Origin of the sequence: Phenylobacterium sp., from assembly GCF_036563385.1 — a bacterium.
GTDB lineage: Bacteria > Pseudomonadota > Alphaproteobacteria > Caulobacterales > Caulobacteraceae > Phenylobacterium.
This window is the reverse complement of sequence record NZ_DATCML010000015.1, coordinates 440,364-496,119: the sequence shown is the minus strand read 5'-3', so window position 1 is coordinate 496,119 and position 55,756 is coordinate 440,364. Positions and strand designations below refer to the sequence as shown.

Annotated in this window: 54 protein-coding genes (2 of these 54 only partly in view); 37 read left to right on the top strand and 17 right to left on the bottom strand. The window is 69.9% G+C overall.

Translation table 11 applies throughout. The annotated features are described in order from the left end of the window. Window positions 1-993, bottom strand: the 5' portion of a protein-coding gene (locus VIL67_RS17475; protein ID WP_332050183.1) for a hypothetical protein. It extends 210 nt beyond the left edge of the window; only the first 993 of its 1,203 coding nucleotides appear in the window; it begins with the start codon at window positions 991-993; the stop codon falls past the left edge of the window. A gap of 98 nt (window positions 994-1,091) precedes the next feature. Between VIL67_RS17475 and sidA the strand changes: the two genes are divergently transcribed. The 18 genes from sidA (at window position 1,092) to lpxB (ending at window position 19,942) form a co-directional block, all read left to right on the top strand. Beyond that, window positions 1,092-1,181 carry a cell division inhibitor SidA gene (gene sidA, locus VIL67_RS17470; protein ID WP_332050182.1) on the top strand — a complete coding sequence of 30 codons (90 nt, stop codon included), beginning with the start codon at window positions 1,092-1,094 and terminating at the stop codon, window positions 1,179-1,181. A 13-nt stretch (window positions 1,182-1,194) separates the two neighbouring features. Next, window positions 1,195-4,656, top strand: coding sequence for a DNA polymerase III subunit alpha (gene dnaE / locus VIL67_RS17465; RefSeq protein ID WP_332050215.1), 3,462 nt, complete (start codon window positions 1,195-1,197; stop codon window positions 4,654-4,656). Between the two features lie 18 nt (window positions 4,657-4,674). Then, complete coding sequence (locus VIL67_RS17460; protein ID WP_332050181.1) at window positions 4,675-4,992, top strand: hypothetical protein; 318 nt, start codon at window positions 4,675-4,677, stop codon at window positions 4,990-4,992. Between the two features lie 174 nt (window positions 4,993-5,166). Continuing rightward, window positions 5,167-6,003: a 30S ribosomal protein S2 gene (gene rpsB / locus VIL67_RS17455; RefSeq protein ID WP_332050180.1), complete on the top strand. Its 837-nt coding sequence runs from the start codon at window positions 5,167-5,169 to the stop codon at window positions 6,001-6,003. Between the two features lie 96 nt (window positions 6,004-6,099). Next, on the top strand, window positions 6,100-7,038 hold the full coding sequence (gene tsf / locus VIL67_RS17450; RefSeq protein WP_332050179.1) for a translation elongation factor Ts: 939 nt from the start codon (window positions 6,100-6,102) through the stop codon (window positions 7,036-7,038). Window positions 7,039-7,128: 90 nt separating this feature from the next. Further along, window positions 7,129-7,848 carry a UMP kinase gene (pyrH, locus tag VIL67_RS17445; protein WP_332050178.1) on the top strand — a complete coding sequence of 240 codons (720 nt, stop codon included), beginning with the start codon at window positions 7,129-7,131 and terminating at the stop codon, window positions 7,846-7,848. A 41-nt stretch (window positions 7,849-7,889) separates the two neighbouring features. Next, entirely contained in the window at window positions 7,890-8,456 is a 567-nt protein-coding gene (frr, locus tag VIL67_RS17440) for a ribosome recycling factor (RefSeq protein WP_332050177.1), read from the top strand. 30 nt (window positions 8,457-8,486) lie between these two features. Beyond that, window positions 8,487-9,260, top strand: a complete 774-nt coding sequence (uppS, locus tag VIL67_RS17435) for a polyprenyl diphosphate synthase (RefSeq protein ID WP_332050176.1) — start codon at window positions 8,487-8,489, stop codon at window positions 9,258-9,260. Beyond that, entirely contained in the window at window positions 9,238-10,080 is an 843-nt protein-coding gene (locus VIL67_RS17430) for a phosphatidate cytidylyltransferase (protein WP_332050175.1), read from the top strand. The genes uppS and VIL67_RS17430 overlap by 23 nt, the downstream gene beginning before the upstream one ends. Further along, entirely contained in the window at window positions 10,068-11,267 is a 1,200-nt protein-coding gene (dxr, locus tag VIL67_RS17425) for a 1-deoxy-D-xylulose-5-phosphate reductoisomerase (RefSeq protein ID WP_332050174.1), read from the top strand. The genes VIL67_RS17430 and dxr overlap by 13 nt, the downstream gene beginning before the upstream one ends. A gap of 10 nt (window positions 11,268-11,277) precedes the next feature. Beyond that, entirely contained in the window at window positions 11,278-12,489 is a 1,212-nt protein-coding gene (locus tag VIL67_RS17420) for a M50 family metallopeptidase (RefSeq protein ID WP_332050173.1), read from the top strand. 29 nt (window positions 12,490-12,518) lie between these two features. Then, entirely contained in the window at window positions 12,519-14,924 is a 2,406-nt protein-coding gene (bamA, locus tag VIL67_RS17415) for an outer membrane protein assembly factor BamA (protein WP_332050172.1), read from the top strand. 8 nt (window positions 14,925-14,932) lie between these two features. Further along, window positions 14,933-15,607 (top strand): OmpH/Skp family outer membrane protein, encoded by a 675-nt coding sequence (locus VIL67_RS17410; protein ID WP_332050171.1) that lies wholly within the window; start codon window positions 14,933-14,935, stop codon window positions 15,605-15,607. A 41-nt stretch (window positions 15,608-15,648) separates the two neighbouring features. Continuing rightward, window positions 15,649-16,674: a UDP-3-O-(3-hydroxymyristoyl)glucosamine N-acyltransferase gene (gene lpxD / locus VIL67_RS17405; RefSeq protein ID WP_332050170.1), complete on the top strand. Its 1,026-nt coding sequence runs from the start codon at window positions 15,649-15,651 to the stop codon at window positions 16,672-16,674. Then, the gene (fabZ, locus tag VIL67_RS17400) at window positions 16,664-17,137 is read left to right on the top strand and encodes a 3-hydroxyacyl-ACP dehydratase FabZ (protein ID WP_332050169.1); all 474 of its coding nucleotides are present in this window, start codon (window positions 16,664-16,666) and stop codon (window positions 17,135-17,137) included. The genes lpxD and fabZ overlap by 11 nt, the downstream gene beginning before the upstream one ends. Next, window positions 17,134-17,931 (top strand): acyl-ACP--UDP-N-acetylglucosamine O-acyltransferase, encoded by a 798-nt coding sequence (gene lpxA / locus VIL67_RS17395; RefSeq protein WP_332050168.1) that lies wholly within the window; start codon window positions 17,134-17,136, stop codon window positions 17,929-17,931. Before fabZ ends, lpxA begins: the two co-directional genes overlap by 4 nt. Next, window positions 17,931-18,770, top strand: coding sequence for a UDP-2,3-diacylglucosamine diphosphatase (gene lpxI / locus VIL67_RS17390; RefSeq protein WP_332050167.1), 840 nt, complete (start codon window positions 17,931-17,933; stop codon window positions 18,768-18,770). Before lpxA ends, lpxI begins: the two co-directional genes overlap by 1 nt. Then, entirely contained in the window at window positions 18,767-19,942 is a 1,176-nt protein-coding gene (gene lpxB / locus VIL67_RS17385) for a lipid-A-disaccharide synthase (RefSeq protein WP_332050166.1), read from the top strand. Before lpxI ends, lpxB begins: the two co-directional genes overlap by 4 nt. On the opposite strand, the gene gltA is transcribed toward lpxB, so the two are convergent. Together gltA and gltX are read right to left on the bottom strand one after the other, a co-directional pair. After that, a complete protein-coding gene (gene gltA, locus VIL67_RS17380; RefSeq protein WP_332050165.1) occupies window positions 19,939-21,222 on the bottom strand; it encodes a citrate synthase in 1,284 nt (427 codons plus the stop codon). The genes lpxB and gltA overlap by 4 nt on opposite strands. 56 nt (window positions 21,223-21,278) lie before the next feature. Then, a complete protein-coding gene (gltX, locus tag VIL67_RS17375) occupies window positions 21,279-22,685 on the bottom strand; it encodes a glutamate--tRNA ligase (protein WP_332050164.1) in 1,407 nt (468 codons plus the stop codon). A 154-nt stretch (window positions 22,686-22,839) separates the two neighbouring features. Here gltX and VIL67_RS17370 point away from each other — a divergent pair, with 154 nt between their 5' ends. Continuing rightward, window positions 22,840-24,876 carry a ComEC/Rec2 family competence protein gene (locus VIL67_RS17370; RefSeq protein ID WP_332050163.1) on the top strand — a complete coding sequence of 679 codons (2,037 nt, stop codon included), beginning with the start codon at window positions 22,840-22,842 and terminating at the stop codon, window positions 24,874-24,876. 92 nt (window positions 24,877-24,968) lie between these two features. On the opposite strand, the gene lexA is transcribed toward VIL67_RS17370, so the two are convergent. The 4 genes from lexA to VIL67_RS17350 all read right to left on the bottom strand — a co-directional run bounded on the left by lexA (window position 24,969) and on the right by VIL67_RS17350 (window position 28,202). Next, window positions 24,969-25,661 (bottom strand): transcriptional repressor LexA, encoded by a 693-nt coding sequence (gene lexA, locus VIL67_RS17365; RefSeq protein WP_332050162.1) that lies wholly within the window; start codon window positions 25,659-25,661, stop codon window positions 24,969-24,971. Window positions 25,662-25,793: 132 nt separating this feature from the next. Beyond that, window positions 25,794-26,585 carry an indole-3-glycerol phosphate synthase TrpC gene (gene trpC / locus VIL67_RS17360; RefSeq protein ID WP_332050161.1) on the bottom strand — a complete coding sequence of 264 codons (792 nt, stop codon included), beginning with the start codon at window positions 26,583-26,585 and terminating at the stop codon, window positions 25,794-25,796. After that, window positions 26,582-27,601: an anthranilate phosphoribosyltransferase gene (gene trpD, locus VIL67_RS17355; protein ID WP_332050160.1), complete on the bottom strand. Its 1,020-nt coding sequence runs from the start codon at window positions 27,599-27,601 to the stop codon at window positions 26,582-26,584. The genes trpC and trpD overlap by 4 nt, the downstream gene beginning before the upstream one ends. 10 nt (window positions 27,602-27,611) lie before the next feature. Beyond that, complete coding sequence (locus tag VIL67_RS17350) at window positions 27,612-28,202, bottom strand: anthranilate synthase component II (RefSeq protein ID WP_332050159.1); 591 nt, start codon at window positions 28,200-28,202, stop codon at window positions 27,612-27,614. 80 nt (window positions 28,203-28,282) lie between these two features. Between VIL67_RS17350 and VIL67_RS17345 the strand changes: the two genes are divergently transcribed. Then, window positions 28,283-28,468: a hypothetical protein gene (locus VIL67_RS17345; RefSeq protein WP_332050158.1), complete on the top strand. Its 186-nt coding sequence runs from the start codon at window positions 28,283-28,285 to the stop codon at window positions 28,466-28,468. A gap of 417 nt (window positions 28,469-28,885) precedes the next feature. On the opposite strand, the gene VIL67_RS17340 is transcribed toward VIL67_RS17345, so the two are convergent. From VIL67_RS17340 to VIL67_RS17320, 5 genes are all read right to left on the bottom strand, one after another. Then, complete coding sequence (locus tag VIL67_RS17340; RefSeq protein WP_332050157.1) at window positions 28,886-29,386, bottom strand: hypothetical protein; 501 nt, start codon at window positions 29,384-29,386, stop codon at window positions 28,886-28,888. Window positions 29,387-29,513: 127 nt separating this feature from the next. Continuing rightward, window positions 29,514-30,125, bottom strand: coding sequence for a phosphatase PAP2 family protein (locus tag VIL67_RS17335; RefSeq protein ID WP_332050156.1), 612 nt, complete (start codon window positions 30,123-30,125; stop codon window positions 29,514-29,516). A gap of 37 nt (window positions 30,126-30,162) precedes the next feature. Next, on the bottom strand, window positions 30,163-31,074 hold the full coding sequence (locus VIL67_RS17330; protein ID WP_332050155.1) for a hypothetical protein: 912 nt from the start codon (window positions 31,072-31,074) through the stop codon (window positions 30,163-30,165). Between the two features lie 69 nt (window positions 31,075-31,143). Beyond that, window positions 31,144-32,676 carry an anthranilate synthase component I gene (gene trpE, locus VIL67_RS17325; protein WP_332050154.1) on the bottom strand — a complete coding sequence of 511 codons (1,533 nt, stop codon included), beginning with the start codon at window positions 32,674-32,676 and terminating at the stop codon, window positions 31,144-31,146. Beyond that, a complete protein-coding gene (locus VIL67_RS17320; RefSeq protein WP_332050153.1) occupies window positions 32,673-34,598 on the bottom strand; it encodes a peptidylprolyl isomerase in 1,926 nt (641 codons plus the stop codon). The genes trpE and VIL67_RS17320 overlap by 4 nt, the downstream gene beginning before the upstream one ends. A gap of 125 nt (window positions 34,599-34,723) precedes the next feature. On the opposite strand from VIL67_RS17320, the gene tpiA reads away from it, so the two are divergent. Then, on the top strand, window positions 34,724-35,467 hold the full coding sequence (gene tpiA, locus VIL67_RS17315; RefSeq protein WP_332050152.1) for a triose-phosphate isomerase: 744 nt from the start codon (window positions 34,724-34,726) through the stop codon (window positions 35,465-35,467). Window positions 35,468-35,531: 64 nt separating this feature from the next. Here the strand turns inward: tpiA and VIL67_RS17310 are convergent, their stop codons facing one another. Next, window positions 35,532-36,071 (bottom strand): GNAT family N-acetyltransferase, encoded by a 540-nt coding sequence (locus tag VIL67_RS17310; protein WP_332050151.1) that lies wholly within the window; start codon window positions 36,069-36,071, stop codon window positions 35,532-35,534. 120 nt (window positions 36,072-36,191) lie between these two features. Here VIL67_RS17310 and secG point away from each other — a divergent pair, with 120 nt between their 5' ends. After that, complete coding sequence (secG, locus tag VIL67_RS17305) at window positions 36,192-36,650, top strand: preprotein translocase subunit SecG (RefSeq protein ID WP_332050150.1); 459 nt, start codon at window positions 36,192-36,194, stop codon at window positions 36,648-36,650. A 62-nt stretch (window positions 36,651-36,712) separates the two neighbouring features. Next, window positions 36,713-38,353 carry a CTP synthase gene (locus VIL67_RS17300; RefSeq protein WP_332050149.1) on the top strand — a complete coding sequence of 547 codons (1,641 nt, stop codon included), beginning with the start codon at window positions 36,713-36,715 and terminating at the stop codon, window positions 38,351-38,353. On the opposite strand, the gene VIL67_RS17295 is transcribed toward VIL67_RS17300, so the two are convergent. Further along, window positions 38,350-39,036 carry a TMEM175 family protein gene (locus VIL67_RS17295; protein ID WP_332050148.1) on the bottom strand — a complete coding sequence of 229 codons (687 nt, stop codon included), beginning with the start codon at window positions 39,034-39,036 and terminating at the stop codon, window positions 38,350-38,352. The genes VIL67_RS17300 and VIL67_RS17295 overlap by 4 nt on opposite strands. On the opposite strand from VIL67_RS17295, the gene VIL67_RS17290 reads away from it, so the two are divergent. After that, window positions 39,035-39,418, top strand: coding sequence for an MmcQ/YjbR family DNA-binding protein (locus VIL67_RS17290; RefSeq protein WP_332050147.1), 384 nt, complete (start codon window positions 39,035-39,037; stop codon window positions 39,416-39,418). The two genes, VIL67_RS17295 and VIL67_RS17290, sit on opposite strands and share 2 nt — an antisense overlap. A gap of 91 nt (window positions 39,419-39,509) precedes the next feature. Further along, a complete protein-coding gene (rpmF, locus tag VIL67_RS17285; protein WP_257818058.1) occupies window positions 39,510-39,692 on the top strand; it encodes a 50S ribosomal protein L32 in 183 nt (60 codons plus the stop codon). A gap of 247 nt (window positions 39,693-39,939) precedes the next feature. Here the strand turns inward: rpmF and VIL67_RS17280 are convergent, their stop codons facing one another. After that, entirely contained in the window at window positions 39,940-40,710 is a 771-nt protein-coding gene (locus VIL67_RS17280) for an enoyl-CoA hydratase (protein ID WP_332050146.1), read from the bottom strand. Between the two features lie 120 nt (window positions 40,711-40,830). On the opposite strand from VIL67_RS17280, the gene eno reads away from it, so the two are divergent. The 9 genes from eno (at window position 40,831) to lpdA (ending at window position 49,392) form a co-directional block, all read left to right on the top strand. Next, window positions 40,831-42,111, top strand: a complete 1,281-nt coding sequence (eno, locus tag VIL67_RS17275; RefSeq protein ID WP_332050145.1) for a phosphopyruvate hydratase — start codon at window positions 40,831-40,833, stop codon at window positions 42,109-42,111. Between the two features lie 236 nt (window positions 42,112-42,347). After that, entirely contained in the window at window positions 42,348-42,644 is a 297-nt protein-coding gene (locus VIL67_RS17270) for an FtsB family cell division protein (RefSeq protein WP_332050144.1), read from the top strand. 55 nt (window positions 42,645-42,699) lie between these two features. Continuing rightward, window positions 42,700-43,740, top strand: a complete 1,041-nt coding sequence (pdhA, locus tag VIL67_RS17265) for a pyruvate dehydrogenase (acetyl-transferring) E1 component subunit alpha (RefSeq protein ID WP_332050143.1) — start codon at window positions 42,700-42,702, stop codon at window positions 43,738-43,740. After that, complete coding sequence (locus tag VIL67_RS17260) at window positions 43,737-45,152, top strand: pyruvate dehydrogenase complex E1 component subunit beta (protein ID WP_332050142.1); 1,416 nt, start codon at window positions 43,737-43,739, stop codon at window positions 45,150-45,152. The genes pdhA and VIL67_RS17260 overlap by 4 nt, the downstream gene beginning before the upstream one ends. Window positions 45,153-45,297: 145 nt before the next feature. Continuing rightward, window positions 45,298-45,705 (top strand): GFA family protein, encoded by a 408-nt coding sequence (locus VIL67_RS17255; protein WP_332050141.1) that lies wholly within the window; start codon window positions 45,298-45,300, stop codon window positions 45,703-45,705. Continuing rightward, a complete protein-coding gene (locus tag VIL67_RS17250; protein ID WP_332050140.1) occupies window positions 45,702-46,136 on the top strand; it encodes a GFA family protein in 435 nt (144 codons plus the stop codon). The genes VIL67_RS17255 and VIL67_RS17250 overlap by 4 nt, the downstream gene beginning before the upstream one ends. 8 nt (window positions 46,137-46,144) lie before the next feature. Further along, window positions 46,145-47,503: a pyruvate dehydrogenase complex dihydrolipoamide acetyltransferase gene (locus VIL67_RS17245; protein ID WP_332050139.1), complete on the top strand. Its 1,359-nt coding sequence runs from the start codon at window positions 46,145-46,147 to the stop codon at window positions 47,501-47,503. Window positions 47,504-47,509: 6 nt separating this feature from the next. Then, on the top strand, window positions 47,510-47,989 hold the full coding sequence (locus tag VIL67_RS17240; RefSeq protein ID WP_332050138.1) for a glutathione peroxidase: 480 nt from the start codon (window positions 47,510-47,512) through the stop codon (window positions 47,987-47,989). After that, window positions 47,986-49,392 carry a dihydrolipoyl dehydrogenase gene (gene lpdA, locus VIL67_RS17235; RefSeq protein ID WP_332050214.1) on the top strand — a complete coding sequence of 469 codons (1,407 nt, stop codon included), beginning with the start codon at window positions 47,986-47,988 and terminating at the stop codon, window positions 49,390-49,392. The genes VIL67_RS17240 and lpdA overlap by 4 nt, the downstream gene beginning before the upstream one ends. Window positions 49,393-49,603: 211 nt before the next feature. Here lpdA and VIL67_RS17230 read toward each other — a convergent pair whose 3' ends face one another. Next, window positions 49,604-51,160 (bottom strand): AMP-binding protein, encoded by a 1,557-nt coding sequence (locus VIL67_RS17230; RefSeq protein WP_332050137.1) that lies wholly within the window; start codon window positions 51,158-51,160, stop codon window positions 49,604-49,606. A gap of 143 nt (window positions 51,161-51,303) precedes the next feature. Here VIL67_RS17230 and lipA point away from each other — a divergent pair, with 143 nt between their 5' ends. Both lipA and VIL67_RS17220 read left to right on the top strand, forming a co-directional pair. Beyond that, a complete protein-coding gene (lipA, locus tag VIL67_RS17225) occupies window positions 51,304-52,266 on the top strand; it encodes a lipoyl synthase (RefSeq protein WP_332050213.1) in 963 nt (320 codons plus the stop codon). Window positions 52,267-52,276: 10 nt separating this feature from the next. Further along, on the top strand, window positions 52,277-52,759 hold the full coding sequence (locus VIL67_RS17220) for a type II toxin-antitoxin system RatA family toxin (protein WP_332050136.1): 483 nt from the start codon (window positions 52,277-52,279) through the stop codon (window positions 52,757-52,759). A gap of 133 nt (window positions 52,760-52,892) precedes the next feature. Here VIL67_RS17220 and VIL67_RS17215 read toward each other — a convergent pair whose 3' ends face one another. Continuing rightward, window positions 52,893-53,384 carry a CinA family protein gene (locus tag VIL67_RS17215; RefSeq protein WP_332050135.1) on the bottom strand — a complete coding sequence of 164 codons (492 nt, stop codon included), beginning with the start codon at window positions 53,382-53,384 and terminating at the stop codon, window positions 52,893-52,895. 89 nt (window positions 53,385-53,473) lie between these two features. Between VIL67_RS17215 and VIL67_RS17210 the strand changes: the two genes are divergently transcribed. Beyond that, window positions 53,474-55,756, top strand: the 5' portion of a protein-coding gene (locus VIL67_RS17210; RefSeq protein ID WP_332050134.1) for a spermidine synthase. 6 nt of this gene lie beyond the right edge of the window; only the first 2,283 of its 2,289 coding nucleotides appear in the window; it begins with the start codon at window positions 53,474-53,476; its stop codon lies off the right edge, out of view.

Below are 55,756 nucleotides of genomic sequence, written 5' to 3'. Positions count from 1 at the left end.
CTCCGCGGTCCGTCGAGGGCGACTGAGGCGGCGCGCCACACCCGACTCCGCCTCCGCGGCCTTGATGCGCGCCTCGAACACCTTGCGGTCATCCGAGGTGTCGGGCGTGCGCGTCACGAACACCGTCAGCCAGCTCTCCTGGCCGGCCAGGTGGCAGGCGAGGTCCAGGCTCTCGTCCGACGGGTCGAGCAGGAGCACGCGGCTCCGGCCAAAATCGCCGTACTGGGTTGGGCAGACGTAGCCGGACCCGCGGAACACGAGCCCGCCGCCCGGCCCCGGGCGCAGAAACCTGCCGTCGGGGCCGTAGAACGCGATGGTGTCGCCGCGCTTGAAATCCTGCGGCCGGAACAGCATGGCTTGGGGCCCGCCGAGCGTCTCGACGGCGAGGTTCACGGTCCCGCCGGCCTGCTGGTGCGTCGCCAGGGCCTCGAGACGGGCCTCGAGCAGGTCCTTGAGGTCCTGCGCCACGGTTTCGGCCGACGGCGGCCCATCGTAGGTTCTGACCAGCAGGTGCAGGTCTTCGTCCACGCCGACCAGGTGGTAGACCGGCGGCCGGGTCACGGTCGGCAGGCCGCGTCGGCTCCGGTTCCACTCGGCGGCGTCTACCAGCGAGGGACCGCTCACAACTACGAAGTAGTCGGTGCGTTCAGGCGTGGTGATGAGCTGGCGCGCGCCCGCTGGCCCGCCGGCGTGGATGGTCCACACGCGGTCCTCAGCCGCGAAGCGCGCGACGGGACAGCCCCCGGCCGGCGCCTCGGCGGGAAGGGCGCCGCTCCCGCTCAGGTCCTGCAGCGCCAGGAACGTCGCAGCCATCAGTGACGCGGCCGAAGTCTCGCTGAGCGGCCCCTTCAGCGGAAGCGGCTGCCCCGCCGCGGCCGGCTGGGCGCGGGCGCAGGCGCCCGGATCGGGCAGGGTCTGGAACATGGTTGCGGCGTCGGGCGCAGCCGCAGCTGCCAGCAAGGCGAGGGCGGCGAGGGCGGCGTGCAGTGACATGTTAGCTCCCGTTACGGTTGCTGGGATAGCGGAGCTTGACGCGGAACAAAACAGGAAATAGGAACATTCACCGAACATCCACAGCAGGAACGCCGCACATGGCCCGTCTCGCCCGCGAATCACTGGCTTTTGCCTCGGTCGCCAGCTTTGTCTGGATGATGTGCGCAGTGGCGGCTCACGTGGGGTGACGCCATGAGCCGGATGGGGGAGAAGGCCGGGTTGAACGAGGAAGGTCTAGGCTTCGTCCACCTGCGGGTCCGCTCCGCCTATTCGCTGCTCGAAGGGGCGATCAAGGCCGACAAGATCGGCGCGCTCGCCCAGGCCGACGGGATGCCGGCCGTCGGGATCTGCGACCGCGCCAACCTGTTCGGCGCCTTGGAGTTCTCCGTCGCCACCAAGGGGGCAGGGGTCCAGCCGATCATCGCCTGCGCCCTGCCGGTTTCCGGGATCGGCGAGCGCCCGCCCGAACGCTGGGCGAAGACCCCGACCGTGGTGCTGATCGCCCAGAGCGAGAAGGGCTACCTGAACCTCTGCGAGCTCTCCTCCATCGCCTATGTGGAGAACGACGGGACCGAGGAGCCGCATGTCCCCTGGACCAAGGTCGCCGAACGGGCCGAGGGCCTGATCCTGTTGTCGGGCGGGCCCGACGGGCCGGTGGACAACCTGCTGGCGGCCGGCAAGGTGAAGGAAGGTCGCGCGGCGCTTTCCGAGATGCACCGGGCCTTCGGCGACCGCTTCTACGTGGAGCTGCAGCGTCACGGCGCGCCGGCGGAGGCGGCCGCCGAGGGCGAGCTCGTGGCCTTCGCCTATGACGAGGACGTGCCGCTCGTCGCCACCAACGACTGCTATTTCGCCAAGGCCGCCATGTACACGGCGCACGATGCGCTGCTCTGCATCGCGGACGGCAGCTTCATCGGCCAGGACGAGCGCCGGCGGATCACGCCGGAACATTGGTTCAAGCCCGCCGCCGAGATGCGGACCCTGTTCGCCGACCTGCCCGAGGCCTGCGACAACACCCTCGACATCGCCCGGCGCTGCGCCTTCCTGGTGGCTAAGCGCGACCCGCTGCTGCCCAGCTTCCCGACCGAGGGCGGGCGCTCGGAGGCCGAGGAACTGGCCCACCAGGCCCGCGAAGGCCTGAAGATGCGGATGGCCCGCGGCCAGGCCAACGCCTTCCCCGCGGAGGAGTACGAGGCGAGGCTCGAGCGGGAGATCGGTGTGATCACCCAGATGGGGTTCCCCGGCTACTTCCTGATCGTGTCGGACTTCATCAAGTGGGCGAAGGCGCACGACATTCCGGTGGGGCCGGGCCGGGGCTCGGGGGCGGGTTCGCTCGTGGCCTACGCGCTGACGATCACCAACCTCGATCCGCTGCGCTACGGCCTGCTGTTCGAGCGCTTCCTGAACCCCGAGCGGGTCTCCATGCCCGACTTCGACATCGACTTCTGCCAGGAGCGGCGGGAGGAGGTGATCTCCTACGTCCAGCAGCGCTACGGCCGCGACCGCGTGGCGCAGATCATCACCTTCGGCACCCTGCAGGCGCGCGCCGTGCTGCGCGACGTCGGGCGTGTGCTGCAGCTGCCGCTCGGCCAGGTGGACCGCCTGGCCAAGATGGTGCCGGCCAACCCGGCCAATCCGGTGACGCTGGCCCAGGCCATCGACATCGAGCCCCGGCTGAAGGAGGCGCGGCGCGAGGACGAGGGGGTCGCGCGCCTGCTCGACATCGCCTTGCAGCTGGAAGGCCTCTACCGCAACGCCTCGACCCACGCCGCCGGCGTCGTCATCGGCGACCGTCCGCTGACCGAGCTCACCCCGCTCTACCGCGATCCGCGGTCCGAGCTGCCGGCCACCCAGTTCAACATGAAATGGGTGGAGAGCGCGGGCCTGGTGAAGTTCGACTTCCTCGGCCTGAAGACCCTGACCGTCATCGACCGGGCGCTGAAGTACCTGGAGAAGCGCGGCGCCCGGGTCGAGATGGAGACCCTGCCGCTCGACGACCCCAAGACCTACGAGCTGATGAGCAACGCCCAGACGGTGGGGGTCTTCCAGCTCGAAGGGCAGGGGATGCGCGACACCCTGCGCCAGCTGCGGCCCAACTCCATCGAGGACGTGACCGCCATCGGGGCGCTCTACCGCCCCGGCCCGATGGACAACATCCCGGCCTTCGTGGACTGCAAGTTCGGCCGCAAGCCCATCGACACCCTGCACCCGACCCTGGCGCCGGTGCTGAACGAGACCTACGGCATCATCGTCTACCAGGAACAGGTGATGCAGATCGCCCAGATCCTGGCGGGCTACAGCCTGGGCGAAGCCGACCTTCTCCGCCGCGCCATGGGCAAGAAGAAGAAGGAGGAGATGGACGCGCAGCGGGCGCGCTTCGTCGCCGGCGCCGAGCAGAACGGCATCCCGCCGGCCCAGTCCGGCGCCATCTTCGACCTCGTGGACAAGTTCGCGGGCTACGGCTTCAACAAGTCGCACGCCGCGGCCTACGCCTTCATCAGCTACCAGACCGCCTGGCTCAAGGCGAACGCGCCGGTGGAGTTCTTCGCCGCCTCGATGAGCCTCGATATCGCCAACACCGACAAGCTCTCGGTCTTCTACCAGGACGCCAAGCGCTTCGGCGTGAAGATCTGTCCGCCGGACGTGAACCGGTCGGCCGCCGACTTCGAGGTGGAGAACGGCGAGGTGCTCTACGCGCTCGGCGCCATCCGCAACGTCGGCATGCAGGCCATGCAGCACGTGGTCGAGGTGCGTCGCGAGGGCGGTCCGTTCCGGGACATCTTCGACTTCGTGGAGCGCGTCGATCCCAAGCAGGTCAACAAGCGCACCTTCGAGACCATGGCCCGGGCCGGGGCCTTCGATTCCATCCACCCGAACCGCGCCCAACTGGTGGAGGCCGCCGACCTGCTGGTCAGCTTCTCGCAAACCGTCGCCAACCAGCGGGCGTCGGACCAGGCCGTGCTGTTCGGCGACGCCACCGACCAGCTGGCTGCGGCCCAGAAGAAGAAGATGCCCAGGCGCGAGCCCTGGACGCCCACCGAGCGCCTCGACGAGGAGCTGGCGGCGATCGGCTTCTACCTCTCCGGCCATCCGCTCGAGGACATGATCGAGGCCCTGCGCCGCAAGCGCACGGACCTCTACTCCGACGCCGTGGCCAAGGCGCTCGGCGGGGCCGAGGCGCTGCGCATGGCCGGCATCGTGCGGCGCAAGCTCGAGAAGCCGGGCCGCACCGGCGAGAAGTTCGCCTTCGTCACCCTGTCGGACCCGACCGGCGAGTACGAGGTGCTGTTCCCGCCCGAGACCCTGCGGCGCTGCCGCGATTTCCTGGAGCCGGGCAAGGCGGTGTCGATCCGGGTCCGGGCCAAGGCCAGCGAGGGCGAGGTCCGCTTCTTCGGCGACGACGCCATGCCCGTGGAGAAGGCCGTCGAGAACGCCGTCGCCGGCCTGCGCGTCCACGTGGCGCCCCGCAGCGCCGAGATCGAGGCCCTGAAGAAGCGTCTGGAGGGGGTGACCGACCCGCGCGGCGGTGAGATCCTGCTGGTCGCCGGCCTGGGCCAGGGGCGCGAGGTGGAGCTGAAGCTCCCCGGTCGCTTCACCTTGAACGGCGCCGTGCGCGGGGCGCTCAAGACCGCGCCCGGCGTGGTGTTCGTGGAGGATCTCTAGAGGAAGGAGAAGCGTGCCATGTTGCGTCCCGTCCTGATCATCGCCGCCGCCCTCGCGACGGCCGCCCCCGCCGCCGCCCAGAGCTACGGAACCTTCGCCCCCGGCCAGAGCAAGCCCGGCGGCTACGGCACCTTCGCGCCCGGCGGTCCCAAGCCCTACCAGCCGAAGTCCTACGGCGTCCCCAGTCCGACCGCCCCGGCGGCCGGCGCCCCGCGGACCTACGCCCCCTATGCTCCGACGGCGCCAACTTCGCCCGCCTTCGCGCCTTACGAGCCCTGGAAGCCCAGCTCCACCACCAGCCTCTTCGGTCCCGACGGCAAGCCGAAGCGGCGCTAGGCGGCGGCCGGTCTCCCCGGCTTGATTTTCCGGCGCTTTCACCCTAAATGCGCCGCTCCAATCCACACGCAGGTGTGCGGCCAGGTCGGGGAGACATCCCGGCCCGTCCGTTCCGGTCCTCTTCGGAGGGTTTGCCTGCGGCGGTTCAACCGGAAGAAAGAGAAGACACAGACGATGGCTCTGCCTGAATTTTCCATGCGCCAGCTGCTCGAAGCCGGTGCGCACTTCGGCCACCAGACGCACCGCTGGAACCCGAAGATGGAGCGCTACATCTTCGGCAGCCGCTCCAACATCCACATCATCGACCTGTCGCAGTCGATCCCGCTGCTGCACCAGGCTCTGGTGAAGGTTCGTGAAGTCGCCGCCTCGGGCGGCCGCATCCTGTTCGTCGGCACCAAGCGCCAGGCGTCCGAGCCGATCGCCACCGCCGCCCGCCGCTGCGCCCAGTACTACGTCAATCACCGCTGGCTGGGCGGCACGCTCACCAACTGGCGCACCGTGTCGGGGTCCATCGCCCGCCTGCGCGAGCTGGAAGGCCTGGTGGACAGCGAGGGCCAAGGCCGCTCCAAGAAGGAGCTGCTGACGCTCACCCGCGAGAAGGACAAGCTCGAGCTGAGCCTCGGCGGCATCAAGGACATGGGCGGCATCCCCGACCTGATGTTCGTGATCGACACCAACAAGGAAGCGATCGCGATCCAGGAAGCCCGGAAGCTGAACATCCCGGTGATCGCCATCCTGGACACCAACTGCAACCCGGACGGCATCACCTATCCGATCCCGGGCAACGACGACGCCGCTCGCGCCATTCAGCTCTACTGCGACCTGATGGCCGACGCGATCCTCGACGGCCTGGCCGCCGGTCATGCGGCCTCGGGCGTCGACCTCGGCGCCTCGGAGGCCCCGATCGAGCCGGCGCTCGCCCGTGAGCTTACGCCGGAAGCCGCCGAAGCCCCGGCCGCTGACGCCCCCGCGGCCGAGGCCGGCGCCGAAGCCGCGCCCGAGCAGCAGTAATCGGCCCGCCGGGCGCAGCTGCCCGGCGGTCACACCACCTTGATGGCGGGTCCCCATGGCGGGGGCCCGTCGGATTTCAGATTGAAGGAGCTGACCATGGCGGAAATCACCGCTGCGCTGGTCAAGGACCTGCGCGAGAAGTCCGGCGCGGGCATGATGGACTGCAAGAAGGCCCTGCAGGAGAACAACGGCGACCTCGAAGCGTCGATGGACTGGCTGCGGACCAAGGGTCTGTCCAAGGCCGCCAAGAAGTCCGATCGCGCCGCCGCGGAAGGCCTGGTGGCCGGCCTCGTCTCCGATCACGGCCGCAAGGGCGTCCTGATCGAGCTCAACGCCGAGACCGACTTCGTCGCCAAGAACGACAAGTTCCAGGCTGCCGCCCGCAACATCGCGGCCACCGCCATCGCGCTGAATTCGCTCGAGCAACTCCACGAGGCGAAGACCGCCGAAGGCGAGGTGATCAACGACATGATCACCAACCTGATCGCGACCATCGGCGAGAACATGCGCCTGCGCCGCACGGCCAAGCTGGAAGTCGAGCAAGGCGCCGTCGCCCTCTACCTTCACAATGTGCAAGGTGAAGGCGTGGCCCGTCTTGGCGTGCTGGTGGCCCTGGAAGGCGCCGGCGACCAAGCCAAGCTGAAGGAAGTCGGACGCCGCATCGCCATGCACGTGGCGGGCACCCCGACCCCGCCTCTGGCGCTGAACTCCGACGAGCTCGACCCGGCGGTCGTGGCCAAGGAGCGCGAGATCCAGACCCAGACGGCGATGGAATCCGGCAAGCCGCGCGAGATCGCCGAGAAGATGGTCGAGGGCCGCATCCGCAAGTGGCAGGAGGAGGTCGTCCTCCTGAAGCAACCCTTCGTGATGAACCCGGACCAGACGATCGAGCAACTGATCGCCGAGACGGCCAAGGAAACGGGCTCTCCGGTGTCGGTGAAGGGCTTCGTGCGCTTCGCGCTCGGCGAGGGCGTCGAGAAGACCGAAGGCCCGGACTTCGCGTCCGAGGTGGCCTCGATGACCGGCCAGGCCTAACAGCCTCCGGCGAAAAACAAGGGCGCGGCCGCGTCGACGCGGTTCGCGCCCTTGGTATATCTACTTCCCCGCTCTCAAGACGGATCGCCGATGCCCGACGCCCCGCCGCGCTACAAACGTGTCCTGCTCAAGGTCTCGGGCGAGGCCCTGATGGGCGACCAGCCCTTCGGCATCGACACCGGGGTTCTGGATCGGACGGCGCATGACATCGCCGAGGTGGTGAAGTCCGGCGTTGAGCTCTGCCTGGTGATCGGCGGCGGCAACATCTTCCGCGGCGTCTCGCTGGCGGGCCGGGGCATGGAGCGGGCCCAGGCCGATTACATGGGCATGCTGGCCACGGTGATGAACGCGCTGGCGATGCAGGGCGCGCTTGAGAAGATCGGCGTCTATACCCGGGTGCAGTCGGCGATCCCGATGGAGGCGATCTGCGAGCCCTACATCCGCCGCCGCGCGCTGCGGCACCTCGAGAAGGGCCGGGTCGTAATCTTCGCCGCTGGCGTCGGGGCGCCCTTCTTCACGACGGACACGGGCGCCGCCCTGCGGGCCGCCGAGATGGGCTGCGACGCCCTCTTCAAGGGCACCAGCGTCGACGGCGTCTATACCGCCGACCCCAAGAAGGATCCGTCTGCGGAGCGCTACGAAACGCTGGACTACCAGACGGTGCTCGCCAAGGACCTGCGCGTGATGGACGCTTCGGCCACCAGCCTGATGCGCGACAGCGGCATCCCGATCGTGGTGTTCTCGATCCGCGAACGGGGAAATTTCATGAAGGTGCTGAACGGGCAGGGGGTCTATACGACCATCGCCTGAGGCCCTTTCGAGACTAGGTTCAAGAGACGGGAGACACGTCCATGGCCACTACCGAGAAGCCGGTCCTGTCGAAGTACAGGGATCGGATGGACAAGGCGGTCGCCGCCCTGAAGGAGGAGTTCGGCAGCCTGCGTACGGGTCGGGCTTCCGCCAGCCTGCTCGATCAGGTGCATGTGGAAGCCTACGGCTCCTCCATGCCGCTGAACCAGGTGGCCGCAGTGAGCGTGCCCGAGGCGCGAATGCTCTCGGTGAACGTGTGGGACCGGGGCATGGTGGTCTCGGTAGAAAAGGCGATCCGCAGCGCGGGGTTGGGCCTCAACCCTGTGGTCGATGGCCAGAACCTGCGCATCCCGATCCCGCCGCTCACCGAAGAGCGCCGGAAGGACCTCGCCAAGATCGCGGGCAAGTACGCCGAGCAGCAGAAGATCGCCGTGCGCAACGTCCGCCGCGACGCCAACGACGACCTGAAGAAGGCGGAGAAGGACGGCGTCATCAACCAGGACGAACAGAAGCGGATGGAGACGGAGGTGCAGAAGATGACCGACGAATCCATCAAGAGAATCGACGAAGCCTTGAAGACCAAGGAACAAGAGATCATGCAGGTCTAGAACCTGACCGTCGCCCAGGATCAAAGCCGCATGGCCGCCCAGAAGAAGCATCCCGCCGATGGCGCGCCCGCCGAAGGCGCGGCGGCCCCGCTGCACGTGGCCATCGTCATGGACGGCAATGGCCGCTGGGCGAAGAAGCGCGGCCTGCCGCGCACCCTCGGTCATAGGGCGGGCGTGGACGCCCTCAAGCGGACGGTTTCCGCGGCGGCCGAGCTCAACATTCGATGGCTGACCGTATTCGGCTTCTCGACCGAGAACTGGAGCCGCCCGGCGGCCGAGGTCGCCGAGTTGATGGCGCTGCCCAAGCGCTACTTCGAGAGCGACATCGCCCGCCTGGAGCGGGAGGGCGTGCAAGTCCGGGTGATCGGTCGGCGCGAGGGGCTCTCGCCTGAGCTCGTGCGCATCATCGAGGACGCCCAGGCCCGCACCGCTCACAACGACCGCTTCTTCCTCAACATCGCGTTCAACTACGGCGGCCAGGCCGACATCGCGCAGGCCGCGCGCCGTTTCGCCGAAGAGGTGGCGGCCGGCCGCGCGTCGCCCGCGGACCTGACCGAGCAGGTCTTCGCCAACCAGCTCGCCACGGCCGGCTCGCCGCCGCCGGACGTGATCATACGCCCCTCCGGCGAGCAGCGGCTGTCCAACTTTCTGCTCTGGGAAGCCGCCTACGCCGAGCTGGTCTTCCAGGACGTGCTGTGGCCGGACTACGGCCATGAGCACCTGAAGGCGGCGCTGGACGCCTTCGCCGCCCGGGATCGCCGCTATGGGGCCCTCGCGGCCGATGACGTCCTTGCCGCCGGCTAGGCGCTTCGACTGGTCCAACCTCGGGCTCCGCATCGCTTCGGCCGTGGTGCTGGTGCCCGGGGCGCTGTTCGCCACGTGGATCGGCGGCTGGGTGTTCCTCGTCGTGATCGCGGTGGCTGTAGCCCTGCTGGCGATTGAATGGGGCGGCATGAGCGCGCCCTACGCCCCCGTACGCGTTTCCCTGGCTGTGACGGTGGCCGTGCTCTCGGCCGTGTTCCTGACGCATCAGGACCAGTTCCTGCTCGCCTGGCTCGCCATGTTCGTCGGCGCCGCGGCCGCGGCGCTGGTGGCGCGTGGCGTCTCGGAACGTCCGGCGGACGCCGCCCTGGGCGTGCTCTACATCGCGCCGGCCTGCATCTGCCTGGTCTGGCTGCGCGACACCGACCACACCATGTCGCACCAGGGCCATTGGTGGACCCTCATGCTGTTCGCCGTGACCTGGGCCGCCGACATCGGGGCTTACGCGGTGGGAAGCACGCTCAAGGGTCCGAAGCTGTGGCCGCGCTTCTCGCCGAACAAGACCTGGTCAGGCTTCATCGGCGGCCTCGCGGCCGCCATGGCGGTGGGAACGCTGATGTCGGCCTGGTCGGTGTTTCAGCTGAACCTTGCCGCCGCCGCCCTCATTGGCCTGCTGGTGGGCTTCGCCACCATGGCCGGGGATCTCTGGGAGTCAGCGATCAAGCGCCGTTTCGGGGTGAAGGATTCCGGCGACCTGATCCCGGGCCACGGCGGCCTGCTCGACCGGGTGGACGGCCTCATGTTCGCCGTGGTGGTGATGTCCGCTGCGCGCCTCGTCAATCACTGGGGGTGGGGACATTGAGCCTGCCGCGCAAGGTCTCCGTCCTGGGCTCCACCGGCTCCGTCGGCGTCTCGACGCTCGACCTGCTGGAAAAGGCGGCCGTGCCGGTGGAGATGATCGCGCTGGCGGCGGGCCGCAACGTAGCCAAGCTCGCGGAGCAGGCGCTGCGCTGGCGCCCCCAGGTCGCGGTCATTCAGGACGAGAGCTGCCTGCCGGAGCTTCGTGCTCGCCTGGACGGCTCGGGCGTGCGCGCCGCCGCGGGCGCCTCGGCAGTGACCGAGGCGGCGGCAATGGACGCCCAGTGGGTGATGTCGGCCATCGTGGGTTTCGCGGGCCTGGCTCCAACCCTGGCGGCGGCTCGGACCGGCGCGGTTATCGCGCTGGCCAACAAGGAAAGCCTGGTCTGCGCCGGGCCGGCCTTGCTGCGTCGGGCGCGGCTGGCCGGCGGCGCCGTGATTCCCGTCGATTCCGAGCACTCCGCGATCTTCCAGGTGCTGGAGCCGCAGAACGCCCAGCAGGTCCGCCGCCTGATCCTCACCTCGTCCGGAGGGCCGTTCCGCAACGCCACGGCCGAGGAGATGGCTCGCGCCACGCCTGAACAGGCGGTCGCCCACCCCAACTTCAGCATGGGCGCCAAGATTTCGGTCGATTCCGCCACCATGATGAACAAGGGTCTGGAGGTGATCGAGGCCGCCTACCTGTTCGCTATGCCGCCGGAGCAGATCGAGGTCTTGGTCCACCCGCAGCAGATCATCCATAGCCTTGTGGAATACGCGGATGGGTCCAGCCTGGCTCAGCTCGGGCCGCCCGACATGCGCCCGCCGATCGCCTGCGCCTTCGCCTGGCCTGACCGCCTGCCTTGGCCGGCCCCGCGGCTTGACCTGGTGAACAGCGGGCCGCTGACCTTCCATGACCCGGACCAGGATCGTTTCCCGGCCCTGGGAATCGCCAAGGACGCCCTGGCGGCGGGCGGGTGGGCGCCGGCCGCCATGAACGCAGCCAACGAGCGCGCCGTCTCGGCCTTCCTCGACCGGCGGATCGGCTTCCTCGACATCTCAGGCGCGGTCGCCGAGACCCTGGAGCGTATGGACCGCCAGAACCTGTTGGGCGATGGCGGGGATGATCCGGTAGAACTGGCGCGCGCCACGGATGCGGCAGCGCGTCGGGTGGCGGACGAAGTGGTGTCCGGTCTAATGGCGCAAGCCTGATGGAGTCTCGATGATCGGCTTCCTGCAATCCGCCCTGATGTACGTGATCCCGTTCCTGATCGTGCTCGGGGTCGTGGTGACCGTGCACGAACTCGGACACTTCCTGGCGGCGCGCTGGCTGGGCACCAAGATCGACCAGTTCTCCATCGGCTTCGGCAAGCCGATCGCCCAGTGGCGGGACCGGCAGGGGGTGCAATGGCGCATCGGCTGGCTGCCGCTCGGCGGCTACGTGCGCTTCGCCGGCGACGACAACGCCGCCAGCGTGCCCGACGGCGACGATCTAGAGGCGATGCGCCAGGATCTGGTGGCGCGGGAAGGCGAAGGCGCACTCAACCGCTATTTCCACTTCAAGCCGCTGTGGCAGCGCGCAGTGATCACCGCCGCGGGCCCCGTCGCGAACTTCATCCTGGCGATCGCCATCTTCGGCGGGCTTCTGATGGCGATGGGCGAGCCGGTTGCGGCCTCGCGGGTAGAGCGGGTCGAGCCCGGCGCCCCCGCCGAGCGGGCCGGCTTCCGCCCGGGAGACGTGATCCTGGAGGGCGAGGGGCGCGAGATCCCGAACCCCGACGCCGTGAAGCAGCTCATCGTGCTGCGAAGCGGCCTGCCGACTGACTTCACCGTGGAGCGCGCCGGCCGGATCGTCCACCTGACCGTCACGCCGGAGCGCGGCATCGTCCTCGACGGCCTCGGCCGGGTGCAGCGCCTGGGCCGGATCGGCGTCGCGTTCGCCAATACGCCGGTGTCGGTGCGCCGCTATGGACCGCTGGAGGCGGTGGCCGGGGGCGTTGCTCGCACCCGCGACGTCGTCGCCACGACCATCTTCTACCTCGGCCGGATGTTCTCGGGGCGCGAGACGGCCGAGCAGCTCTCCGGCCCGCTCGGCATGGCGCAGATCTCGGGCGAGCTGACGAAGCAGAACGTCGAGGTCTCACACGACGTCGGCAGCTTCGCCCGCAATGGCCTGCTCACCATCCTGGTGCTGGTCGCGAACATCTCGGTGGGCATCGGATTCCTCAACCTGATGCCGATCCCCGTGCTCGACGGGGGACACCTGCTCTTCTATGCGTACGAGGCGCTCGCCCGCCGCCCACTTGCTGCCAAGGTTCAGGCGGCAGGGTACCGGGTGGGCCTTGCACTGGTGCTAGGATTGATGTTGTTCGCGACCTGGAACGATCTGCAGCGCCTGCGTGTGTTCAATCTCTTCGGCGGGCTATTCTCCTAACCCTCCGGATTTCCCAAACGGCTGATTCGATGCACCAACACCGCGCCCGTCGCGCTGCGCTTGCCACAGGCCTTGCCCTGCTTCTGGGCTCGACCGCCCTGGTCGCTCCAGGAGTGGCTCTCGCCCAACAGACTGCGCCGCCTCCGCCGGCTCCCGCCAGCGAGGCCGCCGGCGTGGTCCAGCGGATCATCGTGCGCGGAAACGAACGGATCGAGCAGTCGACCGTCGTCTCGTATCTGCCCATCCAGCCCGGTGAGCCGGTGAATGCGGAGCGCCTCGACCTCGCGCTCAAGACGCTGTTCCAGACCGATCTGTTCGCCGACGTGAAGATCGACTTCCAGGCCGGCGACCTGATCATCACCGTCGTCGAGAACCCGATCATCAACCGGGTCATCTTCGAGGGGAACTCCGGGCTCAAGGAAGACAAGCTGCGCGACGAGGTGAGCGTTCGCCCGCGCGGCATCTTCACGCGCGCCAAGGTTCAGTCGGACGTCCAACGGATCGTCGAACTCTATCGCCGGTCGGGCCGGATCTCGGCGAACGTGACCCCGCAGATCGTCGAGCTGCCGCAGCGCCGCGTGGACCTCATCTTCAAGATCGACGAAGGGCCGAAGAGCGGCGTCCTGCGGGTCAACTTCCTCGGCAACAGGGAGTTCTCGGACAATGACCTGCGCGACGTCGTGGTGACGGAACAGTCGCGCTGGTACCGGTTCTTCTCCAACAACGCAAACTACGACCCGGATCGGCTGGAGTACGACAAGGAGCAGCTGCGCAAGCATTATCGCAACCGCGGCTTCTACGACTTCCGCGTCGCCTCCGCCGTGGCCGAGCTGGCTCCAGACAAGAACGGCTTCGTCGTCACCTACACGCTGGACGAGGGCCGCGAGTACAAGTTCGGCAAGATCAGCGTCGAGACCGAGCTGCAGAAGCTCGACAAGGAAGTCCTGACCGCCCTCGTTCCGCTACGCAGCGGCCAGACCTACGAAGACGAGGCTATCGAGCAGGCGACCGACGCGCTCACCTTCGCTGCGGGCGCCGCTGGCTTCGCCTTTGTGGACGTGCGCCCGCGCTACACGCCCAACCGCGAGACGGGCGTCGTGGACGTGGTGTTCCAGGTGAACGAAGGTCCGCGCGTGTACGTGGACCGGATCGACATCGTCGGCAACACCGCCACCCTCGACTACGTCATCCGGCGCGAGATGAACGTCTCGGAAGGCGACGCGTACAACCGGGCTCTGGTCGATCGCTCGCGCAACCAGATCCGTGCGCTGGGCTTCTTCAAGGACGTCGAGATCACCGAAGTGCCGGGCTCCGCCCCCGACCGCACGGGGCTGCGGGTGCAGGTGGAAGAGCAGCCGACGGGCGAACTCTCGTTCAGCGCCGGCTACTCGTCGGTCGACCAGCTGGTGATCGACCTCGGCGTGACGGAGCGCAACTTCCGCGGCCGCGGCCAGAACGTGCGGGCGCGGGTGTCGCTGGGCTCGCTCCGGCAGCAGGCGGACTTCTCCTTCACCGAGCCGCGGTTCCTCGGTCGGGACCTCGCGGCCGGGCTGGACGCCTACTATTACAAGTACGACCTCACCGAGTACTCGGCCTACAAGACGGAGTCGCTCGGCGCCGGGATCCGGCTGAACTTCCCGCTCAGCCTGAATTCGCGCGGCAGCCTCGGCTACACCTTGCGCACTGACCAGGTGTCGATCGACGACGATCTCTGCAGCCAGAACTTCGTGTCGTCGGTGATCTGCGACCAGCGCGGCTCGTTCCTGACCTCGCTGGTCAGCTACGGCTATCGCCTGGATCGCCGGAACGACTACCTGAACCCCACGCGGGGCTTCTACGTGGCGGCCAACCAGGACCTCGCGGGCGTGGGCGGCGACGTGAACTACCTGCGCACCGAGGTGGATGGCGGCTGGTACCACGGCTTCACGCGGGACTTCATCCTCAGCGTCACTGGGTCGGCGGGCTATATCGACGGCTGGAACGGCGACGTCGTGCGGATCAACGACCGCTTCTTCAAGGGCGGCACCAACTTCCGGGGCTTCGAGACCGCCGGCGTGGGGCCGCGCGACACCTCGCTTGGCCGCCAGGACGCCCTGGGCGGCAAGGCCTACGCCATCGGCGCCGTGGAGCTCACTGTGCCGACCTTCCTACCCGAGCAGTACGGGATCAAGGCAGCGGTGTTCAGCGAGTTCGGCACGGTGGGGCTGCTGGATGACGAGGACAAGCTGTGCCCCAGCGACGGCGGAACGACCTGCCCTCCGGGTACGCGCAATCCGTTCGTGAAGGATGACCTGTCGCTGCGCGCCTCGGCCGGCCTGAGTATCTTCTGGCGTTCGCCCATGGGGCCGATCCGCTTCGACTTCAGCCGAATTTTGGCCAAAGAAGACTACGACAAGACCGAAACCTTCCGGTTCTCCACCTCAACCAGGTTCTAAGCATCATCATGACCTACAAGACTCTCGCCGCGGTCGCGTCCGCCGCCGTCGCGCTCGGCGCGGGCGGCGCCGCCTTCGCGCAGCAAGCCGCTGCGCCGGCCCAGACGAACCAGGCCCCGGCCGTCAGCCACGGGCCCGCGGTTCCTGGCATGTGCATCCTTTCGGTGCAGGGCGCCATCGGTGGTTCGACCGTGGGCCGTCACGTCAGCACGCGAATGGAGCAGATCGTTCAGCAGGTGAACGCCGAGCTGAACGGCGAGCGCACCGCCATCGAGAACGAGGGCAAGACGCTGGAAGGTCAGCGCGCCACCCTCGACCGCACCGCCTTCGAACAGCGCGCCTCGGCCCTTCAGGTGCGCGCCAACGCCCTGCAGCGCCGGGTCGCCCAGCGCGAGCGCGAAGTGTCGGCCACGGAACAGCGCGCCATGGGGCGCGTCGGGCAGGAAATGGAGCCGCTGATCCGGCAGGTCTACCAGCAGCGCCAGTGCAGTGTGCTGCTGAACCGGGACGCGATCGTCATCGCCAACCCCGCCATGGACATCACCCCCGGCGTGATCCAGGCGCTCAACGCCAAGATCACCACCTTCACCATTGAGCGCGAGCGCCTCGACCAGCCCGCCGCCGCCGGCCAGCAGGGCGCTGCGCGTCCGGCCGCCACCCCGGCGCCGGCCACCCGCCGCTAACCAGGGGGAGCGCGGGCCGCGCCCGGCCCGATCAGGACGCCATGCCCGACCCGCGCTTCTTCGAAGACCTCGGACCCGTGTCGCTGGGCGAGCTCGCCCGGTTGACCGGGGCGGAGCTCACCGACCCGGACGCAGCGGACCGTCCGGTACGCGCCGTCGCGGTCCTGGCCCAAGCCCAGCCGGACACGGTCACCTTCCTTTCCGACCGCCGGCACGCAGAGACCCTTCGCCAGTCCCGCGCTGGGGCATGCTTCGTGCCTCCGACCCAGGCCGCCGCAGTTCCGGAGGGTTGCGCCGCCCTCGTCACGTCTGCTCCGCAAGCGGCCTACGCCCTTTCGGCGCAGCGCCTGCATCAGCCCCGGTTGAGCGCCCAGCGAGAGGCTGTCTCCCCTGACGCCCGGCTCGAGGACGCTGTGGTGCTCGGCCCGGGCGTGGTGATCGGGGAGGGGGCGCTGATCGGCCGCGGCACGGTCATCGGCGCGAATTCCGTCATCGGGCCAGGCGTCGCCATCGGCCGCGATTGCCAGATCGGAGCGAACGTCACTATCGGCTTCGCCCTGCTCGGGGACCGGGTGCGCATCCTGGCCGGGGCTGTGATTGGCGAGCCGGGCTTCGGCGCCACCGTAGGGCCCGCCGGCCTGATCGACATCCCGCAGCTGGGGCGGGTGATCCTGCAGGACGGGGTGACGATCGGCGCCAACAGCTGCGTCGACCGGGGCGCCTTTGACGACACGGTGATTGGCGAGAACACCAAGATCGACAACCTGGTGCAGGTCGCCCACAACGTGCGCGTCGGACGCAACTGCGTCATGGCCGCCCATACGGGCATTTCGGGCAGCGTCGTGATCGGCGACGGCGCCCAGTTCGGCGGACGCGCGGGCGTCGCCGACCATGTCACCATCGGCGATGGCGCGCGGGTCGGTGCGGCGGCCGGGGTTATGAAGGACATCCCGGCGGGGGAGACCTGGGGCGGCATGCCGGCCCGGCCGATCCGCAAATGGATGCGCGAGACCGCGTGGCTGGCCAAGATGGCGGCCCGCAAGGAGGGAGCGGAGAATGAGCCGTAAGGCCCCGGTGAAAGACGGAACCGGCGAGATCGACATCACCGAGATCCTGGCGCGCATTCCGCACCGTTATCCGTTCCTGCTGATCGACCGCGCGGAAGAGTACAAGCCGAGCGAGAGCATCATCGGCATCAAGTGCGTGACGGTGAACGAGCCCTTCTTCCAGGGCCATTTTCCGGGCTATCCGGTGATGCCGGGCGTGCTGCTGATCGAGGCTATGGCGCAGACCGGCGCGGTCCTGATGTCGAAGTCGCTCGAGGTCGACACGACCGGCAAGGCGATCTTCTTCATGTCGGCCGATAACTGCCGTTTCCGGGCGCCGGTGCGACCCGGCGACGTCGTCCGCATGCCCGTGCGCGTGACCAAGCACCGGGGCGACATCTTCAAGTTCGCCGGCCAAGCCATGGTGGGCGACAAGGTGGTGGCCGAATGCGAATTCGCCGCCATGGTGGTCAACACCCAGTGAGCGTCGAGGTCCACCCCACGGCGATCGTCGCCAAGGGCGCCGAACTGGGCGACGGGGTCTCGGTCGGCCCGTTCTGCGTGATTGGCGCGAAGGTGCGGATCGGGGCCGGCACCCGCCTGCACAGCCATGTGGTCGTCGAAGGATCGACTGAACTCGGCCGGAACAACCAGGTCTACCCATTCGCGGTGCTCGGCGGCCCGCCGCAACACACCGCCTACAAGGGCGAGGACACGCGCCTGGTCATCGGCGACGACAACCTGATCCGCGAACACGCCACCATGAACCTGGGGACGGTGAACGGCGGCGGGGTCACCCGTGTGGGATCCAACGGGCTCTACATGATCGAGAGCCACGTGGGCCACGACTGCGTGGTGGGCGATCACGTGATCCTCACCAAGCAGGCGACGCTCGGCGGGCACTGCCAGCTCGGCGACTACGTGATCGTCGGCGGTCTGGCGGCCGTGCACCAGTTCACCCGCGTGGGCCGGCACGCGATGATCGGCGGCCTGGCGGCCGTGGTGAAGGACGTCATCCCCTACGGCTCGGTGTGGGGCAACCACGCGCACCTGGAGGGCCTAAACCTGGTCGGGCTGAAGCGGCGGGGCTTCTCGCGCGAGAGCATCAACACGCTCCGCGCCGCGTATCGCCTCCTGTTCGCCGACGAAGGGACGTTCCAGGAGCGGCTGGAGGATACGGCGGAGACCTACGCGGGCTCTCCCGAGGTGATGGAGATCATCGACTTCATCCGCGCGGACGCGACCCGGCCCCTCTGCCTGCCCGATCGCGAGGTCTGATGAAGAAGCTGGGCCTGATCGCCGGCGGCGGCAACTTGCCCGTCGAGATCGCCCGGCATTGCGAGCGCGCGGGACGGCCGCTGTTCGTCATCCGCCTGAAAGGGTTCGCTGGAGATGGCCTGGCGCCCTATGCCGGAGCCGAGGTAGGACTGGCGGAACTGGGCAAGTGCTTCAAGGCGCTGAGGCGCGCCGGCTGCGAGGCCGTTTGCCTCGCCGGCAACGTCAGCCGACCGGACTTCAGCTCGCTGGTCCCAGACATGCGGGGCCTGGGGGCCCTGCCGGGCGCCATCGCGGCGGCGCGGCGCGGCGACGACGCTCTCCTGCGCTTCCTGGTCGGCGAATTCGAGAAGGAGGGGTTCGCGGTCGAAGGCGCGCACGAGGTGATGGATGACCTCAGCCTTCCGGTTGGGCCGCTCGGCCGGCACCTAGCGCCGGAGGAGACGACGGCCGATGTGGCCCGGGCCTTGGAGGTGGCGCGCGCGATCGGCCGCCTGGACGTGGGGCAGGGCGCCGTGGTCTGCGACGGGCTCGTCCTGGCGGTGGAGGCTCAGGAGGGTACGGACGCCATGCTCGCCCGCGTCGCCGAACTGCCTGCGGCGCTGCGGGGCCGGCCGGGCGCTCCGCGCGGCGTGCTGGCCAAGGCTCCGAAGCCGATCCAGGAGACCCGCGTGGACCTGCCGACCATCGGCCGCGCCACCGTCGAGGGGGTGGCCCGCGCCGGCTTGGCCGGGATCGTTGGCGAAGCCGGCCGGCTGCTAGTGCTCGATAGGGAAGAGGTCATCGGCCTGGCCGACGAACTTGGGCTGTTCGTGGTCGGCGTGGAGATGGAGACGGCGTGACCGGGCGGCCGCTGACCGTCATGCTGGTGGCGGCGGAGGCCTCCGGCGACGACCGCGGCGCAGGCCTCGCGCGAGCCCTGCGCCGCCGCCTGGGAGACGAGGTGCGCTTCGTGGGCGTCGGCGGCGAGCGGATGGCGGCCGAGGGGGTGCAGAGCCCGTTCAACATCGCCGAGCTGTCCATCTTCGGCCTCCTCGAGGGGCTGCTTGCCTGGCGCAAGGTGGTGAGGCGCGCGAAAGAGACCGCGGCCATCGCTACGCGGGAGCGCCCGGACGTGGCGATCCTCATCGACTCCTGGGGCTTTACCCTGCGGGTCGCGCAAAGGCTCAGGAAGGTCGCGCCGGCTCTGCCGCTGGTGAAGTACGTGGCGCCCCAGGTCTGGGCCTCGCGGCCCGGACGCGCAAAGACCCTGGCCGACAGCTTCGACCATCTCCTGTCCATCCACGCTTTCGACGCCCCTTGGTTCGAGGCCTACGGCCTGCCGGTGACCTTCGTCGGCAATGCGGCGCTGAGCCTCGACTTCTCGGCGGCCGATCCCGAACGGCTGCGCCGACAGATCGGCGCGGATCCCGGCGATCCGATTCTGCTCGTCCTGCCGGGCAGTCGTCCGAGCGAGGTCGCACGAGTGTTGCCGCCGTTCGAGGACGCGGTGAATCGACTGAAGGCGGAACGGCCCGGCCTGCAGGTCGTCATACCCGTTGCGCCGACGGTCGCAGATGCGGTCAAGGCCGCTGTCGCGGGCTGGCCGCACCGCGCGCATGTCGTGGAAGGGGAGAGCGGTAAGCTCGACGCCATGAGGGCGGCCACGGTGGCGCTCGCTTGCTCCGGCACCGTTACAACGGAGCTCGCCCTGGCCGGCGTGCCCATGGTGGTCGCCTACCGGCTCGGGCCGGTCACCTACGCCCTCCTGAAGCGGATGATCCGGACGAAGTGGGTGACGCTGTTCAACATCGCCGCCCAGGCGTTTGTCGCGCCTGAGATGATCCAGGCGGACTGCAACGGCCCGGCGCTCGCCGAAGAGGTGGCCCGGCGCCTCGACGATGCGGATCTGCGGCGGCGTCAGGTCGAGCGGCAGTATGAGGCGCTCGACAAAATGGGGCGCGGCGGCCCCGATCCCTCGGAGGCCGCCGCGCAGGCCGTTCTACAGATCCTTGAAGCGCGGCGGGGCGCCTAGCCCCGCTGGTCGACCGCCACGTAGTCGCGCTGCGGCGAGCCCGTGTAGAGCTGGCGCGGGCGGCCGATCTTCTGCGCCGGATCCTCGATCATCTCTTTCCACTGGGCGATCCAGCCCACGGTGCGGGCCAGGGCGAAGAGCACGGTGAACATCTCCGGCGGGAAGCCGAGGGCGCGCAGGGTGATTCCCGAGTAGAAGTCGACGTTCGGGTAGAGCTTGCGCTCGACGAAGTAGGGGTCGTTGAGCGCGATCTTCTCGAGCTCCATGGCGACCTTGAGCAGCGGGTCGTCTGAGTTGCCGACCTCCGCCAGCACCTCGTGGCAGGTGGTCTGCATGACCTTCGCGCGCGGGTCGTAGTTCTTGTAGACCCGGTGGCCGAAGCCCATCAGGCGATAGCGGCGGTCCTTCACGCCCTGGACGTACTCGGGGATGCGATCGACGGTGCCGATCTCCTTGAGCATGTTCAGCGCTTCCTCGTTGGCCCCGCCGTGGCTGGGGCCCCAGAGGCAGGCGATGCCGGCGGCGATGCAGGCGAACGGGTTGGCGCCCGAGGAGCCGGCCAGACGGACGGTCGAGGTGGACGCGTTCTGCTCGTGGTCGGCGTGCAGGATGAAGATGCGGTCCATGGCGCGCGTCAGGACCGGGTTCGGCTTCCAGTCCTCGGCCGGGACCGAGAAGCACATGCGCAGGAAGTTCTCGGCGTAGGAGAGGTCGTTGCGCGGGTACACGAAGGGCTGGCCCTTGGAGTACTTGAAGGCGCGCGCCGCGATGGTCGGCATCTTGGCGATCAGGCGATGGGCGGAGATGGTCCGCTGCTCGGGATCGTTGATGTCGGTGCTGTCGTGGTAGAAGGCGGACAGGGCGCCCACCGCGCCGACCATGATCGCCATGGGGTGCGCGTCGCGCCGGAAGCCCATGAAGAACCGGTCGAACTGCTCGTGCACCATCGTGTGGTAGGTGATGTTGTGCTCGAACTGGGTGTACTCGGCGGCGCTGGGCAGCTCGCCGTGCAGCAGCAGGTAGCAGACCTCGAGGAAGCTCGACTTCTCGGCCAGCTGGTCGATCGGGTAGCCGCGGTGCAGCAGGATACCGGCGTCGCCGTCGATGAAGGTGATCTTGCTCTCGCAGGACGCCGTCGAGGTGAAGCCCGGGTCGTACGTGAAGGTGTCGGACTCGGCGTAGAGCTTGCGGATGTCTACGACATCGGGTCCAGCCGTGCCCTTCAGGACCGGGAGCTCGACCGTCGTGCCGCCGATACCGATCTTCGCCGTGTCGCCCATGCGGACCCCTTTCGCAATGCGGGATGAAACGCTCGTTCGAGCGGCCTTATAGCGGTTTACGCGGCCGGTGAAAGCGCATCGTCAAGCCGTCCAAGACTTTCGTCTTTTCCGAGCGATACCAGCGTTCCGGCGAGGTCGGGCGCCGGCGAGCCGCCCGAGAGCACGCCGCGCAGCGCCGGGCCGAACTTGCCGATGCCAACGCCCTCGGCTTCGGCGAAGCTGCGGATGAGCGGCTCAAGGGTGGGAACGGTCCAGTCGGACGCTCCGGCCAGGCTCTCCCGCAGGCGCGAAAGGCGACCGCGCGTCTCGTCCGTGAGGAGGCCCTGAACCTTCTCCGGCAATTCGAGCCGACGCCGCTTCAGGACGAAGACCACGGCGTCGGCGAGGTCGAGCAGGGTCTTTGCGCCTTCGCGGACCAGCGGGATGGTGCGCTCCAGCACCTCGCGGTCGGGATCGCCCACGGTCAAGCCACGGGTCGCGAGGACGGGCTCCAGCAGGCCGCCCAGCCGCGCCGGCTCGGCCTGACGGATGTAGTGGTTGTTGAGGTGGTTCAGCTTGTCCCAGTCGAGGCGGGCGGGCGCGCTGACCACGTCCTTGATGTCGAACCAGGAGATCGCCTGCTCGTCGGAGAAGATCTCATCGTCCCCGTGGCCCCAGCCGAGCTTGGCCAGGTAGTTGCGCATGGCTTCGGGGAGGTAGCCCATGGCGTCGAACTCGCTGACCGCCTGGGCGCCGTGGCGCTTGGAGAGCTTCGCCCCGTCGGGTCCGTGGATCAGCGGCAGGTGGGCCCAAACCGGCACGTCCCATCCGAGGCCCTGATAGATCAGCGTCTGGCGGGCGGCGTTGTTCAGGTGGTCGTCGCCGCGGATCACATGGGTGACGCCCATATCGTGGTCGTCGACAACCACGGCGAGGTTGTAGGTGGGCGTGCCGTCCGTGCGCAGCAGGACGAGGTCGTCGAGGTTCTGGTTCTGGAAGCGGACGGTCCCCTTCACCTGGTCTTCGACCAGCGTTTCCCCCTCAAGCGGGGCCTTCAGGCGCACGACGAAGGGCCGGTCGGGGGCGTCGTTGGGGCTGGCGTCCCGCCAGGGCGAGCGCACGACGCGCCCCTCGGCGCGGGCGACCTCGCGCTCCGCCTCAAGCTCCTCGGGCGTCATGTAGTCCCTGTAGGCGGCGCCGCGGGCGAGCAGCTGCTGGACGGCCTCACGGTGGCGGTCGGCGCGGGCGAACTGGAAGACCGGCGCCTCATCCGCCTCGAGGCCCAGCCACTTCAGGCCGTCGAAGATCACCTGCACGGCGGCCTCGGTGGAGCGCTCCCGGTCGGTGTCCTCGATGCGCAGCAGAAACTTGCCGCCGGTGTGGCGGGCGTAAAGCCAGTTGAAAAGCGCCGTCCGGGCCGTGCCAATGTGCATCATGCCGGTGGGGGACGGGGCGATACGGGTGACGACGGGTCGGTCGGACATCGATCTCAGCGAAACTGGGGAGGCTGCGGCGCGGGGCGCCTGGGCGGCGCCTCTTAGCACGCGGCTTCGCCGGCCTCCTAGCCTTGCCGCAACTGGCGGCTGGCTGCTCGATCAGGCGAAGCTGCAGGCGGATCGCTGGACGCTGTGGACCCCGGTGGCGTTCGGCCTCGGCGCCGCCCTCTACTTCGCGCTGCCGCGGGAACCGCAGGCGTGGGTGGCGTGGGTCGGCCTCTGTGGGGCCGCCGTTCTGCTGCTGGCCGCTGGGCGGGTCGGCGTGCGTGCGCTCACAGTCGTGCTGGTGCTCGGCGCCTGCGGACTCGGCGGCTTCGCCATGGGCAAGGTGAGGACGGAGCGTGTCTGGGCGCCGGTCGCGCCGGTCACCCGCAATCCGCAGCGGGTCGAGGGCTGGGTGGTCGACGTGGCGAGCCCGGGGGAGGGCGGCCAGCGGTTGCTGATCGCACCAGCCAGGATCGGCGACTGGGCGCCGGCCTCCACGCCGATCCGCATCCGGGTGACGCTGAGGTCCGGCGCGCCCGTGCCCTCGCCCGGCTCGCCGGTGCAGTTGCTGGCGATCATCAATCCGCCGCCCCCGCCGGCCAGCCCAGGGGCGTATGACTTCGCTCGCGACGCCTTCTTCGAGAGCGTGGGCGGCGTCGGGCTGGCGCTGAGCCCGCCCGTGACATGGGAGGCCGGGCGTGAGCCGCCCTGGCGGCTGGGGCTGCAGATGCGGGTCAACGCCGCGCGGTGGGCGCTGTCGCGTCGGATCGTCGACAGCCTGGGGCCGGAGAGCGGCGGGCTGGCCGCGGCGATGACGACTGGCCACGAGGCTTTCATCCCGCGTGAGCAGGAAGAGAACCTGCGTGCCGCGGGGCTGGCGCACATCGTCTCGATCTCCGGGCTGCACATGGCGATCGTGGGCGGCTTCGCCTTCGCGGCGGCCCGGCTGGCGATCGCGGCGTGGCCGTGGCTGGCCTTGAGGGTTCCCGGCAAGAAGCTGGCGGCGGCCGTCGGCTTGGGCGCGGTGGGGGGCTACCTGGTCCTCTCTGGCGCGCCGCCACCGGCCGAGCGGGCCGCCGTGACGGCGGCGGTGGCCTTCGCGGCGATCCTGGTGGACCGGCAAGCGATCACCCTCCATGCGGTCGCCTTGGCCGCCATGGCCGTGCTGCTGCTGCACCCGGAGGCGGTGACCGAACCGGGCTTCCAGATGTCGTTCGCGGCCACGGCCGCGCTGGTGGCGCTCGCCGAGCGCTGGCCAAGGCCGGTCAAGGAGATCAATGCGCCCTGGCCCATTCGGGCGGCGCAGGCAGCCGGCGCCTGGCTGGCGATCAGCCTGGCCGCAAGCTTCGTCGCGGGCCTGGCCACCGGCCCATTCGCCATGCAGCACTTCAACCGGGTCTCCACCTGGGGCCTGGCGGCGAACCTGGCGGTGGCGCCGATCTCGTCTTTCCTGATGATGCCGGCCCTGGCGCTGGGGGCGACGCTGTCGCCGTTCGGGCTGGGCGACGCGCCGCTGGCCGCCGCCGGGTTCGCCATTGAACAGATGAACCGCGTCGCCGCCATCGCGGCGGCGGCGCCCAACGCCCAGCTGGTGGTGGCGAGCGGCCCAGCCTGGACGCTGGTCGCGGCGTTCCTCGGGATCTTGTGGATGTGCCTGTGGAGAGGGCCTCTGCGGTGGGTGGGCGCGCCGTTCGCACTGGCGGTGCTGCTGACGCCCAGGCCCACGCCGCCGGACGCATGGGTGAGCGCCGACGGCGCCACGGCGGCGGTGAGGGCCGGCCCGGCGGCGGTGCTCCTCCGACCCGACGCCAAGCTGTTCGGCGCCGAGCTCTGGGCCAGGCGGCGCGGCCTGACCCCTGCCGCCATCCGGGACCAGGGCTACGAGTGCGACGACTGGAGCTGCGCGCCGAAGGCTGAGGCTCCGGTGCGGGTGGCGGCGGCGTGGAACCTGAAGCGGCCCCTGAAGCCTGGCCGGACCGAAGCGCTCTGCGCGGCGGCCGAGGTCCTGATCATCCGCAACGACGAACGCCCTGAAGGGTGTGCGGCGTCGCTGGTCCTCACGGGAGCGGACTTCCGCAGGGGCGGCTCGGCCGAGCTCCATCGGCAGGCCGACGGGGCGTGGCGGGTGACCTGGGCGCAGGATCTGCGCGGACATCGACCCTGGACCTGGGGACCAGACTCCCGGCCACGCTGATCGCATCCCCACCTCCCGCCGTCGTGGCTCCAATCAGGGAACCACGCCGCTGCGACAAGCGCGGTCGCAGCGGCCAGCGGAAGACTTGCTCCTTAGTGGTAGCGGCGGATCAGGCCGACGAGGCGGCCCTGCACCGACACCTGGTCGGGGCCGAAGATGCGGGTCTCGTAGGCCGGGTTGGCGGCTTCGAGCGCGATGGACGCGCCCTTCTTGCGCAGGCGCTTCAGGGTGGCTTCCTCGCCGTTCACCAGGGCCACCACGATGTCGCCCGAGTTGGCGCTGTCGGTGCGGCGGATGACCACGAAGTCGCCGTCAAGGATGCCGGCGTTGATCATCGAGTCGCCGGAGATCTCCAGGACGAAGTGCTCGCCGGCGCCGAGGATGGTCTCGGGGACGGGGAGGCGGTCGCGCTCCTGCTGAATGGCCTCGATCGGCGTCCCGGCGGCGATGCGGCCAAGGATCGGCAGGTCGCGGGTGTCGTTGGCGGCGCCCACCGGCAGGGCCTCACCGGGCTCCACCAGCTGGGGCTTGAACGGGGCGCGGCCCTTGGGCGGGGCGGCGGTCGTGGCCTGCTGGGGCAGCTTGACCACCTCCAGGGCGCGGGCCCGGTGGGGCAGGCGGCGGAGGAAGCCGCGCTCCTCGAGCGCCGTGATCAGCCGGTGGATCCCCGACTTTGAGGCGAGATCCAGGGCCTCCTTCATCTCGTCGAAGGAAGGAGACACGCCGGTCTCCTTGATACGTTCGTGGATGAACATGAGCAGCTCGTGCTGCTTACGGGTGAGCATGGCGCCGGCCCCTGAAGAACAAAGCGAAAACCTTATCGATGTTCTCTAGGTGTTCTTTCTTAATGTCAAGTTACCAACAAGGCCACTGAAACTTCAGCATAAATTGGCGGGTTCGGAGCGCCGGTCGGCGACTCAGCCGCCCAGCAGCGTCCGTGTGGCGGCGGCGACGTCGGCCTGGCGCATGAGGCTCTCGCCGACCAGCATGGCCCGGGCGCCGGAACGCTCCAGGCGGGCGGCGTCGGCGGCCGAGAAGATGCCGCTCTCGGTGACCAGCAGGGCGTCGGCAGGCGCCAGGGCGGCGAGCCGCTCGGTAATAGCGAGGTCGACGGTGAAGGTGCGCAGGTCGCGGTTGTTGACGCCCACGAGGTTGGCGCCCAGGGCGGCGGCGCGGGCCATCTCGGCCTCGTCGTGGGTCTCCACGAGGATGTCCATGCCCAGGCGGCGAGCCTCGGCCATCAGCTCGGCGGCCAGGGCGTCATCGACCATGGCCAGGATGACCAGGATGGCGTCGGCGCCCAGGGCGCGGCTCTCGGCCACCTGCCAGGGGTCGACCAGGAACTCCTTGCGGATGCAGGGCAGGGCGGTGGCCTGGCGGGCGGCGGCAAGGTAGGCGTCGGCGCCCTGGAAACTGGGGCCGTCGGTGAGCACTGAGAGGCAGGCGGCGCCGCCCTGCTCATAGGCGCGGGCCAGGGCCGGCGGGTCAAAGTCCTCGCGGATCAGGCCCTTCGAGGGCGAGGCCTTCTTGATCTCGGCGATCAGGGCAAGCCGGCCGGGACCGTGGGCGCGCTCGAGGGCGGCCTTGAAGCCGCGGGGCGGCGAGGCGGCGCGGGCCGCGGCCTCCACCATGTCGAGGGTCCGCTCCGCCTTGCGGACGGCGACCTCGTCGCGCTTGTAGGCGGCGATCCGGTCGAGGATGTCGCTCATGCGTAGGTCTTGGTGATCTCGGCCAGGCGGTCGAGGGCGGCCAGGGCCTGGCCCTCGTCGACGACGCGGGCGGCCATCTCGACCCCTTCGCGAAGGGTCTCCACCTTCTCGTCCACCAGAAAGGCGGCGGCGGCGTTCAGCAGGACCACGTCGCGGTAGGGGCCCTTCTCGCCGCCCAGCATGGCCCGCATGGCCTTGGCGTTGTCGGCGGGCGAGCCGCCGGTGAGGTCGGCCAGAGCCGCGCGCGGCAGGCCGACGGCTTCGGGGGTGATGGTGAAGAGGCGCACCTGGCCGTTGCGGTACTCGGCGACGCTGGTCTCGCCCGTGGTGGTCATCTCGTCCATGCCGCCGCCGTGGACCACCCAGGCCCGCTCGGCGCCCAGCGCGCCCAGCACCTGGGCGAGGGGAGAGACCCAGCGCTCGGCGAAGACGCCGACCACCTGGCGCTTGGCGCCGGCTGGATTGGTCAGCGGGCCCAGCAGGTTGAAGATGGTGCGGAAGCCGAGCTCGGTACGGATCGGCGAGACGTGGCGCATGGCGCCGTGGTGGGCAGGGGCGAAGAGGAAGCAGATGTTCGCCTCCTCCAGCGCCTTGAGGTGGGTCTCGGGCGGGGCGGCCAGGTTGACGCCGAGCTCGGAGAGCACGTCGGCGCCGCCGGACTTGGACGACAGGGCGCGGTTGCCGTGCTTGGCGACCTTCAGCCCGCCGCCGGCCGCCACGAAGGCCGCGGCGGTGGAGATGTTGAGCGTATGCAGGCCGTCGCCGCCGGTGCCGCAGACATCGATGGTCGGGAAGCCCGGCTCGATGTGGATGGCGGCCCGGCGCATGGCGCGCGCGCAGGCGGTGATCTCGCCCATGGTCTCGCCGCGCATCCGCATGGCGGTGAGCGCCGCGCCCACCTGGGCCGGGGTCGGCTCGCCGCGCAAGCAGGCGGCGAAGAAGTCGTCGGCGTCCTCTTCAGAGAGGGTCGCGCCGTCGGCCAGGCGCTGCAGGAGCGGCTTGAAGAGGTCGGACATCCGGGTGGGTTCAGGCGACGGCCAGGCGCTTCACGCCGGCGATATCGAGGAAGTTGCCGAGCAGCTCGTGGCCGCATTCGGTGGCGATGGATTCCGGGTGGAACTGCACGCCGTGGATCGGGCGGGTCCTGTGCTGGACGCCCATGATCTCGCCGTCTTCGGTCCAGGCGGTGACCTCAAGCGCCTCGGGCAGCACCTGCCGCTCCACGGAGAGCGAGTGGTAGCGGGTGGCGGTGAAGGGGTTCTTCAGACCCGCGAACACGCCGCGGCCGTCGTGGTGGATCTGGCTGGTCTTGCCGTGCATCACCGCCTTGGCGCGCACGACCTCGCCGCCGAAGGCCTGGCCGATGGCCTGGTGGCCCAGGCACACGCCGAAGATCGGCAGGTCCTCAGGCGCGGCGCGCAGCAGGTCGAGGCAGACGCCCGCCTCGTTCGGGGTGCAGGGGCCCGGCGACAGCAGCACGCCCTGCGGCTTCAGCCCCAGGGCCTCGCCGACGCTGAGGGCGTCGTTGCGGTGGACGACCGTCTCCGCCCCCAGCTCGTTCAGGTAGTGGACGAGGTTGTAGGTGAAGCTGTCGTAGTTATCGATCACCAGGATCATGCGACTTCTCTAGGGGCTGAGGGCGTCCGCGCCAAGCGCGCCGATTGGCGATGGGGGCGACTCCCGCGATCCTGCGGCCCATGTCCGCCCTGGATATCGAGGCCCTGGCCCGCGCCCGCAAGCTGGTGGCGCCGCGCGCCCGCAAGGAGCGCCTGTGGCCTGTGGTCGCCGCGGCGGCGTTCGCGGCGGCGACGGCGCTGGGGTTCGCCACGGCGATGATCCTGGCGCCCCCGGTCGTGACCGAGCACGTGGCGGGGGTGGAGTAGGGGGCGCGGCGGCGTGCGGCGCCTGACGACGCGCCAAGGCGGTTGGCCCCATCTCCCCTGCTGTCATCTCGGTTTCGGCGCAGCCGAAGACCGGGACCTCTGTCGGCCGGGGTTGTGGCGACGCGCGGCGGGCGGCCGTGGCGGGAACGCCGGGATGCGGAGCTGGAGGTCCCGGTCTTCGCGTGCCGCGAAACCGGGATAACAGGTGGGGAGGGGAGGGCAGGCGTGATGGGGCGCGGCCCCCTTGGGAGGCCCGCCTGGGTGGTCTTCGTTCTTCTATTGCGCCCGTCAGTGCGCCCGTGACTCAGCTTGGGTCCCGGCTTTCGCCGGGATGAGCGGAATGGGGTCAGCTGGAGTCCGGCGGGGGCTGGGGGCCGGCGTCGCAGAGGGCCTGGAAGGCGGCGGCTTCGTCGGGGGTCACGGGTTGGCCGTCGGGGCCGAAGTAGCGGTAGAGCGGAGCCGGGTCGACGCCCACGGAGGCGCAGGCGTCTTCGACCAGGTCGGCCAGGGCGACGCGCAGGAAGTCGGGCGGCGCTCGGCCCCGTCCAGGAACGTCTGCAGGCGGCCGCGCCGCGCGTGCGCCTCGTCCTCGTCGAAGTCGGGCTTTTCCCGCTCGTTCCAGATCAGCGGCTCGACAGCGGAGGCGACCCGGTGGCGCTTCTCGCTCGACTCGGCGCTGGCGGCCGGGTGCGGGGTCGCCGACTGCGCCCCCGCGGCGCGCGGCCAGATGTCCCTCTCCAGCTCGGCCCTGAAGCGGATGACCTTCATCTCCAGGGCGAGCGTCTGGCGCAGGCCGCGGGACACCTGGTGGAAGGCGGCGGCGAGCTTGACGGCGTCGTCGTCGCTCTCGGCCTCCAGCGCCCGATTGGAGAGCTCCCGCGCCAGGGTGAAGGTCATCGAAGCCAGCTGCGCGAGCATCTGGCTGTGACGATCATCGGCGACTGAGGGGTCCAACGCCATGAACATAACGGGAACATAAGCGGCGCCGGAAGTCAAGGAAAACCGCGGCGACCTCAGGGAAGCGCCCCGCGAAGGGGTGAGGGCGTCAGGCGACGTGACGCCGGAGCGGGCGGCGCAGGGCGGCGAGGAGACCGGCGGTCGCGGCTTCGGCGGCCAGGCCGACGAGGGCGCCGGCGGCGACGTCCAGCGGCCAGTGCGCCCCCTTGCTGACGCGGCTGACGCCCAGGGCGCCGGCGAGGACAGCGCCGACCGGAGCAGAGCGTGGGAAGCTGCGCGCCAGGGCGGCGGCGGCGGCCGACGTCCCGGCCATGTGCCCCGACGGGAAGGACTGGGCGGGCTTGTCGTCGGCGCCGCCGGCCGACCGGCGATAGACCCCTTCGTCGAGCAGCACATGGGGCCGCGTGCGGGTGAGCCGGTTCTTCAGGGCGCTCTTGGCCAGGTCGGCGGCGGCGACGGCCAGCCCCATCCGCAGGCCGCTCATGGCCAGGCGGGGCCGCCGGGCGAGCAGGCCGACGGCGGCCAGGCCGGCCGCCATGGCGTAGAGCGGCTCCTGATCCCCGAGCTTGCCCGCCCGGGCGGCGGTCCTGGACAGCGGATGGTCGCGCGTCCCGGCGACCCGTCGCCCGAGGTCAATGTCCGCGCGCTCGATCGTCTGGGCGGCGGAGGCGACGGCCTTGGCCGGTGTTTGCATATCCATGCAGGCGCAACGCGCCGGAGCGAGGCCGGGCTCCGGCTCAGGCGGCCACGTCGAAGACCTGGTGCACGCCGAAGGCCGCAAGCTGGGAGAACAGCCGCTGCAGGTTGCGGTGGCTGCTTTCCACGAACTCCTGGACCGGCACGCTCTCCAGCACGCTCGACGGGACGATCAGCCCGCCGTCCACACGCTTGCAGAAGCCCGCGGCCTCCAGGCCGAGGCCGTGGCGGCGGGCGGTCTCGTTGGCGATGCCGAGGCGTTGCGCCAGAGCCGAAGTGGCGGCCGGCGTCCTGTGGTGGTCCGGCACGAAGCCGCCGAGCGAGATCCCGCCGTGCTCGCGCGCCGACAGGCCTTCGGTGTTGATGGCCACGATCTCCATCAGCATCACGCTGCTCACCGGATCCGGCACCTGTCGGGCGAGCTGCTCGCGGAAGCGCAGCACGAACTCGATGACGAACCGACCCGCCAGACGCACCGGCGGCTCGGGCCAGGCGCCAGGCGGCGGCGGCGCGGTCTCCACCAGGCCCAGGCTGCGAAGGTCGGCATGCAGCCTGGTGAGCGCCTGGAACTGCAGGTTCAGGCCGCGCTCGAACATGGGACTGCTGGTCACCGCGGCAGGAACGATGAGGCCGCGCCCCGAGCGGCGACACGCGCCTTCCTCCAGCATGGCGGCGAACTGCCGCCGCACCGTCTCGAAGGGAACGGAGATGGACTGGGCGATGGCCGAGACGGCGGTCGGTCGCCGCAGCTCGTCGGGCACGTCCGCCGCGAAGGTGGCGTACTGCCGCTGAAGCGCAGGGTCGCGCATCATCCAGGCGACCCCGGCGTGGAGCACCGCGGCGCGGATGAGCGGCGCGGCGATGTCGCGGCCGTGGCCGCCGACCTTCACGAGGTCGAGGACAAAGGCGTTCGCCAGCCGCGCGCTCAGCCGTTTCGCGATGGAATGGTCCACGAGTCCCCCCGGCCCCTTGGTGAACGGTGTTCCAGGACGGCGGGGCGGTCAATCCGGCGCGACCGCCCGCTAGACGAAGCGCCAGCTCTCTTCGGCCGCGCGGCGCAGGGCCCGGGCCTTGTGGAGGGTCTCGTCGTACTCGGCGTCAGGATCCGAATCGGCGACCACGCCGCCGCCCGCCTGGACGTACATGGTCCCGGCTTTGATCAGGGCGGTGCGGAGCACGATGCAGGTGTCCACCGAGCCGTCGGCGCCGAAGTAGCCGACGCCGCCGGCATAGCCGATCCCGCGCTTTTCGACCTCCAGCTCGTCGATGATCTCCATGGCGCGCACCTTGGGCGCCCCCGAGAGGGTGCCGGCGGGCAGGGCGGCCATGACCACGTCCACGGGATCCAGGCCCTCGGGGGCGTCGCCCTCCACGTTGGAGACCAGGTGCATGACGTGGCTGTAGCGCTCGACGAAGAAGCTGTCGGTGACGCGGACGCGCGGTCCGCGGCTCCAAGGCTGGGCCTCGTTGGCGCCGGCCTGCTTGAGCATGGCGACCCGGCCCACGTCGTTGCGGCCGAGGTCGAGCAGCATGAGGTGCTCGGCCCGCTCCTTGGGATCGTTGACGAGGTCCTGCTCCAGGGCCGCGTCCTCGGCGGGCGTGGCGCCGCGGGGGCGGGTGCCGGCGATCGGACGGATGGTGATCTTTCCGTCGCGTAGCCGGACCAGGATCTCCGGGGACGAGCCGGCCAGCTGGAAGTCCCCGAAGTTGAGATAGAAGAGGAACGGCGAGGGGTTCATCCGCCGAAGAGACCGGTAGAGGGCGAACGGGTCGCGCTCGAACGGGCTGCGCAGCCGGTGGCTGGGGACCACCTGGAAGATGTCGCCGGCCCGGATGTAGTCCTTGGCCTTCTCCACGAACTCCCGGTAGCGCTCGCGGCTCACAGGGGTGGTGAAGCGGTCGGGCTCGGGCTCGCCGTTGCCGACCAGGGCCGGGGTCGGGCGCTTCAGGTCGGCCATCACCTGGGCCAGGCGGTGCTCGGCGGCGGCGTAGGCGTCCTTGGCGGACAGGCCGCTCGGCCGCACCGGGGTGACAAGCAGGATCTCCTGGGCGATGGCGTCGAAGATCGCGACGATGGAGGGGCGGGTGAGCACGCCGTCCGGCAGGCCGAGCGGGTCCGGCGGGACGTCGGGCAGGTGCTCCACCAGCCGGATCATGTCGTAGCCGATGGCGCCATAGACGCCGGCGGACGGCGGCGGCAGGCCGGCCGGCAGCTCGATGCGCGAGGCGGCCACCAGGTCGCGCAGGCTGTCCAGCGCGCCGCCCGGCTGGGCGGTGAAGCGGCCGGCGTCGATGTCGTCGCCCTCGGCGATCTCGGCCTGGTCGCCGCGGCAGCGCCAGACGAGGTCGGGGTTGAGGGTGATGATCGAGTAGCGGGCGCGGAAAGCCCCGCCCTCGACGCTTTCGAACAGGAAGGCGTAGGGCCGGCCGTGGCCGATCTTCAGGTAGGCCGAGACCGGGGTCTCCAGGTCGTCGATCAGCCGGGTCCAGACGACCTGCGACGCGCCCGCCTCGTAGCGGGCCTGGAAGTCCGCAAAGGCGGGTTCCGCCGTCACTTGGCCTTCCCCGCGGCCTTGCCTTCCGGCTTGTCCTCGGGCGCGAGGCCCAGCGCGGTGCGGGCCCGCTCGGGATCGAGCTTGACCTTCAGCGCGCGGCGGGCGGCGGCGCGGGCGCCCTCCTCCAGCTCGCGGAACAGGCCCATGCTCATCTGGTCGCGGCCGAGCGCGGTGAACTGGGCGGCCATCCGGGCGTCGCCGGGGCGAACCGCCTCGAGCCGGCCCACCAGCATGGCGAACTGGTTGTCGCGGGCGATGAAGGCGTCGCCCGGCTTGGCGGCGAAGACCTGGCCGAGCAGGTCCTGCGGCAGCTGCTGGTTCTGGGCGGCGGACTGGCGGCTGAGGCCGCTCATGCGGGCCACGCGGGCGCCGGCGGAGGCCGCCACGGCGTCGATGGCCTCGCCCTTGCGGACGCGGGCGGCGAGCTCTTCGGCCCGGGCCTGCATGCGCTTCAGGGTTTCGCGCCCCGTCCAGACGCGGGTCAGCTCGGCGCGGAGGGCGGCGTCCAGGGGCGGCAGGGCCGGGGGGATGACCCGCTCCACGCGCACGGCGAAGTACTGGCCCTCGCCCTCTTCCACGAGCTCGCTCTCGCCGCCGGCGGGCAGGCCGAAGGCGGACTCCACCAGCTTCTGCGAGAGGCCGGCGACGGGCTGGTTCTGCGGATCGCGGCCGCCCTGGGAGACCGGGCCGATGGTGACCGTGGGCACGCCAGCCTTGGCGGCGGCCTCGGCGAGGTTGCCGCCGGCTTCATGGGCGTCCTCGTAGGCCTGGGTCATGGCCAGGACCTTCTCGACGGCCTGATCCTTGCGGATCTCGGCTTCGAGCGCCGGGCGAGCCTCCTGCAGGCTGACCTCGCGGCCGGGGGTGACGGCGAGCACCTTGACCACCTGCCAGCCGAGACCGCTCTGGACGGGGGCGACCTGGCCGACCTGCAGCCGGAAGGCGGCGTCGGCGACCTGGCGGTCCGGGATCGCCGTGCGCGGCCGGTTGTCGTAGGTGATGGCGTCGACCTTCAGCGTGCGCGCGACGGCCCGGGGGTCCTCGCCGCGCTGCAGCCGGCCGGCCACCTGCTGGGCCGTGGCCTGGTCCTTGGCCGGCACCTGCACGACCGTGCGGGTCTCCGGCGTGGCGAAGGTGTCCTTGCGGAACTCGTAGCGCTTGCGCAGGTCCTCCTCGGTGATCGGGGGCAGGGCGCCTGCCTGAGCCGGGGTGAAGCGGACCACGGTGAGGATGCGGAACTCGGGCCGGGTGAGCTGCTGGGCGTTCTCACGCATGAAGGCCTGCAGCTGGGCCTCGGTGGGCGCAGGCGTCTGGCCGACCATGGCCGGGGTCACGGCGAAGGCGGCGACGTCGCGGCTCTCCAGGCCGTAAAGGGCGTTCAAGGCCGCCATGGCGCGCGGGGCACGGGCGCCGGCGACGATGCCGGTGAGCGCCATCTGGGCGGCGATGTCGTCGCGCGCCATCTTCTCGAACTGCTCGACGGTGAAGTTGTTCTGCTGCAGCTGCCGCTGGTAGGCGTTCTTGTCGAAGCGGCCGGAGACCGGGTCGAAGAAGGCCGGGATCTTGGCGATCTCGTCCACCACCAGCTTGTCGGACGGACGCAGGTTGATCTTGTCCAGGAGGGCGGCGAAGGCTTCGCGGTCGGCCATCACCTCCAGGACCTGGCGATCCAGGCCGCGCTCGACGGCGAAGTCCACCGGGACCGGCTGGCCCGCCTGCTGCTCTATGCGCCGCCGCTGGGCGTCGAACTCACGGCGGAAGTCGGCGGAGCTGACCGTGCGGGAGCCGGCCTCGATGACCGAGTCGCGGCCGGCGCCGGTGAAGACGTCGTTGATGCCGAAGACGGCGAAGCTGACGATCAACAGGCCGATCAGGACGGCGGCGACCCAGGATTTCGCGAACTTGCGAATGGCGGCGAGCATCAAAATCCCTTCCCGGGCGCGAACTTGCCGGCCGGTATAGTGGAGGCCTCTTAGTCCCCGCAAGCAGGTGACAGGCGGGCCGGCTTGGCTTAACCGCCCGCGCCAGTGGACGAAAGTGAGGCCAAATGACCGCTCCGACGCCGTTGATCGCCGGGAACTGGAAGATGAACGGGACCTCTGCGTCCCTGGGCGAGGCGCGGGCGATCGCCGAGGGCGTGGGCGCCTGCCCCGGCCGGGTGGCGATCTGCCCGCCGTCGATCCTGATCCACCGGATGGCCGAGGCGCTGTCCGGCTCGAAGGTGCTGGTCGGCGGCCAGGACGCCCACTGGGATGACGCGGGCGCCTTCACCGGCGACGTGTCGGCCGAGATGCTGGCGGACGCCGGCGCGCAGCTGGTGATCCTCGGCCACTCCGAGCGGCGCGAGGGCTATCGCGAGACGGACGAGATCGTGGCCAACAAGGCGCGCGCGGCCCTGCGCTCCGGATTGGAGCCGATCGTGTGCGTCGGCGAGACGCTTGAGCAGCGCAAGGCGGGCCAGGCGCTGGAGGTGGTCACCGGCCAGGTGCGCGGCTCCCTCCCGGCCGAGCTGGCGGGGGTGGCGTTCTCGGTGGCCTACGAGCCGGTGTGGGCGATCGGCACCGGGCTTACGCCCACCACGCCGGAGATCGAGGAGGTCCACCGGGCGATCCGCGCCACTCTCGTCGAACAGTTCGGCGACCACGGGGCGACGGTCCCGATCCTCTACGGCGGCTCGGTGAAGCCGGGGAACGCGGCGGAGATCCTCAAGGCCGACGAGGTCGGCGGGGCGCTGGTCGGCGGCGCGTCGCTGAAAGCCAGCGACTTCCTGGCGATCGTCCAGGCGTTGTGAGCGGCGCTCCTTCCTTTCCCACGAAGTGTCCCGCTGGCGTGGGAAGGGAAGCGGAAGACGTTGGCTAGAGCAGCAGCCCGAAGAGGCGGCAATCGCGGCGGTCGCCGTCCTTGAGGATGTGGCCGCGGAGCAGGCCTTCCTCCTTGAAGCCCAGCTTGTGGAGCAGGTTCTCGGAGCGCCGGTTGCCCAGGTGGGTGCGGGCGGCGAGCTTGCGCAGGCCGCTCAGCGCCGCATAGGCGGTGACCGTGCGCATGGCCTCGAGCGCATAGCCGCGGCCCCAGGCGTCGCGGCCCAGGATGAAGGCCACCTCGGCGCGACGGTGGCGGCGGTCGATCTCGGTGAGGTCGCAGGCGCCGACGAACTCGCCGTTCTCCAGAGTGCGCACCACCCAGTGGATGGCGCGGCCCGCCTCCATCGCCTCCACCTGCGCGCGGACCATCTCGGCGATCACGTCGGGATCGTCGATCTCGGGCCAGTCCCAGTAGGCCATCACCTCGGGATCGTCGACGATGCCGAAGATCAGCGCGGCGTCGGCCGCGGTGAGCGGCTCGAGGCGCAGGCGCTCGGTCTCCAGGATCGGGAGGCGTTTCAGGTCGAGAATCATTCTTGCCAAGGGGCTGCGACGTCCTAGGTATGGCTTTGGCCAAAGCTCGGTGATAGAGCGCGCCCTTCATTTCGGGGCGGTGTGGCCGCCTGAACGCACCGGACGCCCAGAAGCTCGCACATGCTGCTCACCATCCTCCTGGTCATCGAGATCCTCGTCAGCCTCGGCCTCGTGGGCGTGGTGCTGCTGCAGCGGTCGGAAGGCGGCGCGCTGGGCATGGGCGGCGGGCCGTCGGGCTTCATGACGGCGCGCGGCGCGGGCGACCTGCTCACCCGCACCACCTGGATCCTGGGCATCTCCTTCTTCGTGATCGCGCTGCTGCTGACCATCCTGGCCGGCCGCGAGCGGGGCGCCTCGTCGGTGGTCGACCGGCTGAAGGTGAACGCGATCGATCCCGACAGCCTGAACCTCCCGTCTCAGCAGGCCCCGGCAGGCGCGCCGGCGCCCGGCCTGCCGGCGACCAGCCAGCCCGCGCCGATCACCGCGCCGGCGCCGACCGTGCGCAATCCGCTGCTGGGCGAGCCCGCGGCGCCCGCCGCCGGCCTGCCGGCCGCCCCGGCCCCCGCGCCCCAGCAGTAACAGTGGACGAATCGCAACGCCGACCGAGTCGCAGACGCGAATCACGGCTAATCTGAACGCCCATGGCCCGGTACATCTTCATCACCGGCGGCGTGGTCTCTTCCCTTGGTAAAGGTCTCGCGTCCGCCGCCCTCGGCGCGCTCCTCCAGGCACGTGGCTACAAGGTCCGCCTCCGTAAGCTCGACCCGTATCTGAACGTCGACCCCGGCACGATGTCGCCCTACCAGCACGGTGAGGTGTTCGTGACGGACGATGGCGCGGAGACCGACCTCGACCTTGGTCACTACGAGCGGTTCACCGGCGTCAACGCGACCCGCGCCGACAACATCACGACCGGGCAGATCTACAAGACGATCATCGAGAAGGAGCGGCGCGGGGACTACCTCGGCGCGACGGTCCAGGTGATCCCGCACGTCACCGGCGAGATCAAGGATTTCGTCCTGTCGGATCCGGGCGAGGGCGTCGACTTCGTGCTGATCGAGGTGGGCGGCACGGTGGGCGACATTGAGGGCCTGCCGTTCTTCGAGGCGATCCGCCAGCTCGGCCAGGAGCTGCCGCGAGGGCACGCCTGCTACATCCACCTGACGCTCCTGCCGTACATCAAGACGGCGGGCGAGATGAAGACCAAGCCGACCCAGCACTCGGTGAAGGAGCTGCGCTCGATCGGCATCCAGCCCGACATCCTGCTGTGCCGGACCGAGCAGCCGATCCCCGAGGGCGAGCGGCGCAAGATCGCCCAGTTCTGCAATGTGCGGCCGAGCGCGGTCATCCAGGCGATGGACAGCGCCAACATCTACGCCGTGCCGCTGGACTACCACGCCCAGGGGCTGGACACCGAGGTGCTGGACGTCTTCGGCCTGCGCGACACCGCGCCTGCGCCAGACCTGACCCGCTGGCAGCAGATCTCGCACACGCTCAGCCATCCGGACGGCGAGGTGAACATCGCCATCGTCGGCAAGTACACGGGCCTGACCGACGCGTACAAATCCCTGGTCGAGGCGCTGATCCACGGCGGGGTGGCCAACAATGTGCGGGTCCGGTTCGACTGGATCGAGGGCGAGGCCTTCGAGAAGGACGAGGACCTGATCGGCGAGCGGCTGACCGGCGTCCATGGGGTGCTGGTCCCGGGCGCGTTCGGCGAGCGCGGCTCGGAGGGGATGATCCGGGCGGTGAAGTTCGCCCGCGAGCACGACATCCCCTACTTCGGCATCTGCTTCGGCATGCAGATGGCGATGATCGAGGCGGCGCGGAACCTGGCCGGCATCAAGCAGGCCTCCTCCACCGAGTTCGGCCCCACCTCCGAGCCCATCGTGGGCCTGATGACCGAGTGGGTGCGCGGCAACGAGAAGGAGACCCGCCAGGCGGGCGGCGAGCTCGGCGGCACCATGCGCTGCGGGGCCTATGACGCGGTGCTCGCGCCGGGATCCAAGGTGTCGGAGATCTATGGCGGGAACGCCATCTCCGAGCGCCACCGGCATCGCTACGAGGTGAACATCGCCTACCGCCAGCGGATCGAGGACACCGGGCTGAAGTTCACCGGGCTCTCGCCGGACGGCGTGCTGCCGGAGATCTGCGAGCGGGCGGACCACCCGTGGTTCGTCGGCGTGCAGTACCACCCGGAGCTGAAGAGCCGGCCCTTCGACCCGCACCCGCTGTTCGCCAGCTTCATCGGGGCGGCCAAGGAACGGAGCCGGCTGGTTTAGGCCGCCACCGGATCGCTCGCTGCGACCGCCGACCTGCGCGCCGCCCGCGCGATTGCCCGACCGCGCAGCCAGATGGCGAGCGGGATCAGGCTGTAGATGCTGGGCGGAAGCCAGGGGGCGGCGCGCAGCGGCAGCAGGGCGACCGCCATCGAGACGAGCCCGGTCCCGGCGCAGATCAGCCAGGCGTCCCGCCAGGAGCGGCCCTCGTCGCGCAGGTCCGGGGTCGGCGCCAGCCGTACGGAGCAGGCGAACAGAGCCGCCACCAGCCCGGACAGCACCGCGAAACCCAGGCCGTAGATCTGGTAGAGCGAGGCGAGGTCCCCGAGGCCGTCGATCAGCTCGCGTCCGGGCAGCCGGCCGAGGCTGAGCCAGTGGAACAGCGCCTGCATCAGGAACCGCAGCGGGTAGACGTAGACGAGCACTGTGAAGACCACGGCCAGGCTCAGCAGGGTCGTCGAGGCGTCGCGCACGGGCGTGACGCGGCCGAACGCGCGATGAGAGCTCCAGAAGAGCACGATCAGGACGAAGGCCGCGGCGGATGAAGGCAGGTTGAGCAGCGCCGCGCGCAGATCGGCCAGATCGCGTGGCGGCTCGGCCCCGGTGATCAGCAGGAGGGTGACGGCGAAGCCGAAGGCGGCGTCCACGAACTGGTCCAGGCGCTTGCGGGAGTCTTCGTCGGCCATGCCGGCGTTATGGCTCCGACTGGACGGCTTGGCTATGGTCCGCCGGATGCTGACGCCCCACGACATCCGCCGGATCGCGCTCGCCTTGCCCGAGGCCTACGAGGAGCCGCACTTCGAGAAGGCCTCGTTCCGGGTGGCCAAGAAGATCTTCTGCACGCTGCACGCCGACCAGCCGCGGATCATGCTGAAGCTGGACCCGGAGGATCAGCACAACCTATCGGATGGTGATGCGATCCAGCCGGTGCCGGGCCACTGGGGCCGCAACGGCGCGACGTTCGTCTACTATGAGCGGCTCGCGCCGGAGCGGTTGCCGGGGCTGATGCGGCTGGCCTGGGCAAGCGTGGCGCCGAAGCGCCTGGTGAAGGCGGCAAGCCCCGCTTGAAACGCGGGCGGGTTTCATGCATAAGCCCGCGCTCACGTCGGCGGCCCTCACCGGCCGCCGCTTCCATTTCCCACGCCTGCGAGATTCTCCCATGGCCGTTCCCAAGCGAAAAACATCGCCGTCCCGGCGCAACATGCGGCGCTCGCACCACGCGCTCGGCCCGAACTCCTTCGTCGAAGACAAGGAAACCGGCGAACTGAAGCGCCCGCACCACGTCGACCTGAAGACCGGCATGTACAAGGGCCGCCAGGTCCTGACGCCGAAGGAAGACTAAGCGCTTCTACAGAGCCTGGCTCTGATCGGGACGCCGGCCGCAAGGCCGGCGTTTTTGATTCGTGCGGTTGCGGGAGGCGGGAAGAACCACGGAAGACACGGAAGACACGGAATTGGCGTGGGCTGGCCAAGCTTCGCGAGGGCGGGCATGTCACAGCGCCCGCTTGCAGCGGGCAAGGCGCAGGCTGCCGGCGTCCGTGTCTTCCGTGTCTTCCGTGGTTCCGTCCGCGGCCCTTTGAGAGGGTTTCCTACTGCCCCCGGCCGCGGGCCTGGACGGCGGCGCGGCGTTGCTCGACCATCTCGGGGGTGACGGCGGCGTTGTGGGCGACCGAGCGGTCGTGCTCGAGGGCCAGGCCGTCGGCGAGGGTGCGTTCGTAGCCGTCGTCGATCATCGCCTTGTAGGTCAGCAGCATGTCCGTCTCGATGCTGGCCATCTCGTGGGCGAGCTTCAGCGCCGCGGGCATCAGCTCGGCGGGCTCGACCACGCGGTTGACGAGGCCCCAGTCGTAGGCGGTCTTCGCGTCCAGGAAGTTGCCGCTCAGCGACAGCTCCTTGGCCCGGTAGGGGCCGATCACCCGCGACAGCTTCTGGGAAAGCCCCCAGCCGGGCGTGATGCCGACTCGGGCGTGGGTATCGGCGAAGCGCGCATTGGTGGAGCAGAGCAGCACGTCGCAGGCGAGGGCCACCTCGAACCCGCCGGTGATCGCCACGCCGTTGATCGCCCCGATGATGGGCTTCTTCGTGGCGAGCAGGGCGCGGGCCGGGTTCTCGGCGGGATCCACAGCGTTGGCGGCCCCCATGCCCAACGGATCGGTCCCGAGCTCCTTGAGGTCGAGGCCGGCGGTGAAGGCCCGTTCGCCCGCGCCGGTGAGCACGATGACCTTGATGGCGTCGTCGCGGTCGAGCTCGACCATGGCCTGCTGCAGGGCGGCCCGCAGCGCCTTCGACAGCGCGTTCATCGCTTCGGGCCGATTGAGCGTTACGACGGCGACGGGGCCGTCCTTCTCGACGAGCAGCATGACCCATCCTCCCTGGTGCGCGGACCAGAGCCGGCCGCCGCGGGGTGAAGTCAAGTTGCCCTTGCCCGGGAAGGTGGCTAAGCCACCCCGCGCCCCCCGAAACCTGCGCAAGAGGACAAAATGACCGAGATCGTCGACATCAACGCCCGCGAGATCCTGGACAGCCGCGGCAACCCGACGGTCGAGGTGGACGTGGTCCTCGAGGATGGCTCCATGGGCCGCGCGGCGGTGCCGTCGGGCGCCTCCACCGGCGCCCACGAGGCTGTGGAGAAGCGCGACGGCGAGAAGGGCCGCTACGGCGGCAAGGGCGTGCGCCAGGCGGTGGAAGCCGTGAACGGCGAGATCTACGACGCGCTGGCCGGCATGGACGCCGAGGACCAGCGGCGCATCGACCGCACCCTCATCGAGCTGGACGGGACGGCCAACAAGAGCCGCCTGGGCGCTAACGCCATCCTGGGCGTCAGCCTGGCGACCGCCAAGGCGGCGGCCAGCTCGGCGGCCCTGCCGCTCTACAAGTACGTGGGCGGCGTGTCGGCTCGGGTGCTGCCGGTGCCGATGATGAACATCATCAACGGCGGGGCGCACGCCGACAATCCGATCGACATCCAGGAATTCATGATCCTGCCCACCGGCGCTGAGAACTTCGCGGAAGGCCTGCGCATGGGCGCGGAGATCTTCCACGGCCTGAAGAAGGCGCTGCACGACGCCGGCCACAACACCAACGTCGGCGACGAGGGCGGCTTTGCGCCGAACCTGTCGAGCGCCGAGGATGCGCTGGCCTTCATCGTCAAGGCCGGCGAGGCGGTGGGCTACAAGGTGGGCGACGACTTCGTGCTGGGCCTCGACGTGGCCTCGACCGAGTTCTTCAAGGGCGGCAAGTACGTCATGGAGGGCGAAGGCAAGACGGTCGATCCCGCCGGCATGGTCGACTACCTCGCCGGCCTGGTGTCCAAGTTCCCGATCGTTACCATCGAGGACGGCTGCGCCGAGGACGACTTCGAAGGCTGGGGCCTGCTGACCGAGCGCCTTGGAAAGCAGGTGCAGCTGGTGGGCGACGACCTGTTCGTGACCAACCCGGCGCGGCTGTCGCAGGGCATCGAGAAGGGCCTGGCCAACTCGATCCTCGTGAAGGTCAACCAGATCGGCACGCTGTCGGAGACCCTGGACGCCGTCGATATGGCCCACCGGGCGGCCTATACGGCGGTGATGAGCCACCGCTCGGGCGAGACCGAGGACTCGACCATCGCGGACCTCGCCGTCGCCACCAACTGCGGGCAGATCAAGACCGGCTCGCTGGCGCGCTCGGACCGGACGGCCAAGTACAACCAGCTGCTGCGCATCGAGGAGGAGCTGGGCGACCAGGCGATCTACCTTGGGCGCAAGGCGCTGAAGGTGGGGTGAGCCCGCAAGATAACGGTCGTCATGGCCGGGCTTGTCCCGGCCACCCATGATCTCCGCGTCGGGCGACTGGCCGAGGCGGCGACGCTGGCGCACTCTCCGCGTCGCCGCCATCATGGGTCCCCGGGACAAGCCCGGGGATGACGAACATGGGGGGCGCGGACGCGGCGAGCGGCCGATGGTTAGCGGCCTATTAAGCATGCGGGGCGATTCTGCGGGCCCGAGCCTAGGGATTCGCCGTGTTCGCCCGCTTCCGCCCGTACCTGCCCACCGCAGCGCTGGCCTTCCTGATCTTCTACTTCGGCTTCCACGCCTTCACCGGCGAGGGCGGACTGCTGCAGTCGGACAAGCGGGACGCCGCCCTGGTGGCCAAGACGCAGGAGCTGGAGCGGCTGCGCGACCAGAGGCAGGACCTGGAGATGCGCGCCCAACTGATGCGCGACACCAGCCTTTCGCGCGACCTGCTCGAGGAAAGGGCGCGCTCCCTGCTAGGCTTCGCCGATCCAAGAGACTATGTGATCCGCGTGAAGCCCTAGGGCCGCCTCGGCGGTTCTGACAAAAAGGGCGCATAGCTAGATCACGGAGAGACGCATGGCGCGTGGGCAGGCTGCCGCCGGACGGCAGAAGGCCAACGGCTCCCAATCCCAGGGCGACGGGGTAGGGGCCTCCAAGGAAGAGCTTCTCGGGTTTTACCGCGACATGCTGCTCATCCGCCGCTTCGAGGAGCGGGCGGGCCAGCTGTACGGCATGGGCCTGATCGGCGGGTTCTGCCACCTCTACATCGGCCAGGAGGCCATCGCCGTGGGCGTCCAGGCGGTGAAGCAGCCGGGCGACGAGGTGATCACCGGCTATCGGGACCACGGCCACATGCTGGCCTGCGGCATGGACCCGCGCGAGGTGATGGCCGAGCTGACCGGCCGGGCCGGGGGTTCGTCCCGCGGCAAGGGCGGCTCGATGCACATGTTCTCGACCGAGGCCGACTTCTACGGCGGCCATGGCATCGTGGGCGCCCAGGTGAGCCTGGGCACGGGCCTGGCGCTGTCGAACAAGTACCGCGACAACGGCAAGGTCAGCTGGACCTACTTCGGCGACGGCGCGGCGAACCAGGGCCAGGTCTACGAAAGCTTCAACATGGCCGAGCTGTGGAAGCTCCCGGTGATCTACATCATCGAGAACAACCAGTACGCCATGGGCACCTCCATCGAGCGCTCCTCGTCGGAGACCCACCTGCACCGGCGCGGCGCCTCGTTCCGCATCCCGGGCGAGGAGGTGGACGGCATGGACGTGCTGGCGGTGCGCGCGGCCGCGGCCAAGGCCGCCGAGCACGCCCGGTCCGGCCAGGGGCCCTACATCCTGGAGATGAAGACCTACCGCTACCGCGGCCACTCCATGAGCGACCCGGCCAAGTACCGGACGCGGGAGGAGGTCGACGAGGTCCGCAAGACCCGCGACCCGATCGACCATGTGGAAGAGCTGCTGGAGAGCCTGGGCTACGCCGACGAGGCGGCGCTCAAGGCCATTGACGCCGAGGTGAAGCGCATCGTCGCCGACGCCGCCGAGTTCGCCCGCACCTCGCCCGAGCCCGATCCGTCCGAACTGTACACCGACGTCTATACGGAAGCGCGCGCATGACCGACGTCCTGATGCCGGCCCTGTCGCCCACGATGGAAGAGGGCACCCTCGCCAAGTGGCACGTGAAGGTGGGCGACACCGTCCGCTCCGGCGACGTGATCGCCGAGATCGAGACCGACAAGGCCACCATGGAGGTGGAGGCGGTCGACGAGGGCGTCGTCGAGGCCATCCTGGTGCCGGAAGGCTCCGAAGAGGTGAAGGTGAACACCCCGATCGCCCGGCTCGCGGGCGAGGGGGCGTCCACGAACGGCGGCGGAAACGCTGGCGCTTCGGCGAATGACACCGGTGGCAACGGCGAAGGCGAAGCCTCGGCAGGCGACCCTGAGAAGAAGCCGCCGGAAGCCGCCAAGCCGCAGCCCGAAGGCGAAGGGCCCGCCGCGGTGATGCCCGACGAGCCGCTGAAGGATCCCGAGCTGCCGGCGGGCGTCAGCCTGGTGAAGACCACGGTCCGCGACGCGCTGCGCGACGCCATGGCCGAGGAGATGCGCCGCGACGAGACGGTCTTCCTGATGGGCGAGGAGGTCGCGCAGTACCAGGGCGCCTACAAGGTGAGCCGCGGCCTGCTGGACGAATTCGGCGAGCGCCGCGTGATCGACACCCCGATCACCGAGTACGGCTTCGCGGGCGTGGGCGTCGGCGCGGCCATGGCGGGCCTGAAGCCGATCGTCGAGTTCATGACCTTCAACTTCGCCATGCAGGCGATCGACCACATCATCAACTCGGCGGCCAAGACGCTCTACATGTCGGGCGGCCAGCTGAGGACCTCGATCGTGTTCCGCGGGCCGAACGGGGCGGCGGCGCGCGTGGCGGCCCAACACAGCCAGGACTATGCCGCGTGGTACGGCCACGTGCCCGGCCTGAAGGTGATCGCCCCCTACGATGCGGCCGACGCCAAGGGCCTGCTCAAGGCCGCCATCCGCGACCCGAACCCGGTGGTCTTCCTGGAGCACGAGATGCTCTACGGCCAGGAGTTCGATGTGCCGGAGGGGATCGACTGGGTCGTGCCGATCGGCAAGGCCAAGGTCCGCCGGGAGGGCTCGGGCGTCACCATCGTGGCCTACAGCCGGATGGTCGGCCTGGCGCTGAAGGCGGCCGAGGATCTGGCGGCGGACGGGATCGAGGCGGAGGTCATCGACCTGCGCACCATCCGGCCGATGGACATCCCCACCGTCGTGGAGAGCGTGAAGAAGACCAACCGGCTGGTGACGGTCGAGGAAGGCTGGGGCCCGATGGGCGTCGGCGCCGAGATCTGCGCGCGGGTGCTGGAGGAGGCGTTCGACTACCTCGACGCGCCGCCGGCCCGGGTCTGCCAGGAAGACGTGCCGCTGCCGTACGCCGCCAACCTGGAGGCCCTGTCGCTGCCGTCGGTCGAGAAGATCGTGAAGGCGGCGAAGGCGGTCTCGTACAAATGAGCCCGCAGCCCTCCACCGCTCTTCCCGGCGAAAGCCGGGATCCAGGCCGCCTCGATGCGGCTCGAGCGGTGGCCAACCTGGCGTCAGCTTGGGCCCCGGCTTTCGCCGGGGTGAGCGGAATTTGGGGTGCGAGGAGGCTGTGACGGTGTCTGACAGTCCCTTCACCTGGCGCGCTGGCGGCTGTCACTGCGGGGGCGTGCGGTTCGAGGTGGCGCTGGGGCCGGTGGTCGAGGCGCAGACCTGCAACTGCTCCATGTGCGCCAAGACCGGCTTCGTGCACGTGATCGTGCCGGAGAGCCGGTTCCGGATCACCAGGGGCGCCGAGCGGCTGGCCGAGTACACCTTCAACACCCGGGTGGCGAAGCACCTGTTCTGCGCCGAGTGCGGGGTGAAGAGCTTCTACCGGCCGCGGTCGAACCCGGACGGCTGGAGCGTCAACGCCCGGTGCCTGGACAGCCTGGAGGGGGTGAACCTCGACCTCACCGCCTTCGACGGCCAGAACTGGGAGGCCAACGCCCACGAGCTCGGCCATCTGTCCAAGGAGCCGGCATGACCCAGCTGGCCGGAGACTGCCACTGCGGCGCGATCCGCGTGATCCTGGACACCCAGCGTACGGCGGCGGAGCTGCCCCTGCGCGCCTGCGGCTGCGAGTTCTGCCGCCGGCAGAACGCCCAGTACACGAGCGACGCCGGCGGCCACGCCCACTTCGAGGCGGCGCCGGGATCGATCACCCGCTACCGGTTCGGCCACGAGAGCAGCGACTTCTTGGTCTGCGCCGAGTGCGGGACCTTCGTGGGCGCGGTGAGCGAGACCGACGGCGGCCTGCTGGCGGTGATCAACGTCCGCGGCGTGGACCTGCCGGGGTTCGAGGGCCGCACCCCCGAGCCGATGACCTATGACGACGAGGCTCCGGCCGAGCGGAGCGCGCGCCGCGCCGGCCGCTGGACGCCGGCGGTCCTCGTCGAAGCCCAATCCACCGTCTGAGAGAGCCGATGCCCATCGACGTCCTCATGCCCGCCCTGTCGCCCACCATGGAGGAGGGCACGCTTGCCAAGTGGCACGTGAAGAAGGGTGACGCCGTCCGCTCCGGCGACGTGATCGCCGAGATCGAGACCGACAAGGCCACCATGGAGGTGGAGGCCGTGGACGAGGGCGTCGTGGAGGACATCCTCGTGCCCGAGGGTACGGAGGGCGTGAAGGTGAACAGCCCCATCGCCCGCCTGGCCGGAGAGGGCGAGGCCGCCACCCCGGCCGCGGAGGCGCCGAAGGCCGCCGCGGCGCCCGCCCCGGACGCGGGCACGGACTCGGCCCGCGCCAGCCGCGAGCAGGCCACCGACCCGGTGCAGAAGGGCGCGCCCGCTGCGCCGGCCCCGAAGCCTGCGCCCGAGCCGCAGAAGGCCGCCGCCTTCCAGGCGCCGCGCGGCCCGCGGATCTTCGCCTCGCCGCTGGCGCGCCGGATCGCCGAGCAGAAGGGGATTGACCTTTCCGCCGTGCAGGGCTCGGGCCCGCACGGCCGGATCGTGAAAGTGGACGTGGAGAAGGCGCAGCCAGGCTCGGCGGGAGCCCCGCAGGCCAAGGCGCCGGCCACGGCCCCAACGAGCGCTCCGGCCGCGGCCGCCCCGCGGCAGGCGCAGTCGCTGGAGCAGATGGGGATCGCGGCGGGCAGCTACGACCTCGTGCCGCTGGACGGGATGCGCAAGACGGTGGCCCGGCGGATGACCGAGAGCTTCCGCGACGTGCCGCACTTCCCGCTGAACATCGACCTGGAGATCGACGGCCTGCTGGCGGCGCGGGCGAAGATCAACGGCCTGCTCGAGAAGGAAGGCGTGAAGGTCAGCGTCAACGACCTGGTGATCAAGGCCGCGGCGATCGCCCTGAAGCGGGTGCCGGAGGCGAACGCGTCCTACACGCCGGAAGGCATCGCCATGCACCACCACGCCGACATCGCCATGGCGGTCGCCGTGCCCGGCGGGCTGATCACCCCGATCATCCGCCAGGCGGAGCTGAAGGGGCTGGCGCAGATCGCCACCGAGGCCAAGGACCTGGCGGAACGGGCCCGCACCAAGAAGCTGAAGCCAGAGGAGTTCCAGGGCGGCACCTTCTCGGTGTCCAACCTGGGCATGTTCGGCATCAAGTCGTTCGCCTCGATCATCAACGAGCCGCAGGGCTGCATCCTGTCGGTGGGCGCGGGCGAGAAGCGGCCGGTGGCGCGCGGCGACCAGCTGGCGGTGGCCACCGTGATGAGCGTCACCCTGACCTGCGATCACCGGGTGGTGGACGGGGCGGTGGGCGCCCGCTGGCTGGCGGCCTTCAAGGCGCTGATCGAAGACCCGATCACCATGATCGTCTGAGGCGCCATGGCCACAATCTACGATTTCGAGGCCGAGACGCTGGACGGCCGGCCAGCCCCGCTGTCGGCCTACCGCGGGCAGGTGGTGCTGGTCGTCAACACCGCCAGCAAGTGCGGTTTCACCCGCCAGTACGAGGGGCTGGAGGCGCTCTACCGCAAATACCGCGACCGGGGCCTGGTGGTGCTGGGCTTCCCCTGCAACCAGTTCGGCCAGCAGGAGCCGGGCGACGCCGCGGAGATCGCCAGCTTCTGCTCGCTGACATACGACGTGGACTTCCCGATGATGCGGAAGATCGACGTGAACGGACCCAAGGCGCACCCGCTCTACGTCTACCTGAAGGGGGCGAAGAAGGGCCTCTTCGGCACCGAGGGGGTGAAGTGGAACTTCACCAAGTTCCTGGTCGGCCGCGACGGCCAGGTGGCGGGACGGTTCGCGCCCACCGTTGAACCCAAGGCGCTGGAAGGCGCGATCGAGGCTTTGCTCTGATGGCAGATTTCGACGTTGTGGTGATTGGCTCCGGGCCGGGCGGCTATGTGACCGCGATCCGGGCCTCGCAGCTGGGGATGAAGACCGCCATCGTCGAGCGCGCCGAGCTGGGCGGCATCTGCCTGAACTGGGGGTGCATCCCGACCAAGGCGCTGCTGAAGTCGGGCGAGGTCTACGAAACCCTGGACCACCTGGCCGACTACGGCCTGTCCGTTGAGAAGCGGGGCTTCGACTTCGACAAGGTGGTGCAGCGCTCGCGCAAGGTGTCGGCGCAGCTGAACCAGGGCGTCGCCTTCCTGATGAAGAAGCACAAGATCGAGGTGATCGCCGGGACGGCGAAGCTCGAGAAGGGCGACCCTGCGCCCAAGGTGGTGGTGGCGCTGAACGGCGGCGGCTCGCGCACGGTGCAGGCCAAGCACGTGATCCTGGCCACCGGCGCCCGGGCCCGCACCATCCCCGCCGTCGGGCTGGAGCCGGACGGCGAGCGCGTGTGGACCTACCGCGAAGCGCTGGTCCCGAAGTCGGCGCCGAAGCGGCTCATCGTCATCGGTTCGGGCGCCATCGGTATCGAATTTGCCAGCTTCTTCAGAGCCCTGGGGTCGGAAGTTACGGTGATCGAGGCCCTGCCGCGCATCCTGCCGGTGGAGGACGAGGAGGTCTCGAAGGCGGCGCAAAAGGCCTTCGAGAAGCGCGGCATCCAGTTCCGCATCGGCGCGAGCGTGAAGAAGCTGACGAAGGCGGCGCAGGGCGTCGCTATCGAGATCGAGGCCGGCGGCAAGGGGGAGACGCTGCAGGGCGATGTCGCCATCGTGGCCATCGGCATTGTTGGCAACGTCGAGGACCTGGGCCTCGAAGCCCTGGGCGTGAAGGTCGACCGGACGCACGTGGTCACTGACGAACACGGCGCGACCGGCGTGCCGGGGCTCTACGCCATCGGCGACGTGGCCGGGCCGCCCTGGCTGGCGCACAAGGCGAGCCACGAGGGCGTGCATTGCATTGAGCACATCGCCGGGCTGAAGCCGGCGAACCTGACCTCGCCGATCCCGGGCTGCACCTATTCGAACCCGCAGATCGCGTCAGTCGGCCTGACCGAGACGCAGGCGAAGGAGAAGGGGATCGAGGTCAAGGTGGGCCGCTTCCCGTTCCGGGTGAACGGCAAGGCCATCGCGTCCGGCGAGACCGAGGGCTTCGTGAAGACGGTGTTCGACGGCAAGACCGGCGCGCTGATCGGGGCGCACCTGATCGGGGCCGAGGTCACCGAGATGATCCAGGGCTATGTGATCGCCATGACGCTCGAGGCCACCGAGGCCGAGCTGCACGCCACGGTGTTCCCGCACCCGACGATGAGCGAGGCCATGCACGAGTCGGCGCTCGACGCCTTCGGCCAGGTCCTGCACATCTGACGGCTGACAAGGGCGGAGGCCCAGCGCAGCAGGTTTCGAACCACGAACCACACGAACCACACGAACGGACGCGACCTTGGCCCGCTGATCACAGCTGGCGCACGTTACGGCCTTGCGCGCTTCCAGCGGGCGAGTCTTGCCTAGCCTGAGCTAGGCCTCCGCACGACAGCCGCAGCGCGTTCGTGTGGTTCGTGTGGTTCGTGGTCCCTTCCTACGCCGCCCGGCGAATTTCGGCGTCGACGATGCGCTGGAGGGCGACGTAGTCGGTCTTGCCGGTGCCGAGGACCGGGATCTCCGGCACGCGGATGATCTTGCGCGGGACGGCGATCTCGGGCGCGCCGACTGCGTGGGCGTGGGCCAGGAGGGGCTCGGGAGCGGCGTCGCGCTTGTCGGTGACCAGGACGAGGCGCTCGCCCTTCTTGGGATCGGGCAGGGCGACGACGGCGTGGCGGCACTCGGGCCAGACCGCGGCCGCCAGGTCCTCGGCGGCGGTCAGCGAGACCATCTCCCCGCCCACCTTGGCGAAGCGCTTCACCCGGCCGAGGATCTTGATCCAGTTGTCGTCGGAGATGGAGACCACGTCCCCGGTGTCGTGCCAGCCGCCCGCCGGGGGCTCGATCTCGCCGCCGGGCTTCAGGTAGCCCGCCATGACGTTCGGTCCACGGACATAGAGCTTGCCGCCGCCGGGGATGCCTTCGACGGGCTCCAGCCTGGTCTCGACGCCCGGCAGCAGGCCGCCCACAGTGCCGCGGCGGTTGTCCTCAGGCTTGTTGACCGCGATGACCGGCGAAGCCTCCGTGGCCCCGTAGCCCTCGAGCAGAGGGATCGGGCCGAAGCGCTCGGCGATCAGGTTGTGGGTCTCCTCGCGCACCTTCTCGGCGCCGCAGACCACGAACTTCAGGCCCGAGAGCTCGCCCGGCTGGGCGGCGCGGGCGTACTGGTTGATGAAGGTGTCGGTGGCGAAGAGCACGGCCGCGCCGGAGTCCTTCACCAGCGGCGGGATCTGCTTGATGTGCAGGGGCGAGGGGTACTGGAAGGCCTTCAGGCCGGTGAGCAAAGGCAGCAGCACCCCGCCCGTCAGGCCAAAGACGTGGAAGATCGGCAGGGGATTGAAGAAGACCCAGTTTGGGTCCAGCGCGATGTGGGCGGCGATCTGGCGACAGTTGGCGACGAGGTTCGCCTGGGTCAGCACCACGCCGCGCGGCGCACCGAAGCTGCCGGAGGTGAACAGGATGACGCCGGGGTCCTCGGGGCTGGTCTCGGTGCGGAACTGCTTGGGCAGAGCCCCCGCGGCGGCGGCGAACAGCTTGTCGGCCAGGCCGATCTTCTCGCGCACCTCTTCGAGGTAGGTGATCTCGGTGCGGCCCTCGAGCGCGTCGATCAGGTCGTGCAGCTTGCCCTGCTCGACGAAGCGGTGGGAGGTCAGCACGCGCTTGACGCCCGCCAGCTCGCAGGCGGCCTTCAGGTTCCGGATGCCAGACGTGAAGTTCAGCATGGTGGGCGTGCGGCCAAAGGCGTGGAGGGCGAAGAAGGTGACCACCCCGCCGGCGCTCGCCGGCAGCATCACCCCGACCCGCTCGCGGGGCTCTGTCATGGCGGCGATCTTGCGCCCGAGCGCAAAGGCCGCGCGGATCAGGTCACGGTAGGTGAGGGGGTTCCGCTCCTGGTCCTCCAGGATCGGCTTCTTGGCGCCGGTTGTCTGGCTCGCCTCGATCAGGGCGTCAAAGAGCGAGGTCTTGGTGCTTTGGACGTCGAAGGTACGCGACAAGGGCGTACGCCTCCCGGGCTGTTCTCGTTGGCGCGCAACCTATAGCCGCGCCGGCGCCCTGAAAAGGTCGGCAACAATCCGTGAGATCCACCGCGGCCAATCGCGAGCTTGATCCGGCGGCCCGGACGGCCGATCTAGGGCCTATGGCCGTGGTCATCGACACCCTGGACGGCAAGCGTCCGCGTCACCCCGAGAAGCAGAACCGTCCGGAGACGCCGATCCTGCGAAAACCCGAGTGGCTGCGCGTCCGCGCGCCGGGTTCGGCGGGCTACAACGCCACGCGCTCGATCGTGAAGGACAACGGCCTCGTCACCGTCTGCGAGGAGGCGGCCTGCCCAAACATCGGCGAGTGCTGGTCCAAGAACCACGCCACCATGATGATCATGGGCGAGGTCTGCACGCGGGCCTGCGCCTTCTGCAACGTGACGACCGGCAAGCCGAACCCGCTGGATCCCACCGAGCCCGCCCGCGTGGCCGAGGCGGTGGCCAAGATGGGCCTGGCGCACGTGGTGATCACCTCGGTGGACCGCGATGACCTGGCGGACGGCGGCGCGGCGCACTTCGCCGCCGTGGTCCGCGCGATCCGGGCGGCGTCGCCCACCACCACGATCGAGATCCTGACGCCGGACTTCCTGCGCAAGCCGACGAGCGCCGCCGAACTGGTGATCGACGCCAAGCCCGACGTCTTCAACCACAACCTGGAGACCGTGCCGCGGCTCTACCTCTCGATCCGGCCAGGCGCCCGCTACTACCACTCGCTGCGCCTGCTGGAGCGCGTGAAGGAGCGCGACCCGACCCAGTTCACCAAGTCGGGCGTCATGGTCGGGCTGGGGGAGACGAAGGAGGAGGTGATGCAGGTCATGGACGACATGCGCTCGGCCGGCGTCGACTTCATCACCATCGGCCAGTACCTGCAGCCGACGCGGCGCCATGCCGCCATCGACCGGTTCGTCCACCCCGACGAGTTCAGGGCGCTCGAGGAGATCGCCCGAGCCAAGGGCTTCCTGATGGTTTCGGCCAGCCCGCTCACGCGCTCGTCGCACCACGCCGGCGAGGACTTCGCGCGGCTGCAGGCGGCGCGCCTGGCGCGCGAGAGCGCGGCCTGAGGCCGGCGGCATGCGCCACCACGTCTCCAAGGTCCTGCCCTATACGCCCGACCAGCTGCTGGCGCTCGTGGGCGACGTGGACCGCTACCCCGAGTTCGTCCCGTGGCTGACCCACATGCGGACTTGGAACGCGCGGCGGCTCAGTGACGGGGTCGACGCGGTGGACGCCGAGGCCAAGGTGGGGTTCGCCTTCCTCAAGGAGCGGTTCGCGACCCGCGTGCGCCGCGACGCGGCGGCCCGGCAGATCGACGTCAGCCTGCTCTCGGGGCCGTTCAAGAAGCTGGAGAACCGCTGGCGCTTCCTGGACGCCGGCCACGGTTGCACGCGGATCGAGTTCGACATCGACTTCCAGTTCAAGTCCCGCCTGCTGGAGGGCCTGCTGACCGCGAACTTCGCCACGGCGGTGCAGAAGCTGATGAGCTGTTTCGAGGCGAGGGCTCGGAGCCTCTACGGCGAGCCTGAGCAGCCCGCAGCGCCTGCGCCGGCGGCGTAAGTCCCCCATCATCCGCTCAGCCTGGCGAAAGCCGGGGCCCGAGCTCAGGCGCCCGGGAGGTTGGCGGGTCGATCACCACGTCCGCTTGGGTCCCGGCTTTCGCCGGGATGAGCGGAGTGAAAGCGGCGGTCCCTCAGCTCATCCGGTCGCGGAGCGCCTGGAGGGCGGACTGGACGGCGGCCAGCTGGATGCCCTCGCGGGTCTCCTCCTCGAACAGCTCCTGACGGTGCATCAGGCCGTGGTTGGTGCGCGCCGTAGCGATGTGGACGGTGCCGACCGGCTTCATGGGCGTGCCACCGCCCGGCCCGGCGATGCCGGTGATGGCGACCGCCAGGTGGGCGTGCGAGGCCTCGAGCGCGCCCTCGGCCATCATCCGGGCGACCGGCTCGGACACCGCGCCGAGGTCGGCGATCAGGTCGCCGGGCACGCCGAGGATCTCCTGCTTGGCGCGGTTCGTGTAGGTCACGAATCCGCGCTCGAAGACGTCGGAAGCCCCCGGGATCGAGCAGATCGCGCCGGCCACCAGGCCGCCGGTGCAGCTCTCGGCGGTGACGATGCGCAGCGACCGCTGGCGGGCCTCGTCGATGAGCAGCCGGGCCAGGGTCACGACTTCAAGGGGAAACATCGGCGCCGGCCTCGCGAAATAGGGGTGGCTTGATAACGAAGCCTGACCACAACATCGGGGCAGACACCGATTCAAGGCTGAAAGCGACCATGAGCACGATCGCGGCCCACAAGTCCGGCCTCCGACCGCCCCCGGCGCTGTTCGCCGTGACGGTGTTCTCCAGCGCCGCCTTGGTGTTCCTGGTGCAGCCGATGGTGGCCAAGCTGGTCCTGCCCCTGCTGGGCGGCAGTCCGTCGGTCTGGAACACCAGCATGGCCTTCTTCCAGATCGCCTTGCTGGCGGGCTACGGCTACGCCCACGTGCTGCAGAGGGCCGGCAGCGTCGGGCGCCAGGCGATGATCCATGGTGCGGCTTTGTTGCTGGCGGCCCTGGCGCTGCCGCTCCGGGTCAACGAACTGGTCGGCGCGCCGTCGTCGGACCACCCGAACCTGTGGCTGCTGGGCGTGCTGGCGGTCTCGATCGGGGCGCCGTTCGCGGTGCTCTCCGCCACCGCGCCGCTGGTGCAGGCCTGGCACGCCCGAACGATCGGGGCGGAGGAGGGCAAGGAGCCCTATGTCCTCTACGCGGCCAGCAACCTGGGAAGCCTGCTGGCGCTGCTGGCCTATCCGCTGGTGGTGGAGCCGGCCTTCACGGTCTACGGCCAGCGGATCGGCTGGAGCGTGGCCTATGGCGCCTTCGTCCTGCTGATGGCGGGCCTCGCCCTGGTGGTCGCCCGGGCGGGCGACCACGCCCCGCAGGTGGCCGACGTGCGCAAGGCGGTGCCGCTGGCTTGGCGGCAGCGGCTGGCCTGGGTGGCCCTGGCCGCCCTGCCGTCCAGCCTGATGCTGGGGGTGACCACCCACATCACCACGGACGTGGCCTCGGCGCCGTTCCTCTGGGTGATCCCGCTGGCGCTCTATCTCGTCACCTTCATCATCGCGTTCCAGGAGAAGCCGGCGATCCCGCTGGACCTGACGCTGATCCTGCAGGCGGCGGCTCTGGCCGGCTGCGCAGCCCTGTTGCCGTTCCGCACGACGAACCTGCTCATCCAGCTGTTCGTGCACCTGGTCGCCTTCTTCCTGACGGCCCTGATGTGCCACCAGCGGCTGGTGGCGCGCCGGCCCGACCCGGCGCACCTGACCGAGTTCTACCTGTGGCTCTCGGTGGGCGGCGTGGTGGGCGGCGCCTTCAACGCCTTCGTGGCGCCGGTGATCTTCGACAACGTCTGGGAATATCCCCTGGTGCTGGCCCTGGCGGCGCTTGCCAGGCCCTGGGGCGGCACGAAGATTGAGCCCTGGAGCTGGGCGATGCTGATCCTGGGCGTGGGCTCGGCGGTCGCCGCGCCGATCCTGATGACCTTCGTGGGGTCGACACTGGGAAGCCGCTCGGTCGTGGGCGACTTCAGCCAGTCGGATTTCCTCGAGCTGGGCGTCCGCGCCCTGATGTGCGCGGCGGTGATCTCGGCCTTCCTGGTGCGCAGGCACGCGCTGTTCATGTTCGCCATCGTCGCCGTGCTGTCCGTCGGGGCAGACGCCGCAGCCGAGCGGGCGGACACCACCAAGACCTGGCGCAGCTTCTTCGGGGTGATGAGCCTGTCGAAGACCAGCGCCGCGGCGCGTGGCGGCGAGATCCGCATGCTCGCCCACGGCACCACCCTGCACGGCGCCCAGGCCGTGCACCCGTACTGGGCCTGCCAGCCGATGGTCTACTACACGGTGGGCACGCCGATCGGGCAGGTGTTCATCCGCCAGCAGGAGCAGAGGCCAGCGACGCGCATCGGCGCGGTGGGCCTGGGCACCGGCTCGGTCGCGGCCTACGTCCGGCCGGGCGACCGCCTGACCTTCTTCGAGATCGATCCCCTGGTGGTCCGCATCTCCACCGACCCGGAGAACTTCACCTACACCACGCGCTGCGCCCGCGGCCCGATCGACTATGTGCTGGGCGACGCCCGTCTGACGGTGGCAAAGCAGCCGGACGCCAGCTTCGACATCCTGCTGATCGACGCCTTCTCGTCCGACGCCGTGCCGGCCCACCTGCTGACCGTGGAGGCGGTGCGCGGGTACCTGGCCAAGCTGAAGCCGGACGGCGTGCTGATCCTGCACCTGTCCAACCGCAACCTCGAACTGCTGGGCCCGGCGCAGGCGGTGGTGAAGGCGGCGGGCGGCTATGGCTTTCTGCAGAAGCGGCGGGTGATCAACGCCGGCGACGCCTTCTGGGAGGCCGACGAGGACGCCCTCGTTGTTGGGCGCACGCCCCAGGCCGTCGCCGCCTACGGCGCCGACCCGCGCTGGCTGGCGCTGGACCCGACCCAGGCCCGCCCATGGACCGACGACTACACCAACCTGCCGGGCGCGCTGTGGCGCAAGCTGGGCGAGCGGTACGCCTGGTGGCCG

Excerpts from the sequence above, each read along its gene's own strand:
- sidA (WP_332050182.1), top strand. The coding sequence starts at position 1,092 with ATGGCCCGTCTCGCCCGCGAATCACTGGCTTTTGCCTCGGTCGCCAGC.
- dnaE (WP_332050215.1), top strand. The coding sequence starts at position 1,195 with ATGGGGGAGAAGGCCGGGTTGAACGAGGAAGGTCTAGGCTTCGTCCAC.
- VIL67_RS17460 (WP_332050181.1), top strand. The coding sequence starts at position 4,675 with ATGTTGCGTCCCGTCCTGATCATCGCCGCCGCCCTCGCGACGGCCGCC.
- rpsB (WP_332050180.1), top strand. The coding sequence starts at position 5,167 with ATGGCTCTGCCTGAATTTTCCATGCGCCAGCTGCTCGAAGCCGGTGCG.
- tsf (WP_332050179.1), top strand. The coding sequence starts at position 6,100 with ATGGCGGAAATCACCGCTGCGCTGGTCAAGGACCTGCGCGAGAAGTCC.
- pyrH (WP_332050178.1), top strand. The coding sequence starts at position 7,129 with ATGCCCGACGCCCCGCCGCGCTACAAACGTGTCCTGCTCAAGGTCTCG.
- frr (WP_332050177.1), top strand. The coding sequence starts at position 7,890 with ATGGCCACTACCGAGAAGCCGGTCCTGTCGAAGTACAGGGATCGGATG.
- uppS (WP_332050176.1), top strand. The coding sequence starts at position 8,487 with ATGGCCGCCCAGAAGAAGCATCCCGCCGATGGCGCGCCCGCCGAAGGC.
- VIL67_RS17430 (WP_332050175.1), top strand. The coding sequence starts at position 9,238 with ATGACGTCCTTGCCGCCGGCTAGGCGCTTCGACTGGTCCAACCTCGGG.
- VIL67_RS17420 (WP_332050173.1), top strand. The coding sequence starts at position 11,278 with ATGATCGGCTTCCTGCAATCCGCCCTGATGTACGTGATCCCGTTCCTG.
- bamA (WP_332050172.1), top strand. The coding sequence starts at position 12,519 with ATGCACCAACACCGCGCCCGTCGCGCTGCGCTTGCCACAGGCCTTGCC.
- VIL67_RS17410 (WP_332050171.1), top strand. The coding sequence starts at position 14,933 with ATGACCTACAAGACTCTCGCCGCGGTCGCGTCCGCCGCCGTCGCGCTC.
- lpxD (WP_332050170.1), top strand. The coding sequence starts at position 15,649 with ATGCCCGACCCGCGCTTCTTCGAAGACCTCGGACCCGTGTCGCTGGGC.
- fabZ (WP_332050169.1), top strand. The coding sequence starts at position 16,664 with ATGAGCCGTAAGGCCCCGGTGAAAGACGGAACCGGCGAGATCGACATC.
- lpxI (WP_332050167.1), top strand. The coding sequence starts at position 17,931 with ATGAAGAAGCTGGGCCTGATCGCCGGCGGCGGCAACTTGCCCGTCGAG.
- gltA (WP_332050165.1), bottom strand. The coding sequence starts at position 21,222 with ATGGGCGACACGGCGAAGATCGGTATCGGCGGCACGACGGTCGAGCTC.
- gltX (WP_332050164.1), bottom strand. The coding sequence starts at position 22,685 with ATGTCCGACCGACCCGTCGTCACCCGTATCGCCCCGTCCCCCACCGGC.
- lexA (WP_332050162.1), bottom strand. The coding sequence starts at position 25,661 with ATGCTCACCCGTAAGCAGCACGAGCTGCTCATGTTCATCCACGAACGT.
- trpC (WP_332050161.1), bottom strand. The coding sequence starts at position 26,585 with ATGAGCGACATCCTCGACCGGATCGCCGCCTACAAGCGCGACGAGGTC.
- trpD (WP_332050160.1), bottom strand. The coding sequence starts at position 27,601 with ATGTCCGACCTCTTCAAGCCGCTCCTGCAGCGCCTGGCCGACGGCGCG.
- VIL67_RS17350 (WP_332050159.1), bottom strand. The coding sequence starts at position 28,202 with ATGATCCTGGTGATCGATAACTACGACAGCTTCACCTACAACCTCGTC.
- VIL67_RS17345 (WP_332050158.1), top strand. The coding sequence starts at position 28,283 with ATGTCCGCCCTGGATATCGAGGCCCTGGCCCGCGCCCGCAAGCTGGTG.
- VIL67_RS17340 (WP_332050157.1), bottom strand. The coding sequence starts at position 29,386 with ATGCTCGCGCAGCTGGCTTCGATGACCTTCACCCTGGCGCGGGAGCTC.
- VIL67_RS17335 (WP_332050156.1), bottom strand. The coding sequence starts at position 30,125 with ATGGATATGCAAACACCGGCCAAGGCCGTCGCCTCCGCCGCCCAGACG.
- VIL67_RS17320 (WP_332050153.1), bottom strand. The coding sequence starts at position 34,598 with ATGCTCGCCGCCATTCGCAAGTTCGCGAAATCCTGGGTCGCCGCCGTC.
- tpiA (WP_332050152.1), top strand. The coding sequence starts at position 34,724 with ATGACCGCTCCGACGCCGTTGATCGCCGGGAACTGGAAGATGAACGGG.
- VIL67_RS17310 (WP_332050151.1), bottom strand. The coding sequence starts at position 36,071 with ATGATTCTCGACCTGAAACGCCTCCCGATCCTGGAGACCGAGCGCCTG.
- secG (WP_332050150.1), top strand. The coding sequence starts at position 36,192 with ATGCTGCTCACCATCCTCCTGGTCATCGAGATCCTCGTCAGCCTCGGC.
- VIL67_RS17300 (WP_332050149.1), top strand. The coding sequence starts at position 36,713 with ATGGCCCGGTACATCTTCATCACCGGCGGCGTGGTCTCTTCCCTTGGT.
- VIL67_RS17290 (WP_332050147.1), top strand. The coding sequence starts at position 39,035 with ATGCCGGCGTTATGGCTCCGACTGGACGGCTTGGCTATGGTCCGCCGG.
- VIL67_RS17295 (WP_332050148.1), bottom strand. The coding sequence starts at position 39,036 with ATGGCCGACGAAGACTCCCGCAAGCGCCTGGACCAGTTCGTGGACGCC.
- rpmF (WP_257818058.1), top strand. The coding sequence starts at position 39,510 with ATGGCCGTTCCCAAGCGAAAAACATCGCCGTCCCGGCGCAACATGCGG.
- VIL67_RS17280 (WP_332050146.1), bottom strand. The coding sequence starts at position 40,710 with ATGCTGCTCGTCGAGAAGGACGGCCCCGTCGCCGTCGTAACGCTCAAT.
- eno (WP_332050145.1), top strand. The coding sequence starts at position 40,831 with ATGACCGAGATCGTCGACATCAACGCCCGCGAGATCCTGGACAGCCGC.
- pdhA (WP_332050143.1), top strand. The coding sequence starts at position 42,700 with ATGGCGCGTGGGCAGGCTGCCGCCGGACGGCAGAAGGCCAACGGCTCC.
- VIL67_RS17260 (WP_332050142.1), top strand. The coding sequence starts at position 43,737 with ATGACCGACGTCCTGATGCCGGCCCTGTCGCCCACGATGGAAGAGGGC.
- VIL67_RS17250 (WP_332050140.1), top strand. The coding sequence starts at position 45,702 with ATGACCCAGCTGGCCGGAGACTGCCACTGCGGCGCGATCCGCGTGATC.
- VIL67_RS17245 (WP_332050139.1), top strand. The coding sequence starts at position 46,145 with ATGCCCATCGACGTCCTCATGCCCGCCCTGTCGCCCACCATGGAGGAG.
- VIL67_RS17240 (WP_332050138.1), top strand. The coding sequence starts at position 47,510 with ATGGCCACAATCTACGATTTCGAGGCCGAGACGCTGGACGGCCGGCCA.
- lipA (WP_332050213.1), top strand. The coding sequence starts at position 51,304 with ATGGCCGTGGTCATCGACACCCTGGACGGCAAGCGTCCGCGTCACCCC.
- VIL67_RS17220 (WP_332050136.1), top strand. The coding sequence starts at position 52,277 with ATGCGCCACCACGTCTCCAAGGTCCTGCCCTATACGCCCGACCAGCTG.
- VIL67_RS17215 (WP_332050135.1), bottom strand. The coding sequence starts at position 53,384 with ATGTTTCCCCTTGAAGTCGTGACCCTGGCCCGGCTGCTCATCGACGAG.